This window comes from Campylobacter sp. JMF_15 NE4, assembly GCF_027737645.1.
Lineage (GTDB): Bacteria > Campylobacterota > Campylobacteria > Campylobacterales > Campylobacteraceae > Campylobacter_B.
In genome coordinates this window covers 172,111-228,994 of the sequence record NZ_JAOVTY010000001.1, presented here as the reverse complement: position 1 = coordinate 228,994, position 56,884 = coordinate 172,111, and the positions used below count along the sequence as shown (strand labels likewise).

The window sequence follows — 56,884 nt, the reverse complement described above, 5'->3', positions numbered from 1 at the left end:
GACGGATACAGAGCCGAGCCCTTTGTGGTGCGAGTGGCTATCTCGCCAAAAGTGGTTAAATTTTTCGAGAAAAAGACATTTTTCGCTTCGCAAAAAATCACCGATGAAATTTTAGAAAATTTATGGCGAGTGGTCGAATTTACCATAAGTAGCGATGATATGCTAATGCCACTAGCAAGGCGTTGGTTTCCTGATTTTGTAATACTTTCGCCGAAATCAACAAGGGATAAATTTGATAAATTAATTATGGATTATCTAAAATTTGGGAAAAATTTAGATAGGCTAATTTTGCAAATTTAGCCTAAATTTCACTCGCCACTCATTTGCGTTTGCGCCCAGAGATAGAGCGATTCAAGCGCTGGGATTAGCGTTTTACCGCGACTTGCGAGAGTGTATTTGGCGGTGGGCGGTATGGTAGGATACTATTTGACTACAAAAACGCTCAAATTTTAATGCAAAGCTTCGATTTGGCAGATTTCACTCGCGCAGTGGAACAAATTTAAAAAATGGATAAAATTTAAAATTTTAAAATTTAAAAAAGGGGCAAAATTTGCCCCTTATAAATTATTCTTCGCTAACTTTTTTAAGTCTGAAAAATAGTAGCAAGATAACGATAGTGCCGATGATACCAGCCGCTGTCGCGATAGTCATAGGCATGTTAAAGCCGATTTTCGCATTTACAAGGTAAGCGATTACGACATTTGACATAAAGATTGCTGGGATCAAAGTAACCCAGAAGAATTTACCTCTGCGGTATAGGTAAGCTGACGCTGCCCATAACATGATAGTCGCAGTTGTTTGGTTCGCCCAACCAAAATATCTCCAAATGATACCAAAGTCGATTTGAGATAGACCGATACCGATAGCAAATAGCGGAACGGCAATGAAAAGTCGTTTTACGATATCTCTTTGTGGCATTTTGAAAAAATCAGCGATAATCAAACGAGCCGCACGGAACGCAGTATCACCAGATGTGATAGGCAAAATAACAACACCAAGAACCGCAATGATACCACCAACAGGTCCAAGAAGTGTTTTTGAGATCTCATGGACTACTTGTGCTGGGTTACCAGCTGCCGCAAGAGCCTCTCTGGTCTCATAGAAGCTTAGACCAAGTGTGCACCAAATAAGACCAATAATACCCTCGCCAATCATTGCGCCGTAGAAAACCATTCTACCTGATTTTTCGTTTTGGATACATCTAGCCATAAGCGGTGATTGTGTAGCGTGAAAGCCTGAAAGCGCACCACAACTAATAGTAACGAAAAGCAATGGCCAAAGCGGAAGGTCTTTTGGATCCATATTTACGAAGAAATTTAGACCCTCTGGATAGAAGCTTCTGCCACTAACGATAAATCCGACAGTAAGACCAACTGACATGAAAATCAGCAAAGCACCGAATATCGGATAGAATCTACCGATGATTTTATCGATTGAAAATAGTGTCGCGATAAAGTAGTAAGCAAAAATGATGATTACCCAAATACCAGCTTCCATACCTGTAATGCCTTTAAGAAGGCCAGCAGGACCAGTTGTGAAAACAACACCAACGAGCACGAGCAATACAAGAGCGAAAATATTCATGAAGTGTTTCGCCCAGTTTCCTAACTGCACACCTACGACGGTAGGGATAGAAGCACCGTTTGCGCGCACGCTCAGCATACCAGAAAAGTAGTCATGCACAGCACCTGCTACAATCGTTCCGATGACGATCCATAGCATAGCCACAGGACCATAAAGCGCACCCATAATCGGACCAAATACAGGTCCAAGACCGGCGATGTTTAGGATTTGGATCAGATAGATTTTCCAATCTGACATTTTGACATAATCCACGCCATCGGCCATGTCATGCACAGGAGTTTTGCGCTCAGCACTGGCACCAAAAACACTTTCTACGAATTTTCCGTATGTAAAAAACGCTCCAATCAGAAGCGCTACACAAAAGAAAAACCAAAGCATTTTTGCCTCCTCAAAAAAGAATTCAAAACAAAAAAAATTGTTTGTAAAATTGTATATAATGTTACATAAATTTAATTTGAATTTATGTAACATTTACAAATAATATTGCTTAAAATTCGGAAAAAATGTTATTTTTGCGTGATTTTTGTTTAATTTTGTTAATGGGTGAATTTAAAATAGTAAATTTGGATAAAATTTATGGTGCGACCAGCGAGATTTGAACTCGCACACGCGGAGCGCACTACCCCCTCAAGATAGCGTGTCTACCAATTCCACCATGGTCGCATGAAAGAGCCCGCGAAGGTGCGGGCGAGTGATTACGCAGCTGCTTTTGTAAGAGCGTCTGTAACAAAAGGATTAGCGAAAAGCAAGATAAATGCGATAACAAGCGCATAAATAACTTGTGCTTCGATCATCGCTAGCGAAATATACATTGTAGTTGATAGTTTGCTAGCTACGCTTGGGTTGCGAGCGATACCAAGGATTGTTGCATTAGCTGCATTACCCATACCAACAGCGCCACCAAGAGCAGCAAAACCAAGAACGATACCAACAGCGATTGCTGAGTATGATACGATTTGAGTATAAGCGCTAAGCTCCTCACCTGCGAATGCTGCGCCACAAAGCGCGAAAAGTAAAACCAAAACTTTTTTCATAAAAGTCTCCAAAATAAAATTTCAAAACGCCTTTCGGATCTGTCCCCTACTAAGAACATTTTGAGTGCGGTATTCTAGTGAAATTTTGCTTTTAATTAGTTTAAAAAAGTGGCAAAATTCGCCCAAATTTCGCCACTTTATGAATTTTATTTTTTCGAAGCTAAATATGTATTTAGTGCGCCGACATAAGCCTTGGCTGAGGCTAACATTGTATCGACATCAAGCCCATGCCCCATAATCGCGCCAGTGCCCTCAAATTCGACCTTAACGGTTACTTTGGCCAGAGCATCTTTGCCTTTGGATACGGCCTTGACTTGATAATCTTTGAGCTCGCCGCTAACCTTGCTTATGCGATCAATCGCTTTAAAAATCGCATCGACCCCACCATTTCCAAGCGCGCTATCGCTTAGCAAAATTTCATCGTGATTTAGCGTGACAGCCGCGCTTGCGTGGCCTTTGTTGCAGCCATTTGAGCTAAGAAGCGCGATCTCGTAAGCTTTGGTTTTAGCGCCCATAAATTCGTCATTTACAAGCTCTCTTAAATCCTCGTCATAGACATCTTTTTTGCTATCGGCTAAAATTTTAAATTTCTCAAACGCCACTTGCAACTGCGCCTCGTCTAACTCGTAGCCAAGGGCGATTAATTTGTCCTTGAAAGCGTGGCGTCCGCTGTGTTTGCCAAGCACGAGAGAGTTTTTATCCAGCCCGATATCATCGGCCTTCATAATCTCGTAAGTTTCGCGGTGTTTTAAAACGCCGTCTTGGTGGATTCCGCTTTCGTGCGCGAAGGCATTTTTGCCCACGATTGCCTTATTTGGCTGTGGTTCGATACCTGTGATACTTGCGACTAGACGGCTTGAAGGATAAATTTCTTTGAAATTTATATCCGTATAAAGTGGCGAGAAATGGTCATTTCTGGTTTTTACGACCATTGCAATCTCTTCGAGCGAAGTATTTCCAGCCCTCTCGCCAAGGCCATTTATGGTGCATTCGACTTGGCGCGCGCCAGCTTCAATACACGCTAGTGTGTTTGCTGTGGCAAGTCCTAAATCGTTGTGATTGTGAGCCGATACTATCGCTCTACCATCTATAAATTCGACCATTTCTTTAAAAATAGCGTAAATTTCATTTGGCAAGCGATATCCCACGGTGTCTGGTAAATTTATCGTAGTTGCGCCCACGCCGATAACCGCCTCGCAAATTTCCTTCATAAAGCCCACATCGCTTCTGCACGCATCCTCACAGCTAAACTCCACATCATCTGTGAAAGTCTTCGCGTATTGCACAGCCGCAACTGCGCGTTTGATGACCTCATCAGGCATCATTTTTAGCTTAAATTCCATGTGAATCGGGCTAGTGGCGATGAAGGTGTGTATGCGCTGAAATTTCGCTGGCGCGATAGCCTGCGCCGCGGCCTTGATATCGTTTTCGAGCGCGCGAGATAGCGAACAAACCCTAATCTTGCTAGTAGCCTTTGCGATTTGATTAATCGCGTCGAAATCCCCCGGACTAGCCGCCGCAAACCCAGCCTCGATAACATCGACGCCGAGTTTTTCTAATTGGAGTGCAAGGCGGATTTTTTCTTCTGTGTTCATCGAAGCGCCCGGGCTTTGCTCGCCGTCGCGCAATGTCGTATCAAAAATAATAATTTTATTTTTATCCATAACCTACCCTTTCATTTGATAAAATTTGGCGATTATAGCAATTTTAGGCTTAAATTTAGTTGGAATTGATAAATTTTATTATTTAGTTCTCTTTGCTTTGTTTGTTAAATTTAACCCCGATAAGCGTTAGCCCCGCGCGCACGAGCCCATATCCTATGTATAGCAAAATGATAAATGCAGGAAATTCGAGCTTGAAAAGATACAGACACGAAAAAAACACCACAATGAGCAAAACCAAAATTTTAATCGCATTTGGCCGTTTTAAATTTATCTTTTTAAAGCTTGGAAAGCGAATATTACTAACCATTAAAAACGATAAAAGCGCCATGCCGATGATAAATACACCACCCCACACAGACGAAACCTCGTATTTGAGGTAAATCCCAATCCACACAGCAATCGTAATAGCCGCAGTTGGGATCGGCAGACCGATGAAAACATTAGGCTCGTAGGTGCCCACAGTGACATTAAATCTCGCTAATCTCACAGCGCCAAAAATCACATACAGCGCGCTAATTAGCGTGCCAACCTGCCCATAATCCTTGCCGATTACGAAATAAAACAGCACCGCTGGTGCCACGCCAAACGCCACTATATCGGCAAGGCTGTCAAATTCTACGCCAAATTTGCTCGTTGTGTGCGTGAGCCTTGCCACGCGCCCGTCAAGTCCGTCAAAAATCAAAGAAAAAATTATATACGCAATCGCGCTAGCATAATGGCCATTTATCGAAGCAAAAATGCTTAGCATTGCCAAAAATATACTAGCCGCGGTGAAAAGATTTGGCAAAATATATACTAATTTTCCTCTTTCTTCTTCCATTTTACGCCTCTTCTTCTGGATTTTCTTTGGCTAAATTTCGCACCAAACGCGTCGGCAAGTTGTTTTCTTTTTCAAATTTATCGATAATATCAACTATAACTTCGCCAGCGACGGTCTCTTTTTCATACAGAGTTTTTACCATTTCCTCGATTGCGGGCGCATAAACTCGCAAGGTCTCTTTCACAGCTTTGTAGCGCTCATCGAGCTTTGTGCGGACATAGTTGTCGATTTTTACCGCTGTTTCCTCGCTGTAATCCTTAATGCTCTGACCGCCGTTTAAAAACGAATATTGCTGTTTTTCAAGCACGATTAAGCCTAGCTCGTCCGTCATACCGACCTTGGCCGCCATAAATTTTAGCCAATCGGTCGCGTGCTGTAAATCGCTGCTAGCCCCGTCTGTAATCTCGCCCAAAAAGACCTCTTCGGCCGCCCTACCAGATAGCAAAACATCGATTTCAGCGAAAATTTCATATCTTTGGTGCAAAAATCTATTTTCAAACGGCGAATTTAGCGTATATCCAGCTGTGCCAAACCCGCGCGGAACAATCGTAACCTTGCTAACTGGCATTGCGCCTTTGGTAAGCTCGGCGATGAGCGCATGACCGCTCTCGTGGTAAGCGACGATTTTTTTCTCCACAGGATTTACGCGACGCGATTTTTTTTCTAATCCTATCGCTACGCGCTCGATTGCTTCGAGCAGGTCTTTTTGCTCGACCTCTTTTTTCGCCTCACGACCCGCCAAAAGCGCGGCTTCGTTTATGATATTTGCCAAATCCGCTCCTGCAAAGCCCACGGTAAGGCGCGCAATATCTTCAATATCGATATCACGGGCAAATTTGACATCTCTCATATGCACCTTTAAAATCGCGATTCTGCCGTCATAATCAGGTCTATCGACCAAAACCTGCCTATCAAATCTACCCGGGCGCAAAAGCGCAGCATCAAGCGTCTCTGGGCGGTTTGTCGCTGCTAAAACGATGACTGGGCTAGATTCTGTGCCAAAGCCGTCCATTTCTGCCAAAAGTTGATTTAGGGTCTGCTCTCTCTCGTCGTTTCCACCGCCGATTCCACCTGAATTTCTACTTTTTCCAATCGCATCAATCTCATCGATAAAAACGATCGCAGGTGCTTGTTTTTTGGCTGTTTCAAACAAATCTCTAACCCTACTTGCGCCCACGCCCACAAACATCTCTATAAAGCTAGAAGCCGAAATCGAAAAAAATGGCACATCAGCCTCACCAGCGACAGCCTTTGCAAGCAGTGTCTTACCCGTGCCAGGAGGGCCTACAAGCAGGACGCCTTTTGGGATTTTCGCTCCTAAGCTTATGTATCGCTCAGGGTTTTTGAGAAAATCGACTATCTCTTTGACCTCTTCTTTGGCCTCTTCGACACCGGCGACATCGCTAAATTTGACATTTGGCTTCTCTGCGCTCATTAAATTTTTCGAACTGCCGATTCCTAGCATACCGCTACCCATATTTTTTTGCATGCGATTGGCCAAAAACATCCAAATTCCAAAGAAAATCACAAGCGGTAAAACCCAGCTAAAAAGCAAATCTGTGAGTAAATTTGTTTCGTTATATGCGCCATAAGGGATATTTCTGCTCTCTAAAATACTCACAAGCTCGTTATCATCGACCCTTTGAGCCACATACATTGTATCGCCACTTTGGGCTTTTATCGTGGTTTTGCCGATAGAAACCATTGAAATTTGAGCTGTTTTAAGCTGTGATTTTAGCTCTGAGTAGCTGACATTTCTAGTCTGCCCCACGCCTAAATTTCCAAGGGTCGCACCCTCGCCAAAACCGCCACCATTTGGGCTAATTGCCCTAAAAATTACAATTAAAATCAGTGCAAAAACCACAAACATACCAATAGGATTTTTGTTGAAAAAATTTCCTCCGCCGTTTTGTTGATTTTTGTTATTTTGATTATTCATTTTCACCTTTCTCATAAACAAAGCTACACCACTCGTTTTTTTGCTCCATTTTCACGAAGCGCAAATCCGAAAATGCAGATTTTATTCTATCTTTGTAATTTTCTAAAATTCCAGAAAGCACGAGGTGTGCGCCCGGATTTAGTGCGTTTTTCAAATCGCTAGCTAGTATCAAAATCACATCAGCGATTATGTTTGCTACGACTAAATCGTATTTTTCACCCGCTCCTGCGATACTTCCTGTCCAAATTTTATCCAAGCTCACGCCGTTTTTTTGCGCATTTTGCACGCTAGCATCAGTGGCTTGCTCGTCAGTATCGCACGCGCTGACATTTGCGCCAAGCTTTTTCATCGCGATACTCAAAATTCCGCTTCCACAGCCCACATCAAGGGCTTTTGCGCCCTCTTTGGTAATCTCGCTTAAAATTTGCAAACACATATTTGTGCTCTCGTGGTGCCCTGAGCCAAAGGCAAGTGCCGGGTCGATTAAAATATCGATTAGCCCTGCTCTGCTCTCGCACCAACTAGGGCGGACATAAAATTTACCCACCTCAATCGGCTCAACGCCCTTTTTATACTCGTTTATCCAATCTTGATTTTTCTTTTGCGAAATTTCGATTTCTAGCGAAATTTGCGCCCCTGTGGATTTTTGCAAGGCTTCTTTAAATTCGATTAGCGCGAATTTTACCATTTCTAGGCTATCCTCATCGCGCACGATAAACTCGCCCTCACGCTCTTCAATGCACGAAATCCCAAGCTCAAAGACAAAATCTTTGAAAAATTCCAAGCCGTTTTGGCTCTTTACACTCATTTCATTATAAAATTCTTTCATCACAAAACCTTAAAAGCCATTACGATATCACAAAATTTTAAACGCTTTTTCTAAATCTATACTGCCCTCGTAATATGCCTTGCCGACAATCACGCCTGCGATTTTGCCGCTGTTTTTGCACGCCAAAATGTCGCTAATGTCCTTCACTCCGCCACTAGCTATCGTATCAATCCCGCTAGCTTCGGCGATTGCTTCTGTGAATTCCACATTTACGCCACATAGCATGCCATCTTTGCCGATATCAGTGCAGATTATCGCGCCAACTCCCGCTCCTGCGTAAAGCTTAGCCAAATCAGTCGCCTTAATGCTACTCACATCTGCCCAGCCCTCGGTTGCGACCATGCCACCAAGCGCGTCGATTCCTACGACGATATTGTATTTTGGCGACATTTCTTTGACAAAATTTGGATTTTTTAGCGCAACTGAGCCTAAAATAAATCTATAAACGCCCAAATTTTGGTAGTCTTTTATTCGCTTTTCATCGCGGATTCCACCGCCTACTTCGACCTTTAAATTTGTCGAATTTACGATTTTTTCAATCGTTTTGAAATTTATCGGCTCTCCCGCAAACGCTCCGTCTAAATCTACCAAATGCAGGTATTTCGCCCCCATGTCTTCAAATTTTTTAGCTAATTCCCAAGGGGTTTTTGAATAAATTTTAGCACTTCCCATTTCGCCCTTGCTAAGGCGCACAGCAAGGCCCTCTTTTAAATCAATCGCAGGTAAAATTTCCATTATAACTCCGTGAAATTTTTAATTATTTTTATGCCATTTTCGTGGCTTTTTTCGGGGTGTGGCTGAAAACCAAAGACATTTTCTTTGCAAACTGCGCTAGGAAATTCATACCCATACGCCGTCTTTGCTAGGATAAACTCTTCATCGCAAAGCGCGTGATAAGAATGCACGAAATACGCATAAACCGAGCTTTCAAGCCCCGAATTTATGGGCGCCTCGCGCGTGAATTCTAGTGTGTTCCAGCCCATGTGCGGGATTTTTAAACTCTCGCTAAATTTGCTCTCATCAAATTTCACCACTTCGCCACTAATTATCCCAAGCCCCTCGCTCGAACCAAATTCTGCGCTTTTGTCAAAGAGAAGTTGCATACCAAGGCAAATTCCCAAAAAATACCGCCCACTTGCGACAAATTCTCTTATTGCTTCATCTAAATTCGCGCTTTTTAGTTTAGCCATAGCTTCGCCGAAAGCTCCCACGCCAGGAAGTAAAATTTTGTCGCTTCTTAAAAGTTTTTCTGGCTCACTCACTAGCTCAAATTTCGCCCCACAAAAGCTAAGGGCGTTTTTCACGCTTCGTATATTTCCAGCACCATAATCAACAATCCCTATCAAAATCAATCCTTATTTAATTTATGGTCAAATTCTGGCACAATCTCTTTGAGTTTGCTTGCAACTTCGCAGTTTTGCGCATTTACAAGCTCTGAAATTTGCAAATTTAGCTTTTCTAAATCGTATTTTGTAAAGCTTGAAACAAAGATCGATTGATATTTTGTGCTTTTGTCGTTTTCGTTGATCAAAAGCTCTTCGTAAAGCTTCTCGCCAGGGCGCAGACCGACAAATTTAATCCCAAGCTCCTCTTTTCCGGCTAACTGCAACATGCGTTTGGCAAGGTCTGCGATTTTGACAGGTTCGCCCATATCAAGGACAAAAAGCTCCCCGCCTTTGGCGATTGAAGCTGCTTGAAGCACTAACTGACAAGCTTCGCTCACTAGCATAAAATACCGCACGATATCAGGGTGTGTAACGGTAAGTGGCTCGTTTGCTTCGATTTGGCGTTTAAATTTCGGGATTACGCTTCCGCTACTTCCTAGCACATTTCCAAATCTAACAGCCACGATTTGAGTGGCTTCATCGCTCGAATTTAAGCTGTAAAGCTCGCAAATTCGCTTTGTTGTGCCCATGATATTTGTAGGGCGCACGGCCTTATCGGTGGAGATTAAAACGACCTTTTTAACGCCATGTTTTTTGGATAAATCCACGACATTTTTCGTGCCAAGGACATTATTTTTCACCGCCAAATGTGGGTTAAATTCACAAAGCGGCACATGTTTATACGCTGCTGCATGCACCACGACATCTGGCTTAAATTCGGCAAAAATTTCATCGAATTCATCGCGATAAACGATATTTATCATTTTTAATTCGTTGCGAGGGTCTGCGTTCGTGGCTTCATTGATTTGATAAAGGTTAAATTCGCTATGCTCGACCATAATCAGCCGTTTTGCACCGAAATTCAAGCATTGTTTGCAAATCTCGCTTCCTATCGTGCCACCTGCGCCAGTTACTAAAACAACCTTGCCGTCGATGAAATTTTTAATCGCCTCTTTATCCAAATCCTTTGGTTTGCGCGCGAGCAGGTCTTCGATCGAAATGTCGCGGATTTTTTTCTGCTCGTTTTCTAGTAGCGAAAATAGCTTGATATCTTTTAGCCCATACGCGATTAGCTCGTCGTAGAGCTCTTTGAGATCTTCTGGGTGCAGTGAAAGCGCCACGATAGCGGTTTTGGCGCCACTTTCTTTTATCATTTCAGGGATTGTGCTTTTTGCGCGCACGACGAAATTTTCGCAGTATGTGCCCACTAGCTCTTTTCTACCATCGACGACGCCCACAGGATAGTAGTTTATGTGGTGTTGGCGCATACCTTTTAGCACATGCACGGTTTTGCTAGTTGCCCCCACGACGACGCAGGGTTCGTTGGCGTTAGAATTTGACTTTTCGTGGAGCAAAAACATGCGTTTTGAGATTCTTACGCCACTGATTAAAATAAAGCAAATCGCCGCGTCTATGGCAATTACAGAACGCGGGAAAGGGTTGAAAATATTCTCCATTAAAAAGAAAATCGCCAAAAATGTCAAAGCCGTGAAAATGTGCGTGTAGAAAATTTTGCGCGCTTCGTAAAGCCCGAAAAATCGCCACGGCACAAGGTAAATTTTCATAAACCACAAATACGCAATGCGAATAGCGGTAATTAGGGTCGCGCTTAGTAGCAAGCCTTTGTAAAATTCGTTTGGAATATCGCCACTAAAACGCAAAACAAAGGCGATTGCGACGCTAAAAATCGAGATTAAAATATCTAAAATCAGAAAAAATGCGAAGCGTTTGAGCTTGGTCGGTCTAAAAATCATAAGCTTTTCTTTACAATTTCGGCGACTTTTGCGACCTGCTCATCGCTCATATCGCTTCCGCTTGGCAGACAAATTCCGCGACTAAATAGATCCTCGCTCGTGCCATCGACCACGCTTAATGCGCCTTTGAAAACTGGCTGCATGTGCATTGGCTTCCACAGCGGCCTACTTTCGATATCGGCTTTATTGAGTGCGTCGATTACGCGTAAGTGAGCATTTTTTTCTTTGAAAACCAAGGTCGTAAGCCACCTGTTTCCGCGTGAATTTTCGATTTCTGGCATAAATTCGGCGCAGTCTTTTAAAAGCTCGCTATAAAGTGCGAAAATTTCTCTTTTACGCTCGACGCGTTTTTCCAAAACTTCCATTTGTCCCACGCCAATCGCGCCCAAAACATTGCTTAATCGGTAGTTATAGCCATAATCCAAATGCTCATAATGCAAAAGCGGCTCTCTGGCTTGCGTGCTATAATACCTTGCTTTGGCGATTAAGGCTTCGTCGTCCGAAATTAGCATTCCGCCGCCACTTGTGGTGATGATTTTGTTGCCGTTAAAGCTTAGCGCACCACACGCGCCAATCGTGCCAAGCGCCCTGCCCTTGTAAAATCCGCCAAGTGCCTCAGCTGCGTCCTCGATAACGGCGATATTTTCATTTTCGCAAATCTCCATTATCTCGTCCATTTTCGCTGCCTGTCCGTAAAGGTGGGTTGGGATTAGGGCTTTTGGTTTTTTGGGCGCTAGTTTGATTGCTTTTTTTAGAAGCTCGGGGCTTAGATTCCAGCTCTCATCGCTGTCGATTAGCACAGGGACACAACGCTCATAAAAAATCGGATTAAGGCTCGCCATAAAGGTAAAAGTAGAACCAAGCACCACATCGCCGTCTTTTATGCCTAGCGTTCGCAATGCTAGATGAAGTGCGGCTGAACCGGCATTTAGCGCGAGGGCTGATTTCGCGCCAGTGTAATCGCAAACTGATTTTTCAAATCTATTAACATACTCGCCAAGTGGCGCGATGTAGTTGCTTTCAAAAACTTTTTTGATATATTCTAATTCATTTCCGCCCATATTTGGGGGGCTTAAAAATATTCTTGCCATTTTCTCTCTTTCGATGAAATTTATAAATTTAGCCTAATTTTTAGGCGATTTGCAACCAAAAAATTGCAAATTTAAAAATTTAAAAGCCGCTATTTTACCACTTTTAAATAAATTTATGATTTTTATTTTTGCTGTTTTGTAAAATTTGCAAATTTATAAATTTTGCTTTTTTTAAATTTCTAATTTGTAAAAATTCTTTCGGAGTTAGCCGTAAGAGGAGTATCTCCGCCCACCAAATTTTTGCATTTATTAAATTTTAGGCTTAATGGATAAAACGAGGATTTAATTTTATCATTTTAATCATTAGGTGGGCAAAAGCCCACCCTATGATAATATTGTCTTAAATTTAATACCCCATTCTTCGCAATACCCTTACCTGATTGCAGGCGCTCTCTGCTACTGAGAAATCTTGATTACTATCTCCGATTGAGAGTTTATTTTTTAGATTACAAGACATCTGGTAAAATGCGATAGCCATTGAAGGATTTTTCTCTACCCCTTTTCCCTCTTCAAACATAAGTGCATAATTATTACACCCCACAGGGTCGCCATTTTTGCAAGCTTTTCCGTAAAATTTATGAGCTTTATCGTAATCCTGCTTTACACCTTTTCCAATTTCATACATAACCCCAAGATTGTTGCAACCATATAATGGATTGAGATCGCAACCTTCTTCATAAAATTTGATAGCTTTTTTATAATCTTGCTCTACTCCGTTTCCGTTTTCATACATAATCCCAATATTCATACAACCACGAGCTTCATCATCATCGCAAGCTTCTTCGTAAAGTTTATAGGCTTTTTTATAATCTCGTTCTACACCATATCCATACTCATACGAATATCCAAGAGCATTGCAACCCCTAGCATAACCGGCGTTACAAGATTTCTCAAACAGTTCATTTGCTTTTTCATAATGTCCCCCATGATGAAAGGCTTCCATTCCTTTTACAAAATCATCTTCTCCGCTACCAGAAAATATCCAATAACCAACCAATAATACCAAAATAGCGATAATGGCTTTTTTCATACTTGCTCCTTTAAGTGCAATTTACCTTGTGATTTTAACAAAATCTGACTTAAAATTTTTGATAGTATCGTAGGGTGGGCATTTTCGCCCACCAAATTTTTGCATTTATTAAATTTTAGGCTTAATGGATAAAATAAGGATTAAATTTTATCATTTTAACCACTTACTTAACCATTATGAAAGCTAAAAATATACCCTACGATTCTATCTCATTTTTCCATATCCAAAATCTTTATAATCAAATATCATATTATCACTTTGGGTATTATCTGCAAAATGAAGTTTAAGGCTTATTGTTTTAAAATCATTTTCCAATTTTATTATTTTGTCATACGGGTATTCTAAATCTAAATTTGGATTTTCTGTATCTATGCCAAATGATACACTATCAATAACATCTTTATAAGTGTATAAGACATTACTAAAAACCAATTGATAAATACCTGCAATATGCGGATCTTTCTTTTTTTCTATTTGCAATCTTTGTAGCCAATCCTCTTTAAAAGATTTTATACTGGCTTGAATAAAATGTTTATCTGCTATGCGCTGTGACTTTTTATCAATTACTTTTTTTTCATCATTAAATGTTTCTGCGAAAATATCGCTTTGTGTTCCATCAAAATAATAAAATTTCATAGCTATTTTATGAAAATTTTCATCAGTAATTAACCATAAAACTCCCCGATTTAATTCATTTAAATATTTCAAATTTGGTATATCTTTATCTATGGCATATTCGATTTTTTCTACGGCATCATGCAACATTGGAATATATGAACTTTTTAATAAATATTTCCCAGAAAATATTTTTTCTTTTGTAAAAAATACACCATTTTTTTTAATTTTTTCTTTTGCAAAATCTATTTGTCTTTTCTTTATTTCATCAAGTCTAACTTTTTCAAAATTTTTCCTTATCAAATCGCTTTCACTACCGTCTTTAAAATAAATTTTCATAACAAAATTTTCAAAATCATCATCAGAATATATGTATGTGTGAGATTGAAAAGGTCTTTCTAAAATTTCTTTATTTGGCTCATCAGAATTTATCGCATACATTACCTTATCTATCGCTTTTTCATATTCTTCAAAACCATAAATTCTTAATTCATATTTTTTTGAAAAACTATTTCTATCCTTATGTATATCAAGAGAATTTAAATTATCTTTCAATTCTTTTATCATTTGGTTAGTAGCAATATCCAAACCATTGTCGCTAGATATTACATCATACCTGAAAGGTCCTTTTTCTTCACCTATTACATCTATATATTTTATTTCAATATATTGCATGTTTGATGCTGGAAGCGAAAACATTTTTTTTGGAACTTTGCATATTTCATCGTTATTATAGAAATCAAAATGTCCGGAATCAATAAAATCTCCATTGCCATTTATGCGATAGTAAACAAAACATGGTTTATCTAAATTTTTAAGTTCTATTGCATATGTATCTAAAATAATTCCATTATATGTTATAACAATTTCGGGTTTTTCAGTTTTTTCCCAATAATCAGAATTTATCTTATCTAGTTTTGTTTTTCTCTGTGTTATATAATTTAGCTGCTCATCAATCTCATCTTTGTCTATGAAATATTTTACAAATTCACCTTTTTTATACAACTCATCAAATTTATCGATATATTCTTTTTCGTTTTTTATATCAGAAGCCCTTTGTGAGCCCAAAACACTCACTGAATACTGCCTAGCAAGTTCATAATACGCAGGGGCAAAATTTGGGTTTTCTTTTACAAAATTTTTTAAATATTCTGTCTTTATTACTCCATCTTCTAACAAAATTTTAGCATATTTATCAACAATTTCGTTGCTGTTTTCAAATATAGTATTATAAATTTCTTTTGCACCAGCAACCCCTTCTTGAATTTTTAAAAATTTTTGGAATCTTAAATGCGGGTCAATCTTATGGTTTTCAAAAGAAAAATATTTTATATAGGCTTTTCTGGCATTTCCATAATCTCCGTTGATTTCATAAATTCTAGCATTATGATAATACTCTTCGGCAATTTGTGGATTTGTTATAATACCACCTTGTTTGCCGATATTTTCGCTAAGTTTATCTATCTTTTTATCAACAGAAACTACCGTTGTTTTAATCTCCTTTGTATCTTCTTTAATTTCATTTATATCTTTATGAATAATTCCAAGTGATTTTTGTATATTTTCAAAATACGGAATTATATTTGCAACAAAGCCATTTTTGTAACTATTTTCATTTACCTTTTGTAAGCCACACATAACCCCAGTGATAAAAGCCGTAAAAATCGAAAAAATCAAAACCGGTAATACTTTTTCTCTAAAATTCGACAAAGCTAAATACGACAAAACCAATATGCAGATTAAAATCAAACTTGCAAAAAATATATATTTGCTAAAAGGAGCTAATGGCTGATAAATATCAGATATAAATCCGACAATTCCTGCCGTAATGCCAGCCCAAGTTTTATTTCTGTCAAAAGCCTGTTTAAGATTATCTTTAAGCATTTATTCTATTCCTTTTAAAATTCTTTTATTGCAATAAAAATAAGAGCAATAATCACACCGACAAAATAAGTAGCCCATTTATTTACTCCACCATATTCTTTAACAGCTTCCATAATATAGACATTTCCTACTCCAAAAGATAGGAAATCTAAAATTTGGTCTATATCCGCTTCTCCTATATAATAATCTTCTGCTTTTATAATTCCTCTTGCTACTGCTATCGAAAATCTGTCTATAATCGCAGGGTAGCCAAAAGCACCCGCAAATAAAAAACTGGGTAATAAACCAAAAAATGCCCCACCCAAGCAAATAGACATATTCCAATAATCTTTTCGATACCAAAAAAATATAAAATGAAAAAAGAAAGATTGCCAATTCCACGAAACATAAAACCAATTGCCGTTTAGATAGCCGTGCTCGTATGCTCTTACAATTTGTTTATACCATTTGTCGATAGTCTTGTTTTCTGCTTCGAGTGCGCCATTATAAAATGCCCATTTTAAGCTATTTTTATCGTATTTTTCCAACTCTTCTTCTAAATTTTTATCTTCATCGGTTTTCAAAAATTCTTTTAATGCCTTTTTACAAGCTGTTTCATTTAATAAAAATGCTATTGTTAGATTTCGCAAAGCTTCATCTCTTGCAAAGGTTGAAAACATCATAGGAAATCCTTTATTTGACTTTTTGTTCTATTTCGTCTGCAAATTTTATTTGATTTTTATTGTCATGTTTAATCAGCATACGAAAAAATTCTAAATACAAATCATCATAATAAGGCAACGGAACCCAAATTCTGATTAATTCATTATCGAATTCTTGGTAAGGATAACCCAAGCCGTCTTCGTAACTTTCCCCTATATCCACTTTCCATCTTATGGCGATTGTGAGTTTTTTATTAAAATCACTAAAACCTATTGCGCCTATTGCAACAATAAATTTACTATCATCAAAAATAATCATAAATTTATCTTTTAACGGCTCGTTTATAATGAGATTAAAATTTTTATATTGGCTATTTTCTTTATCCGTTTTATCAATTACATTAGATTGCTTCATTTCTAATTTTTGCTTTATTTCTATAATTCTCGTTACATCTGCATTTAGAAGCTCCGTAATTATATTTAAAAAATCAACTTCCATATAATCAGGGATTTTAATCCATAACGAAGTGTCGCCCTTATAGGGATACCCTACATCTACATTACCATTGCCATCGATATTTTTCAACCAACGCATAGCTACTATTTGTTCTTTATTTTTATCAAAACCAGTTGCTATGGCAAAATCATTATCTCTCCATAACACATAAAAATTATCTTCTGTTTCAAAAGGATAACTTGGTTTGATCTCGTTACTCATTTTTTTCCTTGCAAACAATTTTTAACCATTATACTAAAAATCAACCAAAAAGCATAATATTTATGCTTTTTAAAATAAAAATAGCTAGATATTATGCTGTTAGATTTTAAAAACATTTTTTATAAACTTTTTCACAAAAAAAGTAGGTGAAAAATGACAAAACGAGATATTGCCGGTTTTCTTGGTGTAAATGTGCAGACTTTGCGAAACTGGAAAAAGACTAGACCGAATTTATACGAGTCATTATGCAGGGTTTGGCGATTGATGATATTATCGCTAAAAGCAAACAAAACCACGATGAACTCTGCAAAATAGCGAAAAAATTCGATAAAGAAAACTAAAATCTCACAAAATTTTACACTCGTTTATATTTTTAAAATTGTCCTTTTTGATAGAAAGTGTTTGCGGTCATTAAGCCTTTGGTGCTTACTTAATCTCATTTCGTCCGCAATAAACTTCTCGCACAATTTATCCAAGCTATCACTATGAAATTTTTTGAAATAATAAATAGCAAATTTCACTTAATTTCATACGAAATTAAATTTATTAAATTCTTTTGATTATTCTCGCTGGGCTGCCGTAAGCTAGGCTAAATGGGGCGATATCTGAGATGATGACGCTTCCAGCCCCTATATATGAGCCCTCGCCAATATTTATGCCCTGAATCGCGCACGAGCCGATCCCAAGCCACACGCCACGCCCGATTTTGGTATTTCCAGCCACGCCCACGCGCGGGCAAATGTGGCTAAACTCGCCCACTACGCAATCATGCTCAATCACACAAGCTGAATTCAAAATCACCCCGTCGCCGATAATCGCGTCTGCATTTACCACGACATTTGGCATGATAACCACGCCACGCCCGATTTTAGCCGATGGCGAAATCACGGCAGTTTCGTGTATAAGCGTGGCCAGCTCGAATCCTGCTTCGCTGACTTTTTTTTGTAAATTTGCTCTGATTTTGCAATCGCCGATTGCGATTATAACGGGAAATTTCGGCAAATCAGGGCTAAATTTAAACTCGCCGTTGTCGTCTAAAAAAATGATTTCTTTATAACCTGCGCTTTTTGCGACATCTGCTACGACCTTGCCATGACCGCTTGCGCCGTAAATATAAATTTTAGTTTTTTCCATTGAATTTCTCCGTTGTCGCCATGCCGTCTTTATTAACGCCGTCTTTTTTGATAACTTTTTTTATGGTTAAAAGTGCGATTTTTAAATCTAGCAAAAAGCTTAAATTTTTAGCGTAATGCGTGTCGAATTCAAACTTTTTTTCCCAACTAATGGCATTTCGCCCATTTACTTGCGCTAACCCCGTTATGCCCGGTCGCACGCTGTGGCGAAGTTTTTGCTCTTCGTTATAAAGCGGCAAATATTCGGGCAACAAAGGTCTAGGTCCGATAAAACTCATATCGCCTTTTAGGACATTGAAAAGTTGCGGAAGCTCATCAAGGCTTAAAGCGCGGATTTTTTTGCCGTATTCGTTTAGGCGCAGTTCGTCGCTTAAAAGTTCGCCGTTTTCGTCCCGCTCGTCGCTCATAGTTTTAAATTTGTAAATTTTAAAAATTTTTTCGTCAAGCCCCGGGCGAGATTGCGTAAAAATCGCGCTTTTGCTTATGTTTTTGCGGATTAGACAATATGTTACAATCATAAGTGGCGAAGTCAAAATTATCAAAAAAAGTGCGCCAAAAAAATCCAAAAATCGTTTGAAAAATGCCCTATACATCGATAAATTTCCTATAAATTTCAATATATTTTTTCGCTATGATTTTCTCATCGTAGTTTTCGACCACCATTTTGCGCCCTGCTTGCCCCATTTTGCGCGCCAAACTCTCATCATCAAGTAGCGTTTCAATTTTTCTAGCCAAATCGCCTGCGTTTCTAGCCTTGCAGATTAGCCCATTTGCGCCATCTTCCACAGCCTCGATACAGCCACTCACATCGCTTACCACGCAAGGCCTACTCATACTCATAGCCTCCAAAACAGTGCGCGGAAAGCCCTCTTTGTAGCTTGGAAGCACGAAAATATCGCACGCCTTATAAAGCGCCGCTACATCATCTCTCCACCCTAGCCAAACGACATTTCCCGAGCGCAAAAACGCCTCATCAGCCGAGCTTTTATTCCCCGCAAAAACATCGCCTGCGAAGACAAAACAAGCGTCTTTGCGCTCTTTTAAAATTTCAGCGGCTTTGTAAAATTCGGCAATTCCTTTATGCCAGAGCGCACGACCGCTCATTAGCACGATTTTTTTGCCTTTTGTAATCTCAGGCAGGCTCGCGCGCTCGTGAGCGTTTTCGTCGAAAATTTCGCTATTTACGCCGACACTTTTAATACGAAAAATTTTATTCTCGCTAATAAGTCCGCGAGAGAGCATATAATCGGGGTCGCTATCATTGACAAAAATGCAACCCTGACTTTGCGCAAATGCCCTTTTATAGAGCATTTCAATGCTAAATTTGACCATGCGAGATTTAAGGTCAGTGTCGATATAAAAGCTTCCTAGCCCCTCGACTAAATTTAACACACGCGAAATTCCAGCCTTTTTGGCCGCAAATGTGCCAAAAACATTTGATTTGTGCGCCGAAGTTTGCAAAAAATCCAAATTTAGCTTTTTTAAAATTCTGGCTAAATTTGCCGTATTTTGCGATACTTTGAGCGGATTTAGACTAGCTTTGTCTAAATCATAATTAACGCTAATAAATTCTTTTTCCAAATCCGCCGTATAATTTCCGCGTGGCGCTATCGCAAAAACCTCGTGACCAAGACGCTGTAACTCCCGCATAATGGGCGCTCTGAAAAAATAAATGCTCATATCAGAGTGTGAAAGGAAACCAAATTTCGCCATTTTATTTCTTTAATCTATAAACTTTCACAGCTGGGCTTAAAACCACAGGCTCAAAAAGATCGCTTTTGTAGCGTTCAAGCACAAAAAGCTGAATATAGGTCGAATTTAGCATTTCAGGGTCTAGCAGCAAAAATCTGCCATAATCCTTCATATAAATTATCGAAAATTGCGCCGAGCTATCGACTTTGATCTCTTTGACTTCGAGTTTGCCACTAGCGTTGTGGCTGGTTTCGAAAAATGTATTTATCGGAAATTTATTGCCCTCAGCCTCTATGCTAAGCAAGTTATTTGCGATTTTGATACCATTATCCATAGTTATACCGCTCTCATCTTGCCAAAACCTCTCACTAGCGATGAAAATTTTATCTTTTTTCATTTTGCCCGTGGTTATGTCGATGTTCGAAAACTGCGACACGGTCGAAAGTATGCTCATCATGCGATCTGGCAAGACATAATAAATATCGCGCGTCTTAGCTGGTGTTTTAAAATCTGGCAAGCTTAAATTTAACAAAAACGCATTGAAATCATCGAGTTTGTAATCGGCTAAAATTTGCTTTATTTTATTTGGAAATTTCTCGGTGAAATTTCGCTCTGTGTATTCGACATCTACGCGCGCCATGTGCGCTGAGCTGTATTGATCGGCCAAAAGCGCGAAACTTACCGGGTAGTTGTCGTTGCCTAGGTGCTTACCGCCATCGATTAGGGTTTTGACATCGGAATAATACCTTATGACATAGCCATAATCCCACCACGCAAGCGCGTAATCCTCGCGATCGGCGATAGTTTTGAGCTTGTCTAAAACCTCAACCTCGCTTTTAAAAAACACAGTCTCGACGGTGTATGCTTTGATGTGTTGCCACGCTGGATAAAGCGCCAAAATAGTTAAGGCTAGCAAGATAATGCGACCGGCAAATTTTGGCAAATTTAGCCGTTTTACCGAAAAATACAAAATATACCCAAAGCTTAGCCCCATTACGCCCACAGCATAAATGGTAAATCTAAGCCCAGCTTTGTTTGCTGCAAAGCCCAAAAGCAAAAGTGGCAGTGAGAGCAAAAACTCTTTGTGCCTAAAACACAGCACCACATACCCTACGCACGCCACCAAAAACACAATCACGCTCGAACTAATACGGCGCATGAAGACCTCTTTTGGCACGAGACCGCTTTCTTGGATAGTTTGATTGACATTAAAAAAGTGAAAAATCGTGTCAGGATTGTCCGCGAGTGAGCGGAAAATATAAAATTTAGCCTGGAAAATAATCGGATTTAATCCTCCGCAATAGACAAAAATTGCAAAAACCAAAATTCCCACACCAAGCAAAATTCTAAAATTTACAAGCTCTTTTTTGTATGCAAAAAGATAAAAAATCGCTAAAAAAAGCAAAATTTTAGCATATAAATTAAACATACAAATCGCTAGCAAAAATATAATTATCGCCTCGTAATTCACCAAATTTTTGCGCGCAAAAATCAGCGTGTAGAGCACTAGCGCGCCTAACATCATCGCATTTAGCGAAAAGCTAGATGGATACCACCACAGATAAAAAATCCCAAATGCGCCTGTAAAAAACAGCGCCCTAGCATCGCCCTTGGTGCAAACCCTAATAAACGCCCACAAGATAAACATCGGCAAGACGATATTTAGCATATCGGTATCATAATACCCAGCCATTGTGCGGTTGTAGTAGCTGTTTGCCACGCAAGCAACTAGCGCGCCAATAAATCCAGCCCTAAGGGCGCGGAATTCAGCCGAAATGAGCAAAATCGGCACAACGATAAGCGATGAAAAAACAACCGGCATATACAAAAATAGGGTTTCTAGCGAAAATGGCGTAATCTGCGCTAATAATGCAGTTAGCTTGGCTAGTGGAAAATCAATGTAGCTTAAATCATTTTGCTGATGAAATCCAGCCAAATAATCCCTCGTCCCCTCAGCAAAGGCGTAGCCGTCGTTTGTGTTGATCATGATTTGATTATTCCACGAAAGTATGTGAGAGTATCCACTCGCCCAATACACCCAATACAGCCTAAAAATCACACTCACGCCGTAAGCTAAAACAATCAAAATTAACAAATGTTTGGAGAGTTCAAAATTTTTAATAAATTTAAAAATGCCGCCTTTTTGTTGTGGCAAATTTGCCCCATTTTGCGTGTTTTGCGCGCTATTATTCACCCCTATATCCTTTATCAATCTCTTCAATTTTTAAGATTAAATCTTTGCTTATCTTTTTTTTGTCAAAAAAAGCGGCTCTTATTTTAGCCTTTTTTTCATAAATTTTTACAAATTCAGGCTCATCGATTGCTTTTTGCATAGCTTTTATGGTGCCCTCTTCGTCATTTACGCCAACTAAAACACCCCACTCATCATCACCCAAAAGCTCTCTTGCGCCACTTTGATGATCGCTAGAAATGACGAGTTTTCCACACGCCAAAGCTTCGATTAGCGCATTTGAAAAGCCCTCAAAAAGGCTAACGAAAACGAAAGCATAGCATTTTGACATATATTTATAAGGATTGTTATCAAAACCGAGCAGTTTTACTCTATTTTCTAGCCCAAGCTCGTTTATTAAATTTTGCAAACTCTCACGCAACACGCCATCGCCTAAAATCAGCAAATCTTTATCACAATTTTTAAGCTTTGCATAAGCACGAATCAAAAGCTCGTGATTTTTCCCAGCATCAAGTCTGCCAACGCTTAGGAAAAACGGCTTTTCATAATTTATGCTCTCTTGCGATTTTTGCGCGATTTCGTCTAAATTTAGCGCATTGTATAAAACGCCCATTTTAGCGGGATTTATGCCAAAATTATCGCGCAAATCGGCCAAATTGCCAAGCGAATTTGGATAGATAAAATCGGCCTTCGGATAGAGCCATTTCAGCAAAAATTTGCTGATTTTTGATTTTAAATTTGGCTCTTTGTAAAGCACACTTGGCGTCGAACACTCATTGATTATCAAAGGTTTTTTATCTCCAAAAATTCGCGCAAAACCAGCCACATAACAAGGGCGATTCATCCAAACAAAATGAATATCAATGCCTAATTTTTTGCATAAATTTTTATATTTTAGCCCCAAAAATGGCAGTTTGATTAGCTTTTTTAAGCCGTTTTCAAAAGGGGCTGATTTTTCTATGAAATGCACCTGCACCGAATTTGGAATTTGATAAAAAATCCTATCGTTCATCAAAATCAAATGCACTTCGTAGGCCTTGCAAAGCTCGGGTAAAAGGTTGCTCACGACCCGCTCAGCCCCACCACCAGCCATAGAATAAATAAATACGCTCAATTTTTTCATCGCTTAATCACTTTTTTGATTTGATTTTTTATCGGCATTATAAATTTTGAGTAAAAATATAAATTCATTTGCAAAACTAATTCTCATATATTTAAATTCATATTTTTTTATATTTAAATTCTACCATTTATTTTTAATTTTCATTTTTTCTAAATAATCATCAAGAGTATTAACAACCTTAGCTGGACTACCAAACGCTAGTGAATTAGACGGAATATCTTTCACTACGAGCGAACCAGCCCCTATGACAACATTATCGCCAATGCTAACTCCTGGCATTATTAAAGTTCTAGCTCCAACAAAAACATTATTGCCGATTTTTACAGGTGCAGTTTTGGTCTTTCCTAAAAACATTTTAGTGCTAGCATCATGACACAAAATATAAACTTGCGGAGCCAAAGTCACATTATCGCCAATCTCAATTAAATGGCAATGATGCGGATCTAAAACAACATTTGTTTGCCTGGCAAAATTTTTACCAACTTTCATACCACGAGAGATAAGCCAATCTGTGCTTACCTCGCCGCGCAAACGATTTATAAAATTTCTAATCTTTTTTAATATCAATTTAAATCTTCTTTTCCCAATTTAACGCACTTTGGATTATCTCGTCTAAATCCTCGTGGCATGGAACCCATGTTGTTTGGAAGCGAATTTTTGAAGCATTTGAGATTAGACAAGCTGGATCGCCCTCGCGACGCGGCGCGATTTCGACCGCAAAATCCACTCCACTTACCTTTTTAGCCTCGCTGATGACCTCTTTGACGCTAAATCCAGTGCCATAGCCCACATTAAAGACATTGCTGTCGTTGGTTTGCAAGTATTCTAACACCGCTAAATGCGCGCTCGCGAGATCCTCGACATGGATATAATCCCTAATGCAAGTGCCGTCTTTGGTATCGTAATCATCGCCGAAAATATACATTTTATCGCGTTTGCCAGTGATTGTTTGGGTTGCGATTTTGATTAGGTGAGTGGCGTTTGGATAGTTTTGACCAATTAGTCCGTCGCTTGACGCGCCCGCGACATTGAAATAGCGCAAAATTCCAAATTTAAAATCCTTATTCGCAGCGGCTGTATCTTTTAGTATCCACTCGACCATAAGCTTGCTTTTGCCATACGGATTTATCGGAGCTTGCGGGCTTTCCTCGGTTACTTTGCCGTTTTCTGGCTCGCCATAAGTCGCAGCAGTTGAACTAAAAATGAAATTTTTCACGCCGTATTTTTGGCAAAGCGCGATTAAATTTATCGCGTTTGCGGTGTTGTTTAGATAGTATTTTATCGGATTTTTCACACTCTCGGCAACCTCGATAAACGCCGCGAAATGGATAATCGCGTCAAATTTTCCTTTTTTAAAAATTTCCTCGATTACCGGTAAATTTTCCAAATTTTCTTTGATAAATTCAAACTCGCCCACGCTTTTAAGCGCGTCGATTGCCTTCATCGAGCCTTTGCAAAGATTATCGACAACCACGATTTCATGGCGATTTGATTCTAAAAGTTGCTTTAAAACATGTGAGCCGATGTATCCAGCGCCACCTGTAACTAAAATTTTCATATCATTTTCCTTTTAAAAAAATTTTTTAATTATACCCTAATTTGTTAAATTGCGGGTTTAAGGCGCAAAAATGTAGGAAATCTAGGCTTTTTTTCACTTGTTAAATTTTGGTATTGATAAGTGATGATAGTGCCGATTTTAGGGGGTTTTGCGCGCCACTCATCGCTCCAACCAGACCCTATTTTAAACTTCACTCCACTTTTTATATCCACGCAAGTTACCGAGCCCATTTTGCCCTTGTTTTTGCCATATCCTGGGTTTATGTGCGTGATTTTGCACTCGCTATCGCGCATTTTTTTGTATTTTAGGATATTTGCACTGCGTCCGCTCTCATACAGCGCGTATGGATTTCGGATCACCAGCCCCTCACCGCCATTTTCTACAACTAAATTTAGCATTTCTTCGATTTGTTCGTGCGAACTAACCGGAGTTTGCGGGATTACGACTAAATTTTGCACGCCATTTTTTTCAATGAAATTTGATAAAATTTTCATCTTTTCAAACAAATTTTTTCTCTCGTTTGGCAAATCAAAAATATAAAATTTAATCTCACTCCAACGCTCATCTGGCGTAGCTTTGCTCACAATCGAAGCGATTTTTTCAAACTCCCCTCGCCTGCTCCAAAGCTCGCCTTCGATCATAAAATCCGGAAATCCTTTTGTCCAAGACTCAGGCGCATTTATGATTTTGCCCTTGCGTGATCGAAGCGTCTTGCCGTCCCATACGGCGCGGATTCCATCGAGTTTTTCGCTTACGACCCAGCCTGAGATATCCATGCCTTTTTTGTATTCTTTCAGTAGCATTGGGCGAAATTCATCGCCAAAAGCCAAATTTGCGAAAAATAAAAAAATACAAAAAAGCGTTTTTGCAAATTTATTCATTTTTAAATTTCTCAATCTCGCGCGCGATAAATTCGCAAAAAATCTCGCTATACCCCATATCGGCGCAGTGTTTTTGCAGATACTCGCTCATCAAATTTAGATTATCCAAATAATCATTTAGCAAAATTTTACCACGCAAAAGCTCGTATTTTAGAAAAAGCCAGTATGTATTTAGCGTGTCGCTCTGGCAATATTCGTCGATTTTATCGCCCTTTTCGTCATAAAACAGCTCCAAAACCTGATCGCCATGCACATCGTATTTGCCAGGCAGCCCCAAAGACGCGCACAAAAAGTCGAGTTTGAGCCCCCTAACAGAGCCAAAATCGCAAATATGATCGAGCAAATCAAGGTGAAAAACCCCGTCATATCGCGAGCGATAATTCGTCCATTTATCCTTGTTCGCAAGCTTATCATCAGTGCAAAAATACTCGCTGGCGCTGATATTATGCACCATTGCGCGCACCATAATCATCGGCAAATCAAAACCGCGCCCGTTGAAGCTTACAAGGCGTGGATTGTGCGAGTTGATAAAATCAATAAATTTCTTGATTTTGCCCTTTTCATCGCCCGCTTGCAGGGTGCTTACGCGCACAAATTTGCCAAATTCATCAGCCAAAACCGCGCTGATACTTACGACTTTGTGGAAATTTATGGGCAAAAACTCGCTTCCTGTTTTTTCCTTGAAATGCGCCATTGCCGCGATTGAGAGCTTTTTGTGGTTTAAAATTTTGCTTTTATCATCGTTAAAAATCGGCTCATCGCCATAAATTTTAGGCAGAGTGTTTGAAACACTATCGTTTTTGCTCTGAATTTTCGCATCAATTCCAGCAAGCAAAATTTTGGCATATTTTTTTTTGTCAAATTCATCATAGCACTCATCAATGATTTCTTTGTCTAAAATTCGAAGCAAAGCCGCAGTATCAAGCACAGTTTCGCAGTCAAAAACGCAAATGTAAGATTGTTTTTTATTCATAAATTTTCCATAAAATCAAGCTATTTTATCCGCCAAAACGGCGGATAAAAGGATTAGTTTTTATCAATCGCTAGGATTGTGTTGCCCTCGTCATCGGTAGCGATGTCGCCCATGCCCATTATGTTGTAACCGCAATCGACATAGTGAATCTCGCCCGTAACTGCGCTGGCAAAGTCGCTAAGCAAATACGCGCCAGATTTGCCGACTTCGAAAATATCCACATTTCGTTTGAGTGGGGCATTTTTTTCGTTGTATTTTAGGATTAGGCGGAAATCGCCGATACCACTAGCTGCGAGAGTTTTAATCGGACCCGCTGAAATCGCATTTACGCGAATTCCACGCTCACCCAAATCATGCGCTAGGTAGCGAACTGAGCTCTCTAACGCTGCTTTTGCTACGCCCATGACATTGTAATGTGGGACAAATTTTACGCCGCCAAGGTAGCTTAATGTCAAAATCGCTCCGCCGTCATTTAATAGCGGTTCGACTGCATTTGTAAGCGCAATCAGCGAATAAACCGAGGTTTGCATAGCGACATTAAAAGCTTCTTTTGTAGTGTCGATAAATTTGCCATCAAGTGCCTCGCGTGGGGCAAATGCCACAGCGTGAAGCACGAAGTCAAATTTGCCAAAATCTTTTTCTAAACTCGCGCGCAAATTCGCCAAATGCTCGTCGTTGTTGATATCTAGCTCATAGATTTTATCGCTTCCAAGCTCCGCTGCAATCGGCTCGACGCGCTTTTTAAGAGCGTCATTTAAAAATGTAAAAGCTAACTCCGCCCCTTGCTCGTGGCAAATTTTCGCAATTCCATAAGCGATAGATTTGTTGTTTGCAACGCCGACGATTAGCCCTTTTTTACCTTTTAGTATCATTTTGCTTCCTTGATTAGATTTATGAAATTTTCTGCTTCCCAGCTAGCCGTTCCCACTAAAACGCCGTTGCAACTTGGAATTTGCGAAATTTCGGCGATATTTTTGAGATTTACGCTTCCACCATAAAGCAAAGGCGCCTTTGTTTTGGTGCGTAAAAAGCTTAAAATTTCATCAATTATCACGCTAGTTGCAGTATTTCCCGTGCCAATCGCCCAAATCGGCTCGTAAGCGATAACCAAATTTTGGTAATCTAAATCGATTTTTTCAAGCTGAGAGGCTAGGAAATCCTTGGTTTTGCCCTCTTTATACACAGCCTCGTTTTCGCCGATACAAAAGATGATTTTATAGCCCTCTGCTTTTGCAAATTCGAATTTTTTTGCGATTAGCTCATCGCTTTCACCAAAAATTTCGCGTCTTTCGCTATGTCCGATTAAAACGCAAGAAATGCCAAATTCACCCAGCATTTCCTTGCCGATTTCGCCTGTGAAACTACCGTTTTGGCATGGATAGAAATTTTGTGCGCCTTGGATAAATTTGTGATTTCCCAAATTTAAAGCCACACTTGGCGGAAATACCAAAATTTCGTGTTTTGATAAAATTTCATCGCCTAAATTTGCATTTAAAATTTCGCAATAACGCTCGAAACTAGCCCTAATGTGATTGCATTTTAAATTTGCGGCTAGTATCATTGCTCGCTATCCTCGATAGTTAGGACTTTCACACCCGGAAGCTCTTTGCCCTCGATTAGCTCCAAGCTAGCCCCACCACCTGTGGAGATAAATGTCATATCATCGGCGTTTCCGGCTCTTTCGACCACATCGGCTGTATCGCCACCGCCCACGACCGTCGTAGCATCACTATCAGCGATGAAGTGCGATATACGCATACTTCCGCGCGCAAATTTATCGATCTCAAATACACCCATAGGGCCGTTCCACCAGATAGTTTGCGCATCATCAAGTGCCTCTTTAAAAAGCGCCACGGTCGCAGGTCCGATATCTAGCCCCATCCAGCCAGCTGGGATTTCTTGAACCGTTACGCGCTTCATAACAGAATCTTGCGAACAAGCAGGGGCTGCGATAGTATCGACTGGGATATAAATTTTAACGCCTAATTCCTTGCCTTTGCGCAAAATATTTTTGGCCTCTTCGATCAAATCCTCTTCTAAAAGCGAATTTCCGATATCGTATCCAACGGCCTTTAAAAATGTAAAAGCCATACCGCCACCGATGATGAGTTTATCGACTTTTGGGAGTAGATTATGCAAGGCTTGGAGCTTGCCACTGACCTTGCTACCGCCAGTTACAGCGACGAAAGGACGGGCTGGGCGTTTAATCAAATCAGCGGCGAATTTAATCTCTTTTTGTAGCAAAAATCCAGCCGCTTTGTGCTCGTTGTCGAAAAACTTCGTCACAGCCTCGACACTTGCGTGCGCTCTGTGGCATACGCCAAATGCGTCATTGACATAAAATTCACCATAACTAGCTAATTTTTTGGCTAATTCAGTATCGTTTTTGGTTTCGCCCTTTTCGAAACGCAAATTATCTAGTAATAAAAGCTCGCCCTTTTTTAGCTCGCTAACTGCCTTGCTAGCGCGCTCTCCTACGATATCATCGACAAATTTGACCTCGCGATCAAGCAATCTGCCAAGTCTTTTCGCCACAGGGCGAAGGCTAAATTTCTCCTCGTAGCCGTTTTTTGGGCGACCAAGGTGGCTTGCTAAAATCACGCAACCACCATTATCCAAACAATAGCGAATTGTAGGGATTGATGAGCGGATTCTGCGATCGTCTGTGATATTGCCAAACTCGTCCATAGGCACATTAAAATCGCATCTGATAAAAACTTTCGCGCCGTCTGTGAAATTTAAATCCTTAATATCTAAAATTTGGCTCATTTTAACCCCTTTTTGACGCTGCGAAAACCGCTAAATCAACCAATCTGTTGCTATAACCCCACTCGTTGTCATACCAGCTTAGCACTTTGATTAAATTTCCGCCAATCACCTGTGTGCAATCGCTCGCCACCGCTGTCGAAAATGTCGAAGTGCAAAAATCGCTTGATACGCGTTTGTCATCATCGACGACTAAAATTCCCTTCATTGCGCCATTAGCGTATTTTCTAAAAATTTCATTTAGCTCGTCAGCTGTGGTCTCTTTTTTAGTTGATACAGTTAAATCCACCATTGAGACATTTGCTACTGGCACGCGCACAGCTTGTCCGTGCATTTTGCCTTTAAGTTGTGGCAAAATCAGGCTGATTGCCTTGGCTGCGCCTGTCGTAGTCGGTATGATATTGCACGCTGCCGCACGACTTCTGCGGAAATCACGGCTTTTGACATCGACTAGGCTTTGGCCGTTTGTATAAGCATGGATTGTGGTCATCAAGCCCTTTTCGATACCTAGCTCATCATCTAAAATTTTAGCCACAGGGCCAAGTCCGTTTGTGGTGCAACTAGCGTTTGAAATCACGCTCTCACCTGCGTAGCTTTCGTGATTTACGCCGATTACATAAGTCGGAGTGTCGTCCTTAGCAGGGGCGCTCATAACGACAAGTTTAATGCCGTTATCCAAAAATGGTTTGCATTTTTCTGTGGTTAAAAATGCTCCAGTGCATTCTAGCACAACTTGGGCACCAAGCCCCGCGAAATCTAGCTCGCTAGCGTCTCTGGTGCTATAAACTCTGATTTTTTTGCCATCTACTGCGATGTAATCGTCGTTTATGATTTCAACTTTTTTATTAAATTCCCCATGAACTGTGTCGTATTGAAGCAAGTATCTAGTAAGGTCGCGTTTAGCGGTATCGTTGATAGCCACTAGCTCTACATCATCGCGATTTAGCGCGATTCTGGCTGCACATCTGCCGATGCGTCCAAAGCCGTTAATTGCAATTTTTGTTGCCATAATTTTTCCTTAAAATGAAATTTTAAAAATCTTATAATATTACAAAAATTTGGGTTAATTAACGGTAAAATGGATTAAATTTTAGCTGTTTTTGACGCTAAATTTCACGCCACTATCTTCAAAAACACTTAGCAAAATTTCATAAAATTCGCCAAATTTATCTTTTAAAATTTGGCCGTTTTCTATGATAAATTCAGCGTCGTTTCTCTCGGTTAGTGCGTCATAAAGTGCGTCTAGATTTGTAATGTAATCAGGCTCGAATTTTAGGCGTTTGGCGATGAATTTATAAAGCCCGGCTTTGCTTTTTACTTTGGCTGCGTCGATTGTGATTATTTTCATTATTGCACCCTCTCAAAGCTCTTGTAATGGTCTTTTGTGTAAAAAATCAAGCCGTCGTTTGAAAACACTAGCCGTTTTTTACCCCTAGCACCACCCTTGTAATCAATATCAGCCTCTGTGTAAATTCTGCCCTTTTTAGCAGGAAGCGCGCGCTCGTAATTTCCAAATCTATCGCCACCGATCGATTTATCCTTCGCGTATGCGTGCAGATCGCCACCGCTCCAACCAAGAGCGTTTGCCTGCTTTTTGGTGATGAAATTTGAAGGCAGTTTTCCGTGCGCTTTGATATGCTCGCTCACGCACTCTTTGCTAATGCAAAGCTCGCTTGCTGGCGTTTGCGCGCCATTATCTTGCGCGCTTTGCGAAATAGAATTTTTGCCATAAAATAAAAATAAAGCAAGCGCTAAAACCCCGAAAATCAGGGCAAAATTTAGAAATTTTTTACTCACTTTTGATTCTTTTTTTGGTTGCAAATTTAAAATAGCAAATTATCGCTGCTACAACCAAAGCTAGGATTAGTGGCGCGATATAAGGTTTTTCTTTGATATGAGAGTAGATTTCTTGGACGAAATCCCCAGCATAAAAGCTCAAAAGTCCGATGATAAGTGCCCACACAAGCGAACTAACCGCGTTTAAAATGCTAAATTTCAAAAACGAGTATTTTGTGATACCAATGGCGATTGGAACTAAGGTTTTTAGCCCATAGATGAATTTTTGGATTAAAATTATTCTATCGCCGTATCGTTTGAATAAAATTTGCGACAAAGCCAAATTTCGGCGCTGTTTTTTTAGGTATGGCATGATATCTTTTTTGTTGTAGCGACTGACCCAAAACAGCCCCGTATCGCCCAAGAAATTCGACACGCAGGCTACGGCTATGCAAACCCAAATATTAAGTTCGCCAGTAAAGCTTAAAATTCCAGCAGCCACCAAGGCGATAAATCCACCGCCCAAAGTGTATAAAAAAAGTAGTAAATATCCCCAAGTATGGAGGTTTTCAAACATAGAATCCATGAAATTTACCCGCTTAATCTAGCCTAAAAATTTCGCCCTAAAACCTGCATTAAAAGCCTGTATTCTTGTGTGGAAGTATCGAAAGCCACGCTATTTTTGGTCTCTATGACAGAGCCACCTAGGCTTACTCCGGCAAAAAATCCACCCTTGCTTGTGAAAACATACATATCTTTATTTATCATATCAAGTCTGCCAGAATCCGCGCTGTAATTGCCAACCACGGCTGTCGCGTCGCCTGAGAGGGTGATTTGGGATTTGCGCATTTTATTTATCATAGCCTCACTCATCACGAAAATTACCAAATAATTATCCTCATAGCCTATTTGTAGCCCGATACTAGCGTTTGAAATATCCACAGCGCTTACCTGACCGCCTTTATAGACGATGACGCCCTCGCCATACATTCCGCCTATGATAAAGCCTAGCTTTTTCACACTTGGGAAAATCAGCACAGCCTCGGCCTCATTAGCTAGGTATTTATACGCAGAATTGCTTTTCATTACAGACGAATACGCACCCGCGCTATTTATCAAAAGCTCGTCCTCTCCAAAAAGTGCGCCCACAAAAAGCAAAAGTGAAAGTATGATTTTTTTCATTTTTTATCCTTGATTAAATTTATTTAGCGATTTCGACTGCGCGCAGTTCGCGTATGACATTGACCTTGATTTCGCCTGGGAATTGCACCTTGTCTTGGATTTCTTCGGCGATCTCTTTTGCGATTAGCACAGCCTCATCATCGTTGATTAATTTTGCATTGGCAATGACGCGAATTTCGCGTCCAGCGTTGATTGCATAAGCTTGTTTTACGCCGTTTTTACCAAGTGCGATTGTTTCTATATCATTAACCCTTTTTAGGAAGCTCTCCAATACTTCGCGCCTTGCCCCAGGTCTAGCCGCACTTAGTGCGTCAGCTGCGCACACAGCGGCACTTTCTACGCTTGTAGCCTCCTCGTGTCCGTGGTGAGCGAAAATCGCATTAATCACGACTGGGTGCTCTTTATATCTGCGACAAACCTCTGCGCCCAAATCCACATGCGAACCCTCGTATTCGTGTGTAAGAGCCTTGCCGATATCGTGCAAAAGTCCGGCTCTTTTGGCTAGTTTTGGATCGCCACCTGTCTCAGCTGCGATAATTCCTGCTAAATGCGCTACTTCAAGCGAGTGCGCAAGGGCGTTTTGACCATAGCTTGCACGGAATTTTAACTTTCCAATAAGTTTTAAAATTTCTGGGTGCAGTTTGCCAATGCCTAGATCCATAACGATATTTTCGCCCTCTTCCAAAATGCTCGATTCAAACTCATCGCAAACTCTTTTATAAATATCCTCGATTCTAGCTGGCTGAATTCTGCCATCTTCTATCAAAAGCTCGATTACGCGCACAGCGATAGCCCTGCGGTAAAGATTGTGCGAGCTAACGATAATCGCATTTGGCGTATCATCGATGATGACATCTACGCCCAGCGTCATTTCCAAGCTTTTGATATTGCGACCCTCTTTACCGATAATTCTGCCTTTTAGCTCATCGTTTTTGATATTTACGACATTTATTAGACGCTCAGCCGCAAACTCGCCAGCAAAACGCGAAGTCGCCTGAGCGATGATATAATTTGCCTTTTTGCGTGCCTCTTTTTTCGCCTCTTCCTCGTGTTTGCGCACGATATGAGCGATATCTATGCGTGATTGTTCCTCGACCTTGCGCAAAATTTCATCTCTTGCCTCACTTTGCGTAAATCCAGCCACTCGCTCTAAAACTTTCAGTGATTCGGCTAGTTTTTCCTCGTAATTTTTCTTTAAATTTACGCCCTCATCGTAGAGAAATTTAGCTTCATTTCTCGCATTTTCTACATCTGCTTTGCTGTTTTTAAGCACCTCTTGTTCGGTTAAAAGAGCCTGTTCTTTTTTGTTCAGTTCGTTGAATTTTTGGTTGTAATCTTTTTGGAGATGATTTGACTTTTCCTCGTATTTCTTTTTAGCCTCTAATTCAGCCTCTTGGACTGAAATTTTAGAATCCCTAAGCACGCCCTCGGCTTCGAATTCTATGGCTTTTGCCTTTGCTTTTGCTTGTTCAATCAATACATCGTAGTTTGCGTTATTGATTTTTCTAGCTACCCCATACCCTATGCCAGCGCCCACCGCAAGAGCGCACAAGGCGATTAAGATCTCTATCATATTTTCCTCTTTTAAAGTAATTTTTGCTCGGAGTAATGTAAAAATCACCTACCACATCGTGGCTCAAAGATAAAATTTCATCTGTGAAACAATCCTCTAAGCTCACAAAAACCACGGCAGGTTTGTGTTTTAGACCTGAAAAAAACATATCATAATATCCTTTACCATGTCCTATTCTAGCAAGCCTTCCATCTACTCCAACCACTGGAATAACCGCTAGATCCACCTTGCCAAAATAGCCGTTTTGAGGCAGTGTTTCACGCAACCCAAAATGCGATTTGACAAAAGGAAGTCGCAATTTTACCATTTTTAAATTAATATCCGTTATACGCGGAAGATAAAATTCGCATTTTTTACCCATTAAATTTTTCAAAAACAAAATTTCAGGCTCGTATTTTAGTGGCAAAAAAATTAAAATTTTGCGCGCACCAAGAGCGCGGATTAAATTCGCAATGCGCCTAGAAATGATATACGAAGTGCATTTGGCTGAAATTTTGGCACGAAATTTCAGCCTAGATTTGCAAATTTTTCTAAATTCATTTTTTTCCACGATTTTAACTTTGTATTAAATTTTAACGGCTATTTTAGCAAGTTTAAGTATAATTCCAAATCAAAATTTACAAGGCAACAAATGAAATTTAAAATTTTACTAACTCTGCTTATGGGTTTTTTCGTCCTTGCTGGGTGCGAGAAAAAGGACGAGCAAAGCGCAAATAGCGAGCCAGAGATAACCCAAAGCGCCGAAAATGAAAATATCCCCACAGAAAGCACCATTGGCACCAATTACACTGCGCCGTTTTCGCTCACATTTACAAATAATCAAATTTTAAATATGCAAAAAAACAAAAATGGTTTTAGTATAGAAAATGGCGGCAAACCGACACTTTTTGCATTTTTTGCTTCGTGGTGCGATGCCTGCACGATTCAAGCAAGTGCGCTTAATGCGCTCGTGGAAAAATACGGCGATAAGCTCGATGTAGTGGCTGTTTTGATAGCTGATGAGATTTCACTAGACGAGCTAAAAGAGTATGAAAAAAAGGTAAAAGCCAAATTTAAAATAGCCTATGGCGAGGCAAATGACTTTTTCACAGGCACGCTTGGAGGCATTTCAGAAATCCCGTATTTGGTGGTTTATGACAAAAAAGGCGAGTTTAGCGCTCAATATTTCGGCTTAATTCCCGAAGAAATTTTAACACTCGAAATGGAGAAAATTTTATAATGTTTAATTTTTTTAAAAAAGGTCTTAGCAAGACGATTGAGGCTATGAAGGAGGCCCGCGGCAAAAGCAAAATTTCAAAAGATGTGCTTGAAGAAATGCTTTTAGAAGCCGATGTGGATTATGAAATCATCGAGGAAATTATATTTTATCTCCCGCCTAATGAAATGGTCGAAAAGGCCGATTTGAAGCGTGTTATGAAGACATATTTTATGTATGAACACGAAAATTTCACCCCTGCTAAGCCTTATGTCGAGCTAATCCTTGGCGTAAATGGCGCAGGCAAGACAACCTCTGTCGCAAAGCTGGCAAATTTATACAAAAAGGCTGGAAATAGCGTGATTTTGGGCGCGTGCGATACATTTAGGGCGGGCGCAGTCGAGCAGATAAAACGCTGGTCGCAAATCATAAATGTCCCTATCATCGCTACCGCGCAAGGCCACGACCCTGCGGCTGTGGCATTTGATACCATTAGCTCAGCCGTCGCTAAGGGGCTAGATCGCGTGCTAATCGATACAGCCGGCAGACTTCAAAACCAAAAAAACCTAGCAAACGAGCTAGAAAAAATCGTGCGTATCTCAGCCAGAGCCTGTGAGGGTGCGCCACATCGCAAAATCATCGTGCTTGACGCGACGCAAGGAAACAACAGCGTAATCCAAGCCAAAGCTTTTAATGAAATCACCAAGCTTGATGGCATTATCATCACCAAACTCGACGGCACGCCAAAAGGTGGCGCGCTTTTTGGGATTGCGCGCGAACTAGAAATCCCGATTTTGTATGTCGGCGTGGGCGAGAGTATGGACGATTTGATCAAATTTAACCCAGATGAGTTTGTCGATACCCTAGTCGATGGACTTTTTGAATAGAGAAATTTCACTTTAAATTTGCAAATTTATAAAAAACTAAATTTGCAAATTCTTTTTAAATTTAGCCAAATTTAACCCCAATATAAGTGCGTTAAGAATATAATCTGACTTTGTTAAAATTTCAAAATTTAGGTAGAAAAATGCAAATTTATGCGGATAATTGCACCCTCTCATACGGGAAAAATCCTATTGTATCAAAACTAAGCTTTCGCGCTAATAGTGGCGAAATGGTAGCTGTTATGGGGCCAAGTGGCGTGGGCAAATCCACGACTTTGGGTCTGTTTTTTGGCGAAGCAAAATGCGAAAATGGCGAGTTTGGAATAAACGGCGCGCCAAATTTGGACCAAAATATAATCTCGCTGATTACGCAAGATGATATTTTGATAAAAGAATTTAGCGTTTATGAAAATCTCAAACACTACGCCAGATTGCACAGCGTGGCATTTTCGCGCATTGACGAAGTGATTAGTAGCCTAAATTTGGGCAAGGTGCGAAACAGCCCAGTGTATAAAGGCGGTAAATGGGCGATTAGTGGCGGTCAGCGCAAAAGAGTAAATATCGCAATGGAAATGCTTTTATCACGCAATGAAATTTTCTTTGCCGATGAGCCAACCAGCGGGCTTAGCACCGCAGGCAGTATCCAGGTTTTGCAAAGCCTTCGCGACATAGCCGATGGCAAAAGCATGAACGCCCCAAAAATCGTCATGGTGATAATTCATCAGCCAAATTTAGAGATGATAAAGATGTTTGATAAAATTTTGCTTTTTGAAGAAATCAAAAAGGAAAATGGCAAAAAACCAACTAGCCTAGCAACGACGAAATTTATGAGCTTAGCAGAGTTTTTTAGCGAGCATTTAGGTTGCGATTATGCGGGAGCTGATACGCTCGAACTTCACAAAAAATACAATGAATTTTTAAAGAGTATATGATGAAAGATATTTTAAATTTCACCCAGATTGAGCTTCTTCGAAACACCCTACGCAACGCCAAATACTTCATCTTTGGCGTGGTTGGCGTGGCGTGGTTTTTGGGATATTTTATCGCGTGGATTTTCTCTCACAGCGATAGTTTCATAGACAACGACCATTATGTGGATTATCTCTTTTTTATCGCCATTTCAGCGGCGTTTTTGGGGATTTTAAAGGGCATTTATGACATTTACGGCGACAAAGAACTAATGCGTAAATTTAGCCGTAGTGGGCTTAGTTTGTATAAATTTTTCGTCGCGAAATTTAGCGTCGCGCTGATAATTGGCATTTTTCAGTGCTATTTGCTCACAATCTCAGCCAAATCCATGCTCCAAATCCCAGAAGGCGTGCTAATTAGCACAAACTGGCTGATTTGCTCGTTTATTTTCATCTGCTCTTATGCTATGGCTCTGGTGGCTTCATGCCTCGTGCATAACGACAAAATGGCATCAATCAGCCTTGCGATCTTGCTCGTGCCTCAAATCATGCTAAGCGGGCTCGTGCCTTACGACAAACTTCACAAGGCGATATTTTTATGGCAAAATGACTATGAGCGTATGCCACCACCTGCTATCATCATGCCCATACCTGTGGGGTTTGAAGCACTTGTAACGGCAAATTATAAAATGCTAATCGACGAAAACGGCAACTACCAAAATATGAACAACTCTCTAAAAGCCACGATTATCACCGATGAGGACAAATCAGGGATTTTTCGCTCACACAAAAGCGCATTTGGCGTGAGTATGTGGATATACGACCTGCTGTTAATAACGATTTTATGCGCGTTTTACTTCATCTTAGCGCAGAAAATTTTTATCTTTTTAAACACACCGAAATTTAAAAAATCAAATTTGAAATTTAATAAAGGACAAATATGAAAAATTTTGCCAAATTTTTATTTGTTTGTGGCTTTGCGTTTGGCTTTGCGAACGCTAACGACGCTGAGTGCCTAGGCGGGGACGCCAAAGAGTGCTTCGCAAGCGCGAAAGCTTACGAGCAAAGTGGAGATAACGCAAAGGCGCAGGAATTTTACCAAAAAGCCTGCGAGCTAAACTACGCCGTAGGTTGCAACAAGGCTGGCGCGATTTTTGCCTCAAAGCAAGAAAACGAAAACGCAAAAATGCTATATCTCAAAGCTTGCGATCTAAATCACCACGAAAGTTGCGTAAATTTGGGCGAAATTTACGAAAACGAGGGCAACTGCAACAAAGCAAGCGAAATTTACAAAGATACCTTTGAAAACAAAAAATTTAAGCCAGCCCAGGCAAAATTCGAAGCCCTTGTTGGCAACGAAAAATGTATGAGCGACGAGATAAAAAGGCAAAAAGAAGAGGCTCAAAAAGAGATCGACGCTAAAATCAAAGCCCTAAAACCGCTCGAAGCCTTGGAAGATAAAGCATGCGAGCCAGGGGACGGCAGGAAATACTACCTACAAGGCATAAACTACGAAAACAACCAAACCGTAAGCGAAGCTGTAATGCTAAAAGTATTTCAAAAATCCTGCGATTGTGGCGAGGCGAAATCTTGCGACGAAGTGGCAAATATCTATATGAAAAACTACAACAATTTATCGAGCAAAGATAGAGAAATCGCGCTAAATGCTACCAAACGCGCCTGCGACGGAAATATCGTAACAGGCTGCCAAAAACAAATCGTCGCAACCGAGCGATCTATGGGGATTTTCGATATCAAAGACAGACAAGAAAAAGAGCGTAAAATCGACGAGCTAAAAGAAAAAATCGTAGTTTTAACCGCAAATCACGAAAAACTTTGCAAGGCTGGAAGTGGGCTAGAAAACGCGCTAAATTGCCATTGGTTGGCTGATTTTTATCTCTCAACCGACAGAGATCACGAAGTAGCCGAAGCTGCAAGGCTATATGATAGAGCGTGCGGGCTAGATATCAACGGCAGCTGCTACATGGTGGGCAAAATCTACCTAGACGGCCACAATAGTCGCACCAACCCAGACGATACGATAAATGTGGATTTTGGTAAAGCAAGGGCCTTTTACCGCAAGGCTTGCGACAACGATGTCAAAATCGCATGCAAAAATTTAGGCGCGCTATACACACTTAGCGAATTTGAGAAAGACTGCGACGCAAACAGCTCTGATGCGTGCTTGCAAGCAGGCAAAATGCACGCACGAGGAAACGAGAGCGAGAGATATTTCCAATATATCGCGCCAAATTTAGCCAAAGCGCAGGAATTTTACAAAAAAGCATGCGAGCTAAACAACTACGAAGCGTGCAATATCTGGGGTATGAACACAGCAGAAATCGAATACAAAAAAGAAAGCTACAAATATGACGAAGCCAAAAATGCGCTTTTTAAGGCGTGCGATAACGGTGTGCAAAAAGCGTGCGCAAATTTAGAAAAATGGGTCGAACTTCGAGATTTGGAGAATTCTTGCGAAAAAAATAATGTCGAGGATTGTTTGAAACTTGCTAATTTATACTGGAATGGATATGGACGCAACTCATATATGACTAGAATTAAACCTGATAACAGAAAAGCGACAAAAACCTACAAAAAAGCTTGCGAGTTAGAAAATACGAGTGCTTGTTATTACGCTGGAAATATTTATTACAAAGGCGATGTCGCAAGACAGGATTATGATATAGCAATGGAATTTTACAAAAAAGCTTGCGATGGCGAATTTGCTTTGGCTTGCAGAAGTTTGGGTGCTATGTATTATGATGGCGTAGGCGTAGAGAAAAATATGGCAAAAGCTGCCGAGTATTACGGCGAGGGGTGCGATCTGGGCGATAATTCAGAGCGATACAACTCATGCGAAATGTATAAAAAAGCAAAAAATGCGAAATAATAATAAGGGATAAAATGAAAAATTTGAGTAATATTTTTTTATCATTTTTTTATATTTTGCTTCTATTTTCGCTTAATTCATGCGGAAAAATTTCAAACGATGAATTATGCGAAAAAGGAGATGAAAAAGCATGCTTTGTAAGTGGAAAATTTTACGATGATAATAACGAAAGCGTGAAGGCTTTACAATTTTATGCTAAATCATGCGAATTAAATTACGCGCTAGGTTGCGATAAAATAGCACAAGACTATGCTCAAAAAGACGATACTCAAAACGCAAAAAAATTTTTCCTAAAATCATGTGAGCTAAATCATCACGAAAGTTGTTTAAGTTATGGTGAAATTTTTGAAAATGAGGGTGATTGTGATAAAGCAAGCGAAATTTATAAAGACACATTTAAAAATAAAAAATATAAACCAGCTAGCGATAAATTTGATAATTTGATTAAAAGCGAAAAGTGTTTAGGCACAGAAATTATAATTAAAAAAGAGATTGTTAATTGTGAGCCAAATGAGGGATTAGAAAAATATTTTAAAGCTATGAGTTATTTAGATTCTCATTACGATGAAAAAAAATCATACGAAATAATTGCTCTTTTTGAAAAATCTTGCAAATGCGGTATAGCTTTAAGTTGCAATAGAGCAGCTATGCATATCGCTCGTTATCTAGGATTTGGCAATACTTATTTTACCGATGATAAATTAGATAATAAAAAAATTCAAGCCTTTTTTCTGCCAGGACGACCAAATGATGGAAAAAACATAGAAGCAATGAAAGAGTATGCTAAAAAGCTTGCAAAGGCAATATTATTATGGGTTGCAAACAATTGCATAATATGGCAAAACTAAAAAATCCAAATGGGGAAATCAAAACCGATGATTTGCGCAAAAAAATCAACATTCTAGTAAATCAACATCAAAAAAAATGCGAGGCAAAAAATAACCTCGATAATGCATTTAGTTGCGAAATGGTAGCTGATTTTTATAGTTCCGAAAATACAGAGCCAAACAGCGTGTTAAAATTATATGAAAGAGCTTGCGAATTAGACCTAAATACTAGTTGTCATAAAGCTACAAATATATATTTAGATAGAGATAATCCCGACGATGTTTTATCATATAGAAAGGTTGCTTTAAAAGCTTACGAAAGCGGATATAAAAAAGCTTTCGAAAATCTAGAAAAAATATATAAAATGGTAAAAAACGAAACTTTATGTAATGATGAAAATAACGCAACTGCTTGTGCTCAAATGGGTGATGTATATTATTTTGGCTTACAAGCAGATACTGCATTAAATCGTGTAAATTCTGATTTTAATAAAGCGCAAGAATTTTATAAAAAAGCATGCGATTTAGACGAAATGCATGGTTGCTACAAATATGGGAAAAATATCAAAATAGATGAAACTTTTGATTTTGTATATAAAAAACGAAAAGAATTTAAGGATTTTGACTTTGATAAAATTTGGGAACCATTATTAAAGGCGTGCAATGGCGGTATAGAAAATGCTTGCGATGCGATAGGCTCACAAGGAATTCTTACGAATTCTGTAAATGCTTGTGAAAATAACAATTCAAGCGCTTGTGCAAAGGCAGGGGAGTTATATTATAATGGTTTTATGGTTCATGGATTTGGCGTACCAGGGGTCGAATATAAACAAGCCCCGAAAAAACGCACAGCAAAAGAATTTTTCCAGAAAGCTTGTGATTTAGAAAATGCCTATGGTTGTGAGCATTTAGCCGAAATTTACGAACTAGGCGAAGTAACCAAGCAAGACCATGATTTAGCAGAAAAACTACACCAAAAAGCTCACGATATCCACCTAAAAGATATCGAAACATTAAAAAAATCTTGCGACGCAAAAAACAAAAACGACTGCCAACGCCTAGGCTATGAGTATATAGAGGGAAATTATAGGATGGATAAAAATACAACCATAGCCCATGAATATTTCGGCATGGCGTGCGAATTAAGCGAAGATGAAACAGGCAACGACAAAGCTTGCCAAATGTATAAAAAAACAAAAAGTGAGTAAAATTCAAAAATTTTGCTTTTGCCAAAAGGCAAAAGCAAAATTTCTACTGCTCGTTCATAATCGATAAAAGTTCTGCGTTGTTTTTGGTTTTTAGGATTTTTGGGTATAAAAATTTCAGTGCCTCGACATCGTCCATCGTAGAAACCACAGAGCGAATAGCCCAAATTTTCTGCAAATTTTGCGCACCTTGGAGCAACTCTTCTTTTCTCGTGCCTGATTTTGTGATATTAATCGCTGGGTAAATTCGGCGATCGCTGATATTTCTATCTAAGATAATCTCGCTATTTCCAGTGCCTTTAAACTCCTCGAAAATCACATCGTCCATGCGTGAGCCAGTTTCAATTAGCGCAGTCGCCACGATAGTAAGCGATCCGCCGTTTTCGATATTTCGTGCCGCTCCAAAAAAGCGTTTTGGTTTGTGAAGTGCATTGGCATCGACACCACCGCTTAGCACCTTACCGCTAGCTGGGGTTACGGTGTTGTAAGCGCGCGCAAGGCGAGTAATGCTATCGAGCAAAATCACCACATCTTTGCCGATTTCGACGGCGCGTTTTGCCTTTTCGATCACCAGCTCAGCCACGCGCACATGGTTAAACGCAGGCTGATCGAAAGTCGAACTAAACACCTCTCCACGCACACTGCGCTCCATATCGGTAACCTCTTCTGGTCTTTCATCTACCAAAAGCACCAAAAGCTCGACCTCTGGGTGATTTCTCGTAATTCCGTTTGCCAGCTCCTTCATAAGCTCGGTTTTACCTGTGCGAGGCGGAGCCGTGATAAGCGCTCTTTGACCCTTGCCAATCGGCGTAAAAAGGTCTAGCACGCGACCAGTTAGCTTCATCGGATCGTATTCGAGCTGTAATTTTTCAGTTGGAAAAAGCGGAGTAAGGTTGTCAAAAAGCGGTCTTTCTCTGGCTTCTTGGATTGATTTGTAATTAATCGCTTCGATTTTTAAAAGCGCGTAATATTTCTCTTGATCTTTTGGTTCTCTGACCTGTCCTGTGACGATATCGCCCACACGAAGGGCAAATTTGCGAATTTGGCTTAGGCTGACATAGGCGTCATTTGCGCTGTCACTAAGGTTTGAATCGATTCCTCGCAAAAAGCCGTATCCCTCAGGTGTAACCTCTAAAATTCCGGTAAATAAAATAAATCCACCCTGTTTTGTCTGCATGCGAAGTATCTCAAACACGAGCTCTTGGCGGCGAAATTCGCGAGAATTTTCCACACCTAGCTCATCAGCGATTGCGACAAGGTTTTCTAAATCCATAGCGCGAAGCTCTTCGATTTGATATCCCTCTACTGGGACATGAGTTTTAGCATGAACTTTTTTCGTGTGATTTGGTGCTTGTGGGGCGGTTTGGGTCTGTTGGGTTGAATTTTCCTTAGTGTTTTCCATTGTTCCTCTTTGAAATTTGAAGATTTAAAATTTGGCGGTAAAAGGTAGCTGTAATTATAAAATTTTATTCCTTAAACGCACCAAATTTTAGAATTTTTTGTTGTCTGCGAGTGATAATCTCATCGATTGAGAGATTTGCTAGCTTGTCAAGCTCGGCTAAAACATAGTTTCCTAGCAGTTTCGCTGTGGCGTCTCTGTCTCTGTGAGCGCCCATTTTAGGCTCTTCGATGACATCGTCGATTAGATCAAGCTCTTTTAACTCCTCAGCGGTAATCTTTAACGCCTTTGTCGCTGCTTCGCTTTTTTCTGGATCGTTCCACAAAATCGCCGCACAGCCCTCAGGCGAAATAACTGAAAAGATTGAGTTTTGTAGCATTGCTAATTTATCAGCTACGCCGATAGCTAGCGCGCCACCGCTTCCGCCCTCGCCGATAACTACGGCTATTGTTGGAGTGCGTAGATTGCTAAGTTCGTATAAATTTCGCGCGATTGCCTCGCTTTGTCCGCGCTCTTCGGCGCCGATTCCAGGATATGCACCCGGAGTGTCGATTAAAAATAAAATAGGCAGATTAAATTTTTCGGCTAATTTCGCCACTCTTAGAGCCTTGCGATAACCTTCTGGGTGAGGCATACCGAAATTTCGCTTTAATTTGTTTTTTGTGCCACGACCCTTTTGTTCTGCGATTACGACGATTTTGCGTGTGCCGATGATACCTAGGTAGCACACAATCGACGCGTCATCGCGATACGCACGATCACCGTGGATTTCGTGAGCGTCTTTTAAAAGCGCTCTGATATAATCAATCGCATAAGGACGATCTGGGTGGCGGGCTAGTTGCAAGCGTTGGTATTCGCTAAGATTTTTGTAAATTTTAGCGACCTCTTTTTCTAAATTTTTGTTTAAAATCTCAACCGCGTCCTCATCGCCACGAATTTTTGCGTTGGCGATATCATCATCTATTTGTTTAATAGATTTTTCAAAATCAAGATAACTTGCCATTATTTCACTCTTTTGAAGATTACAGATCCGTTTGTGCCACCAAAGCCGAAATTGTTGCTCATAACGCAATCAATCTGTGCTTTGCGCGCAGTATTTGGGACATAGTCCAAATCACACTCTGGATCTTTTGAAATTTGATTGATTGTAGGAGGGATAATTCCACTTTCCATAGCTAGTAGGGCAACCGCTGCCTCGATCGCACCAGCTGCTCCAAGACAATGCCCGATTTGACCCTTTGTAGAGCTTACAGCCGGGACATTTGCGCCAAATAGCTCTTTTAGAGCCGCTGTTTCGTTTCTGTCATTTACCGCAGTAGATGTGCCGTGAGCATTGATATAATCAACCTTTGGTTCGCCAGCCATTTTATAGGCCTTTTTCATAGCGCGAAGCGGACCATCAAGCGTAGGCGAAGTGATATGATACGCATCACCGCTAGAACCATATCCGATAAGCTCGCCATAAATTTTAGCCCCTCTTGCAACTGCGTCCTCGTAAGTCTCTAAAACAAGCGCAGCCGCGCCCTCTCCCATAACAAAGCCATTTCTCTCCCCGTCAAACGGTCTGCTTGCATGCTCAGGATCGTCATTTCTAGTAGAAAGTGCCTTCATAGCAGCAAATCCACCGATACCGACAGGGCAAATCGCAGCCTCAGCGCCAACGACTAACATTTTTTTCGCTTCACCGACTTGGATAGTTTTCGCCGCCTCGATGATAGCGTGAGTAGATGCCGCACAAGCTGTAACACTGGCTAAATTTGGACCTTTGAGATTGTGATAAATAGAAATAAATCCGCCTAGCATATTTACTAGTGCAGATGGGATAAAAAATGGAGAAATTCTCCTAGGACCACGCTGCAAACAGACATTTGAGTTGATCTCAATATTCGGCAAGCCGCCGATTCCAGCAGCTGAGCTGATACCAAACTCATCAGCGTCAAATTCGCTAAATTTGGCGTCGGCCATAGCCTCTGCGGCAGCTTTTAGTCCTAGTTGAATAAATCTATCCATTTTCTTGATCTCTTTACCGTCTTCGACAACCACGCTAGGATCGAAATCCTTAACTTCGGCTGCTATGCTAACTGGAAATTCGCTCGCATCAAAAAGTGTAATCTTGCCTACTCCGGTTTTTCCGCTGCAAATATTTTCGAAACTACTTTTTTTATCAAGGCCAAGGGCTGTAATCATGCCAATTCCGGTTACTACGACTCTTTTCAAGATCAATTCCTTAAAATTTAAAATTTAAATTATTTATTTAAGCTTTCTACATAGCTTACGACATCGCCGATTGTTACTAATTTCTCTGATTCGCTATCTGGAATTTCGATGCCAAATTTCTCTTCCAAAGCCATTACTAGCTCAACTACATCTAATGAATCAGCGCCCAAATCTTCGATAATTTTTGCTTCTGGTTTTACTTGATCAGGTGCAACGCTAAGTTGCTCCACAACTACATCTCTTACATCTTCAAATGCTGCCATTTGGAACTCCTTTAAAAAAATAACTCGTTATATTATAATAAGTTTGCTTAAAGTATCGAAATTTAAACATTTTTACTATAATACGCGCCCTGACATTATAAAATTTGGAGTTAAATTTTGAGTAAAGATAGCTCGGTCAAACGCGTGATCGAAATCATATATGATTTGCAAAAAGGCAGTGTGCTAAATCTGGCGAATTTAGCGGATAAATACAGCGTCAGCGAGCGCACGCTAAGGCGAGATTTGGAGGTCATCAAAGAAATTTTTGGCGATATTTTCGTGCATTTAGGGGGCGGAAATTACCAAAGCTCGCAAAAAGCGATTTTTGAAAATATGCTAAATTCGAGCGAATTTTTTATGCTTAAAGAAATCATAAAACTCTCTCACAAATCCAGCCTAGAAATTTCGAAAAATTTAAGCAAATCCATGCAAGATAAAATTTTAAAAAACCTAGATGAGAGCCCATATATCTTTAAACACAAGCCTTACGAGGAGATTTTTGCTAGGCGGGAAGTGTTTAAAATTTTAGAGCGCGCGATAACTTATAAAAAAGAAATTTCCTTTAAATACACAAACGCGGGCAAAATTTCGCACTTTACAATCCAGCCGTATAAAATAATGTTTATGGAGCAAAATTTCTATCTCGCAGGCCTGCAAAAACGCCCGCACAAGCACGCGCATGTGATTTTTCGAATCGCGATGATGAGCGAGGTCGAATTTAGCGGAAAAGAGTTTAAGAGAGATCAAAATTACCTAGATTTTTTGCATTTCATAAACTCGCCATGGGCAAGCTATTCGCCGAATTTCAGGGCGAATTTAATCAAAGTAATTTTGCAAATCCCGCAAGAGCACGCCAAGTATTTCAGGCTCAAAAAATTCTACCCCACCCAAGAAATCATTTGCGAAAACGATGACGGGAGCATAAATGTCGAATTTAGCGTGACAAATTTCGGCGAAATTTTAAACATCATCAAGCAATGGCTTCCGCGCATAAAAGTCCTAGCCCCGCGCAAACTAGAAGGTATCGTAAAGGGCATAGCTAGGGAATTTTACGCAAACACGCACGGAAAACTCCCGCCACAAAAACCAAATTCCTAGCCAAATTTAATGGCAAATTCAGGCTAAATTCCCTGCGCAAATAGGCGAAATTCTGTTTCATTTCTGCCCCCCAAACTACTGCCCTAGCGAGCATATCAGCCTAGTCCAAACAAGCAAGATCAAGGAAAAAAACTTATAAAACCTTACCTAGGATTTTTAAATAACTTTAAAGGCGTCGCAAAACTCGCAAACGCCATAAAATTTCAACTTTGCGCAAACTAAATTTGATATTTAATCTTTGCATTTTAAACTATAAATTTTGCACTTTAATCGGCTCAGATAATAATCTGATTCTGGTTATGAGCCAGACGGGTTTTCAGCCGACCCTAACAAAGATTTAGCAGACCTTTATAGTTTTATTGAGATGCCGTTTTTTACCAAGTGGCACTTGCTTGGTTTCCTTTTTCACTCGTTTTCGATATGCTCGATAGGACGGTAATTTGCGCCTAGTCAAGCGCACTAAACATTTTGTTTAACTCCACTTTTCTATCCACATTTTTATCGTTCATCATCTTATAAATTGCCTCAGTTGTCGCCATTTGTATTTTTCCAAAATCATTATCATCATACATATCTTTGATTTTGAAGCCAAATTTTTCCAAAACTTTTTTAAAAAAATCAACTTCACTGTCTGGAATAAGCACAAACATAGGCGTAAAATTTACATTCATAGCTTTTTCCTTTCTACTAAAATTCACAGGCGGTATCTAAGAGCTCCCTAGCACATACCGCCTGTTTTTCCACCGACCACTACTCACGCACCAACCGATTTTTTAGATTTTTATCATCGTCTTTGCGTTGATCTCAGACAGACTCAAATCAATCTCGCTTAAAAGCGTGACTAGCTCGTCTTTTTGCGCAATCGCTTTTTCCAAAGTAAGTGGCGAGATAATCTCGATTTTATAGGCATCGCGGAAGCTTTTTAGAGTTTGTTCGATCGTATCTTTTGGCAAGGTATTTTTGACTGTGCCATAGATAGATTCTAGCGTTTTTTGCGCCTTTTCCTCGGTTTTGGCTTCCTCTTTTTCCTTGATTTTCGCCGCCTCATCAAGGTAAGCAATCATCATAGATAATTCATCGATCCAGGCGCTCACAATGCCCTTGTATTCGATAGCCTCGATGATAGATAGCTCTTCTTTGCCGATTTTAATGGTGTTTTGCACATTTGCCTTGGCAACTGCGCCTTTTAGCGCGCGTTTTTTCTTGCGCAAATCCGCCCTGCTATCCAGCACGCCATTAGCGTATTTTAAGAAATCTTGCGGAGTTTGGTTGCTAGCATTTACCAAAACGCCGTTTATCGCGACTTTGGCTAATTTGTAATCCCCGCCTTGCAACTTTTTATCAATCAACTTAATCTGGGCCAACGCTCTTGTGAGTGAAATTTCCATTTTTTGCTCCTTGTTTTTGATTTGGAGCAATTTTACATGGATTTTTTGTCATATTGTGTCAAAAAACAAAAATGTAGAATTTTAAGAAGAAAATTTAAAATTTTGCCGAAAATTCGGCAAAATTTGGTTACATATAAAGTCCGCCGTTGATTTTAAGCACATCGCCGGTGATATAGCTAGCATAATCGCTAAGCAAAAACGCCACGCCATGCGCCACATCTTGCGCGCTTCCGAAGCGTTTAAGCGGGATATTTGCCTCGTAGTTCGCTCTGACCTCATCGCTTAGAGCGTCTGTCATATCAGTAGCGATAAAGCCCGGTGTTACGCAGTTAAAGCGCACTCCGCGACTCGCACCCTCTTTGGCGAAACTCTTGCTCATCGCTATCATACCGCCCTTGCTCGCGCTGTAATTCACCTGCCCTGCATTTCCCATTTCGCCGACGATTGAGGCGATATTTACGACTGCGCCGAAGCGTTTTTTGCTCATCACTTTTAGCGCCTCGCGTGAGCCGATAAAAGCCGAGGTCAAATTCGCGTCGATTACGCCAGTGAAGTCTTCGAGCTTCATACGAAGGGCTAGTTTGTCGTTTGTGATACCTGCGTTATTTACGAGGTAGCTTAGCTCGCCGTCGCACTCGATTATCGCATTTATCGCTTCGATAAACTCAGCTTCGTTTGTCGCGTCAAATTTCACCACAGCACCCTCGCCGCCATTTGCTCGAATTTCTTCTAAAAGCGCGTCGGCTAGCTCAGGCTTTGAGCGGTAGTTGATCCACACTTTAAGCCCCATGCTAGCTAGCACTCTGGCGATATCTGCGCCGATTCCTCTACTTGCGCCTGTGATTAAGACATTTTTTCCACTAAATTTCATTTTAATCCTTTTTTGAGAAATTTGCGCATTATAGCGGGTTATCGTAAATAAAGCATTTTCGCTCTTTATTTGAAAAATTTCAGCGCCAGATTATGTATAAAAATGCAAAAATCACAATTACGGCAAATATATTACTCATATCATAGCCTAAAAAATTGCCCCAGTTTTCATAAGGTATATGAATATCCCAAAATTTCGCCTCCAAGCCAGATATGAAGTTGTCAATCAAATTTTGCATTTTTACCCTTTTACAATCTTAAAACAGCGCCTCGTCCATTTGCGCTGGAATTTCAAGCCCCATTAGCTTTAAGATAGTTGGTGCGACATTGCTAAGCCCAAAACCCTGCTTCAACTCGCTCACGCCCTGCGCACTTACGAAGCAAAACACATCAAAAGTCGTGTGATTTGTGAGAAGCTCGCCCTGTGCCCCTCGCATTTGCTCGCAGTTGCCGTGATCTGAAATTTGCACATAAGCGTAATCAAATTCCTTTGCCTTAGCGTAAATTTTACCCAGACACTCATCTACCGCCTCGACTGCCTTAACCGCAGCGTCGAAGTTGCCCGTGTGGCCAACCATATCGCCGTTAGCGAAATTTACCACGATAAAATCCTCGCCCCCCTCTATGCCCTTTATCACAGCCTCGCACACAGCATGCGCGCTCATAGCAGGGCACAAATCATAGGTCGCGACCTTTGGGCTGTCGATTAAAATGCGGGTTTCGTTCTGCACGCACTCTTCGCTGCCGCCGTTGAAAAAAAATGTAACATGGGCGTATTTTTCGGTCTCGGCAGTGTGAAGCTGTCTAAGTCCCGCGTCCGCGATAACTTCGGCAAGAGTATTTTGCAAAATGTCCTTTTTGACGATGATTGGAAATGGAAATTTCGCGTCGTATTCTGTCATGGTGATTAAATTTCGCACGCAAAATTTACGCTCAAATCCCGCGAAATCCTCCATACTCAAAGCTTGGCAAATCTCACGCGCCCTATCATTTCGGAAATTTACAAAAATAATTCCGTCATTTTCTCTAATCCCGTCAAATTCCCCAAAAATCGCTGGCTCGATAAATTCGTCCGTAATGCCCTTCTCATAGCTTTTGCGAGCATACTCGCTTGGGGAGATTTTTTGCTTCTCACCCTCGCCCATTAGCGCAGCATAGGCCTTTTGCACCCTTTCCCAGCGATTGTCCCTATCCATAGCATAAAACCGCCCACAAACGCTTCCTACGCTAAATTTCGCTTTCAAAGCTTCCAAAAACCCTGCCCCGCTTGTGGGACTTACATCGCGTCCGTCAGTGATAGCATGGGCAAAAACCTGCGCGCCAGCGTCTTTTGCTATCTGGCAAAGCGCGTCGAAATGGCGCATGTGCGAATGCACGCCACCGTCGCTATAAAGCCCTATGACATGCACCCTAGGGCAAATTTTTAGCAAATTTACGATTTCTGGCGCAGTTTTTAGGGTGTCATTTTCTATCATTTTATCAATTTTGACTAGATTTTGATACAGCACGCGACCGCTTCCAATCGTCATGTGCCCGACCTCAGAGTTTCCCATTTGCCCCTCAGGCAAGCCCACTGCAAGCCCAGATGTGCGAAGTAGCGTATTTGGCACGCATGAAAAAAGCATATCGTAAGTCGGCTTTTTGGCTGCGGCAAAGGCGTTGAATTCGGCACTTTGGTTGCAACCTATGCCGTCAGTTATCACAAGAATTGTTTTTTGTTTCATAATTTTCTCCTAAATTCAATGCGGACATTGAAATGTCGCATTATACTTTTTTTTAGCAAAAATCACAAAATTTAAAATTTAAAAGCTAAATTTTACAAAGAAAGTATTAAAATAATCGGTTTTAAAATAAAATTTAAAAGGCAAATTTTGTTATATTATATCTACCAAATCACAAATATAAATTTCTTTCAATACACCACAGCGCGCGCTGGAATCGCGTTTTTCATAGCTTTTATTTTAAGCGTGTATCTAATGCCACGATTCATATCTTGGGCCAGAGCCAAAAACGCCTCCCAGCCTATCTACGACCTAGCCCCGCAAACGCACCAAAAAAAGTCCAAAACCCCCACAATGGGCGGACTTGTCTTTGTTTTCTCAGCGATTGTGGCGAGTGCATTGTGCGTGAAATTTAGCATTTTCACAACTTGTGGGTTAATTACGCTAGCTGGGTTTTGCGCGATAGGATTTAAGGACGATTTGTCTAAAATTTTGGGTGCCTCCAACCACGCAGGACTTAGCCCGCAAACCAAACTTTTACTCCAAAACGCCCTAGCTTTGGGGATTTCATTTACGCTGTATATTTTCAGTCCGCTTGGTGGCGAGCTGTATTTGCCTTTCGTGAAAAATCACATAATAAATTTAGAATTTTTCGCCATTGTATTTTGGATGATAGTTTTCAGCGCGAGCTCAAACGCCGTAAATTTAACCGACGGCCTTGACGGGTTAGCCACGATTCCCTCTGTTTTTTCGCTAGCTAGCCTTGGCATTTTTGCCTATTTGTGCGGACACGCGATTTATGCGCAATACCTATTTTTGCCAAAAATCGCTGGTGTGGGCGAGCTAAGTATCATCATCGCAGCCCTTATCGGCGCACTTTTTGGGTTTTTGTGGTTTAATTGCTACCCAGCCGAAGTTTTCATGGGCGATAGTGGAAGTCTTAGCGTGGGGGCGTTTTTGGGATACTGCGCGATTGTGACAAAAAATGAATTTTTGCTAATTATAATCGGATTTGTCTTTGTAATGGAGACATTGAGCGTGATTTTGCAGGTTGGAAGCTTTAAAATGTTTAAAAGGCGAATTTTTCTCATGGCGCCTATTCATCACCATTTCGAGCTGAAAGGTTGGAGTGAAAACAAAATCATAATTCGCTTTTGGATAATCGCGCTAATGGCAAATTTAATCGCGCTAACTTCGATAAAATTAAGATAAGGAAAAAAAATGAAAAAATCACTCTTTGGACACGGCACCACTACAAAAGCGTTAGCAAAAAGCGGTGGTTGGGACATTTACGATGATAATTTCAAAGCTGACGAGGTCAAATTTGACGAATTTGACAACGCGCTTTTGGCTCCTTGCCTTTTTGATCCCGCAAAAAGCGAGCTAGAAATCCCAAGCCCAGGATTTCCCAAAGAGCATAATCTAGTAAAAACCGCTAGGAATTTAATCAGCGAGTATGATTATTTCGCAAATACTGCGCCTTTTAAAATTTGGATTAGCGGGACAAATGGCAAAACCACAACCACGCAGATGACACAGCACCTCCTAGCCAGCAACGGCTCACTTATGGGCGGAAATGTAGGCACGCCACTCGCACTTTTGGACAAGAGTGCGAAAATTTGGATATTAGAGACTAGCTCATTTACGATTCACTACACACGCACCGCGCACCCCGGAATTTATGCGCTTTTGCCAATCACGCCAGATCATCTTAGCTGGCATGGCAGTTTCGCCGAATACGAGCGCGTCAAACTCTCGCCACTTCTTGCTATGAGCGAGGGTTCAGTCGCACTAATACCGGCTGCGTATGCCAGTAGCGAGGCTGTGAAAAACTCGCGCGCAAGGGTGATTTGCTACGAATACGAAAAAGATTTGGCGGCCAAATTTGAAATCGAAATTGAAAAAATTTCATTTAAAACGCCGTTTTTGCTAGACGCTATCTTAGCCCTTTGTATCGAAAAAATCCTCACAGATCGCGCTAGCGTGGAGGTTTTGAACGAATTTGTAATCGAGGCAAACAAACTAGAAGAATTTTTTGATGTAAAAAATCGCATGTGGGTAAATGACACAAAAGCCACAAATATCGATGCTTGCGCGCAAGCCCTTAAACGCTACAAGGACAAAAAAATCCACCTAATCTTGGGTGGCGATGATAAGGGTGTGGATTTGGAGCCACTCTTTGCGAGCTTTGCGCCGTATGATTTAAAAATTTACGCGATTGGCTCGAACACTGATAAACTCGTAAATTTATGCGAAAAATTTAAAATTCCTTGCATTAGGTGCGAATTTTTAAAAAACGCAGTCGCCAAAATAGATGAAAATTTCTCTGGTGCGGGCGAAGTCGCACTCCTAAGCCCAGCCTGCGCTAGCCTAGATCAGTTCAAAAGCTACGCCCAACGGGGAAATTTATTTAAAGAGTGCGTGGCAAATTTAGCCCTTTAAACACTGCGCCGAAATTTTTGCAAATTTAGAAATTTTAAATTTCTTGCTCGTAGATTGCTTCGTCGCTTCGCTCCTCGCAATGACAAATTATTAGGCAAAATTTACGCCAGGTTTGTCATTGCGAGAATTTTGCGTAGCAAAATTCGTGGCAATCTATGACTTTAAAATTTAAATTTTGCAAATTTGCTGTCATTGCGAGCGAGTGCAACGAGCGTGGCAATCCAGTAAAATTTAGAGAAAATTTAAAATTCAACAAAATTCATTTGTGGATTAAAATTTATCAGAATTTCTCTGGATTGCTTCACTTCGTTCGCAATGACAACAAAAACGAAAGGTAGAATATGAAATTTAAAAATCCATTGGATTATGTAAAAAATATTATAAATAAAATTAAAGAACTTATAAATTATCCTTATAAAAGAAAGGTTTATACTGGAATTTTAATTATTCCTTTGGTTTTAGCTATTCCATTTACGCCGATATGTTTTTGGTTTTCTTATACTTCTGTTCCCAGTAAAAACAATATTTCAGCTGTTAGTGGAATTATAACAGAATTAAATTGTTATCCAAGCGGTTTTAAACATGGACCATATTGTATGGCAAAATTTGATAATTACTTTTTTAAGTATCAATTTATAGATGATATAGGTGGCAGTAAAGGGCTATTATACAAAGCATATTACGATAAACAATGTGTTTTTATAGAATTTCATCATAGCCTTATACATAAAATAGAGGATTGCAATGGAAATATCATATATTCTGTCAGTGATAAAATTTTAAAAAATTTACATTTTGAAAGAAAAGTAGCTTTATATTTAGGCTTCTTTTTTCTTATATTATCTATCTTTCTAACTTTTCTATTAAACAAAGAATACAAAAAAGAAATAAATCAAAATTTTTCAATAAAGGATAAAAAATGGGAAAAATGACTACTGCTTCTGATGTTATGAAGAATGTATCAAATGGGGCTTCTGTTGGCGATGCCGTTAAAAATTTAAATTTTACTGGATTGCTTCGTCGCTTCGCTCCTCGCAATGACAGCAAATTTGCAAATTTGGAATTTTGATTTCGTAGATTGCCACGAATTTTGCTTACGCAAAATTCTCGCAATGACAAATTAAGCAAAATTTACCCAAATTTGCCATTGCGAGTTTATTTAAGCGAAATCAAATCTAGCGGGTTTATGTGGTAGTTTTGTTGCGTTACTTCAAAGGTTAAATCCGAGCTAATTCTGCCGATTGTGTAGCCCTTTTTGACCGAAGAGCCCACGCGCACAGTGTTTGGGATCTGATTTAAATGCGCATAAATCGTGTGGATTCCGCCCGCATGCTCGATGATGACGACCTTATCTAGCACGGCTGTTTCTTTGGCGAATACGACCTTGCCAGCTAGCACAGCTTTTACCTGCGTGTCGCCACTTTTCGAGCCTAGCACGATATTTTCGTTAAAAAGCTTGATATTATACACAGGATCGCTGTAATTGCCAAATTTACGCTTCACATACGCCCCGTCAAGCGGTGCAGAGGTTTTCGCGCCGGTGTATTTTTTCACGCGAGAGGATTGGTAGCTAGATCCGTATTGTTTGACCTTGGTGTTGATTTTGCTAACTCTCTCATCGGCTGGCTCGCTAGGCTCTGATTCAGGCTCTGGCTCAAATTTAGGCGCAGGCGGGGCTTCTTTGCCAGCTTTTTTGGCGGCGGCTTTTTGCTTTTCATACTCTTTTTTCTTGGCTTCAAGCTCTTTTTGTTTGGCTTCTTTTTCTTTTTTCTTTTGCGCTTCTAGTTTGGCTATGCGCTCCTTTTCCGCTTTTTCAGCCTTTTCGCGCTCCTCTTTATCATCAATGATTTTAAGCTCAGCCAAGGTCTTGGCAATCGCGTCTTGCTCGGCGTTTAGCTTTTCGAGCTGGGCGATATAGCTATCTTTGTTTTTTTGTAGGCTAGCTACTTTTTCTTTTTGTGCGTTTTGCTTTTCGCTCAAATTTATCTTTTTTTGGCTATAACTTTCCATATTTTCGTTAATTTGAGCGATTTTTTTGTTTTGTTCGTCAATGAAATTTTTATTATTTTCATAATCCTTCATTAGCTTATTTAGCTCGCTATTCATCACACTCTCTAATCCGCCTAAAACCTCGCTAGCCACGATAGAATCAGGCGTAACGCTGGAATTTGTATCACTGATGAGATCAAATGAGAGCTCTTGGGAGATGATTTGGACGATTTTATTTTCTAGCTCGCTTTGCACGCTAAGCAAGGTTGCGTTTTGTTTTTTGAGATTTTCTAGCTCTTGCTCTTCGTTTGCGTATTTTTCTTTTAGCTCCTCGATATTTTGGCTAAGCTCTTTTATCTCATTTTCACGCTTTTTAAAATCATTTTGTTCTTGCACGATTAAATCAGCGATTTCATCGATTTTTTTAGACAGCCTCATCTCCTCTTGTTTAGAGGTTTTTAGCTCTTTGTTGCTTTGGGCGATTTTTTCCTTCGTAGTCGGTGCGCCGTATGCGAAAAACGCAAGCGCGCACAGTATCATCAAACGCTTCATTGTGATTTTTTACCACTTACTTCTAGCATTACAAATGTAACTGCGATAAATGTCAGCCCCACAGCGATACCAAACAAAATGAGCGGTTCATACGGCAAAACAATCGTTTCACTTAAATTTGTGATTTGACTCACAGTTTGCATGAAAATCGGCCAGTTTGGAAGCGCTAGATAAAACGCCACCACAATGAGCGTAGCTAGCACACTATCGGCTAGTGCCATGCGGTATAGTCTGCCACTTTTTATCATAAAACTAGCGCCGAATAGCTCCATAATCTCAATCCGTTCTTTGTGCTCATAGACCCAAATTCGCATTTGGCGGTGAATTAGCATAAGGCCTAAAACCACGATTAAAAGCGCAAATCCATAAACCAAACTTTTAATCAAAAGCAAAATTTTAAAAATATCATCGTGGGTTTTTTTGAAAATTTCAACCCTGCTAAGCGAACCCATGCTTTTTAGCGCGCTCTCTATGTCCTCCAAACGCGCGCTGTCTGGGAAATTTTCGAGCTTAATGCTGTAAAATTTAGGCAAATTTTTGCTAAGCTCACCAAAGGCTGCTTCTGAAATTTTACCCTTTAATCTATCTGTGATATTATCAGCTGGAATTTCGATGATTTGGCTGATATCGCTGACCTTATCTTGCACTTCCTCTAAGCTTAACGCCTTTTTTGAGACAAGGACGATGTTGTATTCGTTTTGGATAGATTTTTCATAACTTTTAGCTAAATTATTTACAAAAATTCCAAACTGCACCGAAAACAAAAGCGCCACAAGCGAAAAAATAACCCCAAAATGCGTTTTAATCGATCTCAGTGACATGGGAGTCCTTTATCTCGAAATGTCTATGCGCAAAACGCAAAGTGCTAGGCATTTTGTGTGTTACGATAACCACGCAAGCGTTCCACGCCTCGCATGCTGAGCGCAATAAATTCCAAATAATATCGCTTGAATAATCGTCCAAGTTTCCAGTAGGCTCGTCGCAAAGTAGCAAGCGCGGATTGTGCGCCATAGCGCGCGCTAGGGCGACGCGTTGCTGTTCGCCACCGCTTAGTTCTAGCGGGTATTTGCCCATTTTGTGTCCAAGCTCGATATGGCGGAGCAGTTTTTTAGCCTGATCTTGGCAGACTTGCTCGTTATAGCCCATAATCATCAGCGGAAGCATGATATTTCGCTCGATTGTCCATTCATTAATCAGCCT

60 protein-coding genes and 1 tRNA gene (2 of these 61 running past the window's edge) are annotated in these 56,884 nt (G+C 40.3%); 14 read left to right on the top strand and 47 right to left on the bottom strand.

What is annotated here, in order from left to right; translation table 11 throughout:
- Positions 1 to 300: the end of a helix-turn-helix transcriptional regulator gene (locus OFN98_RS01230; protein WP_270876569.1), read on the top strand. 666 nt of this gene lie to the left of the window's left edge; the window shows 300 of its 966 coding nt (coding positions 667–966); the start codon falls outside the window, past its left edge; it ends in the stop codon at positions 298 to 300.
- A gap of 8 nt (positions 301 to 308) precedes the next feature.
- Here the strand turns inward: OFN98_RS01230 and OFN98_RS07995 are convergent, their stop codons facing one another.
- The 16 genes from OFN98_RS07995 to OFN98_RS01155 form a co-directional block, all read right to left on the bottom strand.
- A complete protein-coding gene (locus OFN98_RS07995; RefSeq protein WP_442868114.1) occupies positions 309 to 413 on the bottom strand; it encodes a hypothetical protein in 105 nt (34 codons plus the stop codon).
- 151 nt (positions 414 to 564) lie between these two features.
- A complete protein-coding gene (locus OFN98_RS01225; protein WP_270859151.1) occupies positions 565 to 1,962 on the bottom strand; it encodes a carbon starvation CstA family protein in 1,398 nt (465 codons plus the stop codon).
- A gap of 199 nt (positions 1,963 to 2,161) precedes the next feature.
- Positions 2,162 to 2,247 (bottom strand) — tRNA-Leu (locus tag OFN98_RS01220).
- Positions 2,248 to 2,279: 32 nt separating this feature from the next.
- Entirely contained in the window at positions 2,280 to 2,618 is a 339-nt protein-coding gene (atpE, locus tag OFN98_RS01215) for an ATP synthase F0 subunit C (protein ID WP_270859398.1), read from the bottom strand.
- A 146-nt stretch (positions 2,619 to 2,764) separates the two neighbouring features.
- Entirely contained in the window at positions 2,765 to 4,282 is a 1,518-nt protein-coding gene (locus OFN98_RS01210) for a 2-isopropylmalate synthase (RefSeq protein ID WP_270874035.1), read from the bottom strand.
- An 82-nt stretch (positions 4,283 to 4,364) separates the two neighbouring features.
- Entirely contained in the window at positions 4,365 to 5,102 is a 738-nt protein-coding gene (gene pssA / locus OFN98_RS01205) for a CDP-diacylglycerol--serine O-phosphatidyltransferase (RefSeq protein WP_270864576.1), read from the bottom strand.
- 1 nt (position 5,103) lies between these two features.
- Positions 5,104 to 7,041: an ATP-dependent zinc metalloprotease FtsH gene (ftsH, locus tag OFN98_RS01200; protein WP_270874036.1), complete on the bottom strand. Its 1,938-nt coding sequence runs from the start codon at positions 7,039 to 7,041 to the stop codon at positions 5,104 to 5,106.
- Positions 7,034 to 7,870: a 50S ribosomal protein L11 methyltransferase gene (locus OFN98_RS01195; RefSeq protein ID WP_270859394.1), complete on the bottom strand. Its 837-nt coding sequence runs from the start codon at positions 7,868 to 7,870 to the stop codon at positions 7,034 to 7,036. Before OFN98_RS01195 ends, ftsH begins: the two co-directional genes overlap by 8 nt.
- Positions 7,871 to 7,897: 27 nt before the next feature.
- Positions 7,898 to 8,605, bottom strand: a complete 708-nt coding sequence (gene hisA / locus OFN98_RS01190) for a 1-(5-phosphoribosyl)-5-[(5-phosphoribosylamino)methylideneamino]imidazole-4-carboxamide isomerase (RefSeq protein ID WP_270874037.1) — start codon at positions 8,603 to 8,605, stop codon at positions 7,898 to 7,900.
- On the bottom strand, positions 8,605 to 9,216 hold the full coding sequence (hisH, locus tag OFN98_RS01185) for an imidazole glycerol phosphate synthase subunit HisH (RefSeq protein WP_270874038.1): 612 nt from the start codon (positions 9,214 to 9,216) through the stop codon (positions 8,605 to 8,607). The genes hisA and hisH overlap by 1 nt, the downstream gene beginning before the upstream one ends.
- A gap of 2 nt (positions 9,217 to 9,218) precedes the next feature.
- Positions 9,219 to 11,009 (bottom strand): polysaccharide biosynthesis protein, encoded by a 1,791-nt coding sequence (locus OFN98_RS01180; protein WP_270874039.1) that lies wholly within the window; start codon positions 11,007 to 11,009, stop codon positions 9,219 to 9,221.
- Positions 11,006 to 12,100 (bottom strand): UDP-N-acetylbacillosamine transaminase, encoded by a 1,095-nt coding sequence (pglE, locus tag OFN98_RS01175; RefSeq protein ID WP_270874040.1) that lies wholly within the window; start codon positions 12,098 to 12,100, stop codon positions 11,006 to 11,008. The genes OFN98_RS01180 and pglE overlap by 4 nt, the downstream gene beginning before the upstream one ends.
- Positions 12,101 to 12,446: 346 nt before the next feature.
- The gene (locus OFN98_RS01170) at positions 12,447 to 13,130 is read right to left on the bottom strand and encodes a tetratricopeptide repeat protein (RefSeq protein ID WP_270874041.1); all 684 of its coding nucleotides are present in this window, start codon (positions 13,128 to 13,130) and stop codon (positions 12,447 to 12,449) included.
- Positions 13,131 to 13,334: 204 nt separating this feature from the next.
- A complete protein-coding gene (locus tag OFN98_RS01165; protein ID WP_270874042.1) occupies positions 13,335 to 15,629 on the bottom strand; it encodes a hypothetical protein in 2,295 nt (764 codons plus the stop codon).
- 14 nt (positions 15,630 to 15,643) lie between these two features.
- Positions 15,644 to 16,291, bottom strand: coding sequence for a hypothetical protein (locus OFN98_RS01160; RefSeq protein ID WP_270874043.1), 648 nt, complete (start codon positions 16,289 to 16,291; stop codon positions 15,644 to 15,646).
- A gap of 10 nt (positions 16,292 to 16,301) precedes the next feature.
- On the bottom strand, positions 16,302 to 16,988 hold the full coding sequence (locus OFN98_RS01155) for a hypothetical protein (RefSeq protein WP_270874044.1): 687 nt from the start codon (positions 16,986 to 16,988) through the stop codon (positions 16,302 to 16,304).
- 153 nt (positions 16,989 to 17,141) lie between these two features.
- On the opposite strand from OFN98_RS01155, the gene OFN98_RS01150 reads away from it, so the two are divergent.
- Positions 17,142 to 17,303 carry a hypothetical protein gene (locus OFN98_RS01150; protein WP_270874045.1) on the top strand — a complete coding sequence of 54 codons (162 nt, stop codon included), beginning with the start codon at positions 17,142 to 17,144 and terminating at the stop codon, positions 17,301 to 17,303.
- Positions 17,304 to 17,534: 231 nt separating this feature from the next.
- Here OFN98_RS01150 and OFN98_RS01145 read toward each other — a convergent pair whose 3' ends face one another.
- From OFN98_RS01145 to OFN98_RS01055, 19 genes are all read right to left on the bottom strand, one after another.
- Positions 17,535 to 18,122 (bottom strand): acetyltransferase, encoded by a 588-nt coding sequence (locus tag OFN98_RS01145; protein WP_270874046.1) that lies wholly within the window; start codon positions 18,120 to 18,122, stop codon positions 17,535 to 17,537.
- Positions 18,109 to 18,714 (bottom strand): undecaprenyl phosphate N,N'-diacetylbacillosamine 1-phosphate transferase, encoded by a 606-nt coding sequence (gene pglC, locus OFN98_RS01140; protein WP_270874047.1) that lies wholly within the window; start codon positions 18,712 to 18,714, stop codon positions 18,109 to 18,111. Before pglC ends, OFN98_RS01145 begins: the two co-directional genes overlap by 14 nt.
- Complete coding sequence (locus tag OFN98_RS01135; protein ID WP_270874048.1) at positions 18,707 to 19,834, bottom strand: glycosyltransferase family 4 protein; 1,128 nt, start codon at positions 19,832 to 19,834, stop codon at positions 18,707 to 18,709. Before OFN98_RS01135 ends, pglC begins: the two co-directional genes overlap by 8 nt.
- A 1-nt stretch (position 19,835) precedes the next feature.
- Positions 19,836 to 22,007: an STT3 domain-containing protein gene (locus OFN98_RS01130; RefSeq protein ID WP_270874049.1), complete on the bottom strand. Its 2,172-nt coding sequence runs from the start codon at positions 22,005 to 22,007 to the stop codon at positions 19,836 to 19,838.
- Entirely contained in the window at positions 22,000 to 23,127 is a 1,128-nt protein-coding gene (gene pglJ, locus OFN98_RS01125; protein WP_270874050.1) for an N-acetylgalactosamine-N,N'-diacetylbacillosaminyl-diphospho-undecaprenol 4-alpha-N-acetylgalactosaminyltransferase, read from the bottom strand. The genes OFN98_RS01130 and pglJ overlap by 8 nt, the downstream gene beginning before the upstream one ends.
- Positions 23,128 to 23,247: 120 nt before the next feature.
- Positions 23,248 to 23,694 carry an acyltransferase gene (locus OFN98_RS01120; protein ID WP_270869032.1) on the bottom strand — a complete coding sequence of 149 codons (447 nt, stop codon included), beginning with the start codon at positions 23,692 to 23,694 and terminating at the stop codon, positions 23,248 to 23,250.
- 1 nt (position 23,695) lies between these two features.
- Complete coding sequence (galE, locus tag OFN98_RS01115; RefSeq protein ID WP_270874051.1) at positions 23,696 to 24,685, bottom strand: UDP-glucose 4-epimerase GalE; 990 nt, start codon at positions 24,683 to 24,685, stop codon at positions 23,696 to 23,698.
- Between the two features lie 44 nt (positions 24,686 to 24,729).
- Entirely contained in the window at positions 24,730 to 25,566 is an 837-nt protein-coding gene (locus OFN98_RS01110; protein WP_270874052.1) for a DNA ligase, read from the bottom strand.
- Complete coding sequence (locus OFN98_RS01105) at positions 25,559 to 26,539, bottom strand: 3'-5' exonuclease (RefSeq protein WP_270874053.1); 981 nt, start codon at positions 26,537 to 26,539, stop codon at positions 25,559 to 25,561. The genes OFN98_RS01110 and OFN98_RS01105 overlap by 8 nt, the downstream gene beginning before the upstream one ends.
- A 53-nt stretch (positions 26,540 to 26,592) precedes the next feature.
- The gene (gene fabI, locus OFN98_RS01100) at positions 26,593 to 27,411 is read right to left on the bottom strand and encodes an enoyl-ACP reductase FabI (RefSeq protein ID WP_270866091.1); all 819 of its coding nucleotides are present in this window, start codon (positions 27,409 to 27,411) and stop codon (positions 26,593 to 26,595) included.
- Positions 27,408 to 28,100 (bottom strand): triose-phosphate isomerase, encoded by a 693-nt coding sequence (locus OFN98_RS01095; protein WP_270874054.1) that lies wholly within the window; start codon positions 28,098 to 28,100, stop codon positions 27,408 to 27,410. Before OFN98_RS01095 ends, fabI begins: the two co-directional genes overlap by 4 nt.
- Entirely contained in the window at positions 28,097 to 29,308 is a 1,212-nt protein-coding gene (locus tag OFN98_RS01090; RefSeq protein ID WP_270869036.1) for a phosphoglycerate kinase, read from the bottom strand. The genes OFN98_RS01095 and OFN98_RS01090 overlap by 4 nt, the downstream gene beginning before the upstream one ends.
- Before the next feature lies 1 nt (position 29,309).
- Positions 29,310 to 30,314, bottom strand: coding sequence for a type I glyceraldehyde-3-phosphate dehydrogenase (gap, locus tag OFN98_RS01085; protein WP_270861938.1), 1,005 nt, complete (start codon positions 30,312 to 30,314; stop codon positions 29,310 to 29,312).
- 81 nt (positions 30,315 to 30,395) lie between these two features.
- Entirely contained in the window at positions 30,396 to 30,653 is a 258-nt protein-coding gene (locus OFN98_RS01080; protein ID WP_270874055.1) for a barstar family protein, read from the bottom strand.
- Positions 30,653 to 31,102, bottom strand: coding sequence for a ribonuclease domain-containing protein (locus tag OFN98_RS01075; protein ID WP_270874056.1), 450 nt, complete (start codon positions 31,100 to 31,102; stop codon positions 30,653 to 30,655). Before OFN98_RS01075 ends, OFN98_RS01080 begins: the two co-directional genes overlap by 1 nt.
- Positions 31,095 to 31,658 carry a DedA family protein gene (locus tag OFN98_RS01070; protein ID WP_333720325.1) on the bottom strand — a complete coding sequence of 188 codons (564 nt, stop codon included), beginning with the start codon at positions 31,656 to 31,658 and terminating at the stop codon, positions 31,095 to 31,097. Before OFN98_RS01070 ends, OFN98_RS01075 begins: the two co-directional genes overlap by 8 nt.
- Positions 31,659 to 31,690: 32 nt before the next feature.
- Positions 31,691 to 32,263, bottom strand: a complete 573-nt coding sequence (locus OFN98_RS01065; RefSeq protein WP_270861941.1) for a lipid-binding SYLF domain-containing protein — start codon at positions 32,261 to 32,263, stop codon at positions 31,691 to 31,693.
- A gap of 19 nt (positions 32,264 to 32,282) precedes the next feature.
- Positions 32,283 to 33,836 (bottom strand): ribonuclease Y, encoded by a 1,554-nt coding sequence (gene rny, locus OFN98_RS01060; RefSeq protein ID WP_270859364.1) that lies wholly within the window; start codon positions 33,834 to 33,836, stop codon positions 32,283 to 32,285.
- Positions 33,769 to 34,386, bottom strand: coding sequence for a 5-formyltetrahydrofolate cyclo-ligase (locus OFN98_RS01055; RefSeq protein WP_270873951.1), 618 nt, complete (start codon positions 34,384 to 34,386; stop codon positions 33,769 to 33,771). The genes rny and OFN98_RS01055 overlap by 68 nt, the downstream gene beginning before the upstream one ends.
- 81 nt (positions 34,387 to 34,467) lie before the next feature.
- Here OFN98_RS01055 and OFN98_RS01050 point away from each other — a divergent pair, with 81 nt between their 5' ends.
- The 7 genes from OFN98_RS01050 to OFN98_RS01020 all read left to right on the top strand — a co-directional run bounded on the left by OFN98_RS01050 (position 34,468) and on the right by OFN98_RS01020 (position 41,748).
- Entirely contained in the window at positions 34,468 to 35,055 is a 588-nt protein-coding gene (locus OFN98_RS01050) for a TlpA family protein disulfide reductase (RefSeq protein ID WP_270874057.1), read from the top strand.
- Positions 35,055 to 35,918 (top strand): signal recognition particle-docking protein FtsY, encoded by an 864-nt coding sequence (ftsY, locus tag OFN98_RS01045; protein WP_270874058.1) that lies wholly within the window; start codon positions 35,055 to 35,057, stop codon positions 35,916 to 35,918. The genes OFN98_RS01050 and ftsY overlap by 1 nt, the downstream gene beginning before the upstream one ends.
- A 140-nt stretch (positions 35,919 to 36,058) precedes the next feature.
- The gene (locus OFN98_RS01040; protein WP_270874059.1) at positions 36,059 to 36,847 is read left to right on the top strand and encodes an ATP-binding cassette domain-containing protein; all 789 of its coding nucleotides are present in this window, start codon (positions 36,059 to 36,061) and stop codon (positions 36,845 to 36,847) included.
- Positions 36,847 to 37,767: an ABC transporter permease gene (locus OFN98_RS01035; protein WP_270874060.1), complete on the top strand. Its 921-nt coding sequence runs from the start codon at positions 36,847 to 36,849 to the stop codon at positions 37,765 to 37,767. The genes OFN98_RS01040 and OFN98_RS01035 overlap by 1 nt, the downstream gene beginning before the upstream one ends.
- Positions 37,764 to 39,713, top strand: coding sequence for a tetratricopeptide repeat protein (locus OFN98_RS01030; RefSeq protein ID WP_270874061.1), 1,950 nt, complete (start codon positions 37,764 to 37,766; stop codon positions 39,711 to 39,713). Before OFN98_RS01035 ends, OFN98_RS01030 begins: the two co-directional genes overlap by 4 nt.
- Before the next feature lie 14 nt (positions 39,714 to 39,727).
- The gene (locus tag OFN98_RS01025; protein ID WP_270874062.1) at positions 39,728 to 40,561 is read left to right on the top strand and encodes a hypothetical protein; all 834 of its coding nucleotides are present in this window, start codon (positions 39,728 to 39,730) and stop codon (positions 40,559 to 40,561) included.
- Positions 40,525 to 41,748: a tetratricopeptide repeat protein gene (locus tag OFN98_RS01020; RefSeq protein ID WP_270874063.1), complete on the top strand. Its 1,224-nt coding sequence runs from the start codon at positions 40,525 to 40,527 to the stop codon at positions 41,746 to 41,748. Before OFN98_RS01025 ends, OFN98_RS01020 begins: the two co-directional genes overlap by 37 nt.
- Positions 41,749 to 41,791: 43 nt before the next feature.
- Here the strand turns inward: OFN98_RS01020 and rho are convergent, their stop codons facing one another.
- The 4 genes from rho to acpP all read right to left on the bottom strand — a co-directional run bounded on the left by rho (position 41,792) and on the right by acpP (position 45,624).
- Positions 41,792 to 43,147: a transcription termination factor Rho gene (rho, locus tag OFN98_RS01015; protein ID WP_270859359.1), complete on the bottom strand. Its 1,356-nt coding sequence runs from the start codon at positions 43,145 to 43,147 to the stop codon at positions 41,792 to 41,794.
- A gap of 64 nt (positions 43,148 to 43,211) precedes the next feature.
- Complete coding sequence (accA, locus tag OFN98_RS01010) at positions 43,212 to 44,147, bottom strand: acetyl-CoA carboxylase carboxyl transferase subunit alpha (protein WP_270861946.1); 936 nt, start codon at positions 44,145 to 44,147, stop codon at positions 43,212 to 43,214.
- Positions 44,147 to 45,361 (bottom strand): beta-ketoacyl-ACP synthase II, encoded by a 1,215-nt coding sequence (locus OFN98_RS01005; RefSeq protein WP_270874064.1) that lies wholly within the window; start codon positions 45,359 to 45,361, stop codon positions 44,147 to 44,149. Before OFN98_RS01005 ends, accA begins: the two co-directional genes overlap by 1 nt.
- 29 nt (positions 45,362 to 45,390) lie before the next feature.
- Positions 45,391 to 45,624, bottom strand: coding sequence for an acyl carrier protein (acpP, locus tag OFN98_RS01000; RefSeq protein ID WP_270859356.1), 234 nt, complete (start codon positions 45,622 to 45,624; stop codon positions 45,391 to 45,393).
- Positions 45,625 to 45,741: 117 nt separating this feature from the next.
- Between acpP and OFN98_RS00995 the strand changes: the two genes are divergently transcribed.
- Complete coding sequence (locus tag OFN98_RS00995) at positions 45,742 to 46,722, top strand: helix-turn-helix transcriptional regulator (protein WP_270874065.1); 981 nt, start codon at positions 45,742 to 45,744, stop codon at positions 46,720 to 46,722.
- A 446-nt stretch (positions 46,723 to 47,168) separates the two neighbouring features.
- Here OFN98_RS00995 and OFN98_RS00990 read toward each other — a convergent pair whose 3' ends face one another.
- From OFN98_RS00990 to gpmI, 5 genes are all read right to left on the bottom strand, one after another.
- Complete coding sequence (locus OFN98_RS00990; RefSeq protein WP_270874066.1) at positions 47,169 to 47,393, bottom strand: hypothetical protein; 225 nt, start codon at positions 47,391 to 47,393, stop codon at positions 47,169 to 47,171.
- 102 nt (positions 47,394 to 47,495) lie between these two features.
- Positions 47,496 to 48,110: a hypothetical protein gene (locus tag OFN98_RS00985; RefSeq protein WP_270874067.1), complete on the bottom strand. Its 615-nt coding sequence runs from the start codon at positions 48,108 to 48,110 to the stop codon at positions 47,496 to 47,498.
- A 127-nt stretch (positions 48,111 to 48,237) separates the two neighbouring features.
- Positions 48,238 to 48,981, bottom strand: a complete 744-nt coding sequence (gene fabG / locus OFN98_RS00980; protein WP_270872417.1) for a 3-oxoacyl-ACP reductase FabG — start codon at positions 48,979 to 48,981, stop codon at positions 48,238 to 48,240.
- Positions 48,982 to 49,060: 79 nt separating this feature from the next.
- Positions 49,061 to 49,219 (bottom strand): hypothetical protein, encoded by a 159-nt coding sequence (locus OFN98_RS00975; protein WP_270870572.1) that lies wholly within the window; start codon positions 49,217 to 49,219, stop codon positions 49,061 to 49,063.
- Positions 49,220 to 49,237: 18 nt separating this feature from the next.
- On the bottom strand, positions 49,238 to 50,704 hold the full coding sequence (gene gpmI / locus OFN98_RS00970) for a 2,3-bisphosphoglycerate-independent phosphoglycerate mutase (RefSeq protein ID WP_270874068.1): 1,467 nt from the start codon (positions 50,702 to 50,704) through the stop codon (positions 49,238 to 49,240).
- Between the two features lie 147 nt (positions 50,705 to 50,851).
- Here gpmI and mraY point away from each other — a divergent pair, with 147 nt between their 5' ends.
- The 4 genes from mraY (at position 50,852) to OFN98_RS00950 (ending at position 54,212) form a co-directional block, all read left to right on the top strand.
- Complete coding sequence (gene mraY, locus OFN98_RS00965; RefSeq protein ID WP_270866078.1) at positions 50,852 to 51,913, top strand: phospho-N-acetylmuramoyl-pentapeptide-transferase; 1,062 nt, start codon at positions 50,852 to 50,854, stop codon at positions 51,911 to 51,913.
- 9 nt (positions 51,914 to 51,922) lie between these two features.
- Positions 51,923 to 53,143, top strand: a complete 1,221-nt coding sequence (gene murD / locus OFN98_RS00960; protein WP_270874069.1) for a UDP-N-acetylmuramoyl-L-alanine--D-glutamate ligase — start codon at positions 51,923 to 51,925, stop codon at positions 53,141 to 53,143.
- A 341-nt stretch (positions 53,144 to 53,484) separates the two neighbouring features.
- Complete coding sequence (locus OFN98_RS00955; RefSeq protein WP_270874070.1) at positions 53,485 to 54,075, top strand: hypothetical protein; 591 nt, start codon at positions 53,485 to 53,487, stop codon at positions 54,073 to 54,075.
- Positions 54,063 to 54,212, top strand: a complete 150-nt coding sequence (locus OFN98_RS00950) for a hypothetical protein (protein ID WP_270874071.1) — start codon at positions 54,063 to 54,065, stop codon at positions 54,210 to 54,212. Before OFN98_RS00955 ends, OFN98_RS00950 begins: the two co-directional genes overlap by 13 nt.
- Positions 54,213 to 54,298: 86 nt before the next feature.
- On the opposite strand, the gene OFN98_RS00945 is transcribed toward OFN98_RS00950, so the two are convergent.
- The 3 genes in view from OFN98_RS00945 to OFN98_RS00935 are tightly spaced (at most 5 nt apart) and all read right to left on the bottom strand, a layout consistent with a single transcriptional unit that may run on beyond the window.
- Positions 54,299 to 55,675 (bottom strand): murein hydrolase activator EnvC family protein, encoded by a 1,377-nt coding sequence (locus OFN98_RS00945; protein ID WP_442867980.1) that lies wholly within the window; start codon positions 55,673 to 55,675, stop codon positions 54,299 to 54,301.
- Positions 55,676 to 55,680: 5 nt separating this feature from the next.
- Positions 55,681 to 56,505: a cell division protein FtsX gene (locus tag OFN98_RS00940; RefSeq protein ID WP_270864616.1), complete on the bottom strand. Its 825-nt coding sequence runs from the start codon at positions 56,503 to 56,505 to the stop codon at positions 55,681 to 55,683.
- Positions 56,486 to 56,884 carry the 3' portion of a cell division ATP-binding protein FtsE gene (locus OFN98_RS00935; protein ID WP_270859346.1) on the bottom strand. 288 nt of this gene lie beyond the right edge of the window, so only the last 399 of its 687 coding nucleotides appear in the window; its start codon lies beyond the right edge, outside the window; its stop codon occupies positions 56,486 to 56,488. The genes OFN98_RS00940 and OFN98_RS00935 overlap by 20 nt, the downstream gene beginning before the upstream one ends.

What these genes read in the sequence shown, in the direction of transcription:
- OFN98_RS01225 (WP_270859151.1), bottom strand. Translation starts at nt 1,962, where the DNA reads ATGCTTTGGTTTTTCTTTTGTGTAGCGCTTCTGATTGGAGCGTTTTTT.
- atpE (WP_270859398.1), bottom strand. Translation starts at nt 2,618, where the DNA reads ATGAAAAAAGTTTTGGTTTTACTTTTCGCGCTTTGTGGCGCAGCATTC.
- OFN98_RS01210 (WP_270874035.1), bottom strand. Translation starts at nt 4,282, where the DNA reads ATGGATAAAAATAAAATTATTATTTTTGATACGACATTGCGCGACGGC.
- pssA (WP_270864576.1), bottom strand. Translation starts at nt 5,102, where the DNA reads ATGGAAGAAGAAAGAGGAAAATTAGTATATATTTTGCCAAATCTTTTC.
- ftsH (WP_270874036.1), bottom strand. Translation starts at nt 7,041, where the DNA reads ATGAATAATCAAAATAACAAAAATCAACAAAACGGCGGAGGAAATTTT.
- OFN98_RS01195 (WP_270859394.1), bottom strand. Translation starts at nt 7,870, where the DNA reads ATGAAAGAATTTTATAATGAAATGAGTGTAAAGAGCCAAAACGGCTTG.
- hisA (WP_270874037.1), bottom strand. Translation starts at nt 8,605, where the DNA reads ATGGAAATTTTACCTGCGATTGATTTAAAAGAGGGCCTTGCTGTGCGC.
- OFN98_RS01180 (WP_270874039.1), bottom strand. Translation starts at nt 11,009, where the DNA reads ATGATTTTTAGACCGACCAAGCTCAAACGCTTCGCATTTTTTCTGATT.
- pglE (WP_270874040.1), bottom strand. Translation starts at nt 12,100, where the DNA reads ATGGCAAGAATATTTTTAAGCCCCCCAAATATGGGCGGAAATGAATTA.
- OFN98_RS01170 (WP_270874041.1), bottom strand. Translation starts at nt 13,130, where the DNA reads ATGAAAAAAGCCATTATCGCTATTTTGGTATTATTGGTTGGTTATTGG.
- OFN98_RS01165 (WP_270874042.1), bottom strand. Translation starts at nt 15,629, where the DNA reads ATGCTTAAAGATAATCTTAAACAGGCTTTTGACAGAAATAAAACTTGG.
- OFN98_RS01160 (WP_270874043.1), bottom strand. Translation starts at nt 16,291, where the DNA reads ATGATGTTTTCAACCTTTGCAAGAGATGAAGCTTTGCGAAATCTAACA.
- OFN98_RS01155 (WP_270874044.1), bottom strand. Translation starts at nt 16,988, where the DNA reads ATGAGTAACGAGATCAAACCAAGTTATCCTTTTGAAACAGAAGATAAT.
- OFN98_RS01150 (WP_270874045.1), top strand. Translation starts at nt 17,142, where the DNA reads ATGACAAAACGAGATATTGCCGGTTTTCTTGGTGTAAATGTGCAGACT.
- OFN98_RS01145 (WP_270874046.1), bottom strand. Translation starts at nt 18,122, where the DNA reads ATGGAAAAAACTAAAATTTATATTTACGGCGCAAGCGGTCATGGCAAG.
- pglC (WP_270874047.1), bottom strand. Translation starts at nt 18,714, where the DNA reads ATGTATAGGGCATTTTTCAAACGATTTTTGGATTTTTTTGGCGCACTT.
- OFN98_RS01135 (WP_270874048.1), bottom strand. Translation starts at nt 19,834, where the DNA reads ATGGCGAAATTTGGTTTCCTTTCACACTCTGATATGAGCATTTATTTT.
- pglJ (WP_270874050.1), bottom strand. Translation starts at nt 23,127, where the DNA reads ATGAAAAAATTGAGCGTATTTATTTATTCTATGGCTGGTGGTGGGGCT.
- galE (WP_270874051.1), bottom strand. Translation starts at nt 24,685, where the DNA reads ATGAAAATTTTAGTTACAGGTGGCGCTGGATACATCGGCTCACATGTT.
- OFN98_RS01110 (WP_270874052.1), bottom strand. Translation starts at nt 25,566, where the DNA reads ATGAATAAATTTGCAAAAACGCTTTTTTGTATTTTTTTATTTTTCGCA.
- OFN98_RS01105 (WP_270874053.1), bottom strand. Translation starts at nt 26,539, where the DNA reads ATGAATAAAAAACAATCTTACATTTGCGTTTTTGACTGCGAAACTGTG.
- fabI (WP_270866091.1), bottom strand. Translation starts at nt 27,411, where the DNA reads ATGATACTAAAAGGTAAAAAAGGGCTAATCGTCGGCGTTGCAAACAAC.
- OFN98_RS01095 (WP_270874054.1), bottom strand. Translation starts at nt 28,100, where the DNA reads ATGATACTAGCCGCAAATTTAAAATGCAATCACATTAGGGCTAGTTTC.
- OFN98_RS01090 (WP_270869036.1), bottom strand. Translation starts at nt 29,308, where the DNA reads ATGAGCCAAATTTTAGATATTAAGGATTTAAATTTCACAGACGGCGCG.
- gap (WP_270861938.1), bottom strand. Translation starts at nt 30,314, where the DNA reads ATGGCAACAAAAATTGCAATTAACGGCTTTGGACGCATCGGCAGATGT.
- OFN98_RS01080 (WP_270874055.1), bottom strand. Translation starts at nt 30,653, where the DNA reads ATGAAAATAATCACAATCGACGCAGCCAAAGTAAAAAGCAAAGCCGGG.
- OFN98_RS01070 (WP_333720325.1), bottom strand. Translation starts at nt 31,658, where the DNA reads ATGTTTGAAAACCTCCATACTTGGGGATATTTACTACTTTTTTTATAC.
- OFN98_RS01065 (WP_270861941.1), bottom strand. Translation starts at nt 32,263, where the DNA reads ATGAAAAAAATCATACTTTCACTTTTGCTTTTTGTGGGCGCACTTTTT.
- rny (WP_270859364.1), bottom strand. Translation starts at nt 33,836, where the DNA reads ATGATAGAGATCTTAATCGCCTTGTGCGCTCTTGCGGTGGGCGCTGGC.
- OFN98_RS01050 (WP_270874057.1), top strand. Translation starts at nt 34,468, where the DNA reads ATGAAATTTAAAATTTTACTAACTCTGCTTATGGGTTTTTTCGTCCTT.
- ftsY (WP_270874058.1), top strand. Translation starts at nt 35,055, where the DNA reads ATGTTTAATTTTTTTAAAAAAGGTCTTAGCAAGACGATTGAGGCTATG.
- OFN98_RS01040 (WP_270874059.1), top strand. Translation starts at nt 36,059, where the DNA reads ATGCAAATTTATGCGGATAATTGCACCCTCTCATACGGGAAAAATCCT.
- OFN98_RS01035 (WP_270874060.1), top strand. Translation starts at nt 36,847, where the DNA reads ATGAAAGATATTTTAAATTTCACCCAGATTGAGCTTCTTCGAAACACC.
- OFN98_RS01030 (WP_270874061.1), top strand. Translation starts at nt 37,764, where the DNA reads ATGAAAAATTTTGCCAAATTTTTATTTGTTTGTGGCTTTGCGTTTGGC.
- OFN98_RS01025 (WP_270874062.1), top strand. Translation starts at nt 39,728, where the DNA reads ATGAAAAATTTGAGTAATATTTTTTTATCATTTTTTTATATTTTGCTT.
- OFN98_RS01020 (WP_270874063.1), top strand. Translation starts at nt 40,525, where the DNA reads ATGGGTTGCAAACAATTGCATAATATGGCAAAACTAAAAAATCCAAAT.
- rho (WP_270859359.1), bottom strand. Translation starts at nt 43,147, where the DNA reads ATGGAAAACACTAAGGAAAATTCAACCCAACAGACCCAAACCGCCCCA.
- accA (WP_270861946.1), bottom strand. Translation starts at nt 44,147, where the DNA reads ATGGCAAGTTATCTTGATTTTGAAAAATCTATTAAACAAATAGATGAT.
- acpP (WP_270859356.1), bottom strand. Translation starts at nt 45,624, where the DNA reads ATGGCAGCATTTGAAGATGTAAGAGATGTAGTTGTGGAGCAACTTAGC.
- OFN98_RS00990 (WP_270874066.1), bottom strand. Translation starts at nt 47,393, where the DNA reads ATGAATGTAAATTTTACGCCTATGTTTGTGCTTATTCCAGACAGTGAA.
- OFN98_RS00985 (WP_270874067.1), bottom strand. Translation starts at nt 48,110, where the DNA reads ATGGAAATTTCACTCACAAGAGCGTTGGCCCAGATTAAGTTGATTGAT.
- fabG (WP_270872417.1), bottom strand. Translation starts at nt 48,981, where the DNA reads ATGAAATTTAGTGGAAAAAATGTCTTAATCACAGGCGCAAGTAGAGGA.
- OFN98_RS00975 (WP_270870572.1), bottom strand. Translation starts at nt 49,219, where the DNA reads ATGCAAAATTTGATTGACAACTTCATATCTGGCTTGGAGGCGAAATTT.
- gpmI (WP_270874068.1), bottom strand. Translation starts at nt 50,704, where the DNA reads ATGAAACAAAAAACAATTCTTGTGATAACTGACGGCATAGGTTGCAAC.
- murD (WP_270874069.1), top strand. Translation starts at nt 51,923, where the DNA reads ATGAAAAAATCACTCTTTGGACACGGCACCACTACAAAAGCGTTAGCA.
- OFN98_RS00955 (WP_270874070.1), top strand. Translation starts at nt 53,485, where the DNA reads ATGAAATTTAAAAATCCATTGGATTATGTAAAAAATATTATAAATAAA.
- OFN98_RS00950 (WP_270874071.1), top strand. Translation starts at nt 54,063, where the DNA reads ATGGGAAAAATGACTACTGCTTCTGATGTTATGAAGAATGTATCAAAT.
- OFN98_RS00940 (WP_270864616.1), bottom strand. Translation starts at nt 56,505, where the DNA reads ATGTCACTGAGATCGATTAAAACGCATTTTGGGGTTATTTTTTCGCTT.